Consider the following 57,671-nt stretch of genomic DNA (forward strand, 5'->3'; position numbering starts at 1 on the left):
CGGCAATTCTGGTTGGGGTAAAAGAATCAACTCCAGACACGATAACCAAAACACTTAAAGCAAGCAGACAGGCAACCGTCAACATCCATTTGTTTTGCGCCGATAGTTTCCGCCGCCACCGATATTTTTGCCCGGGCTTGACCAAAGCCCGGTTACAGGAATCACAGAGCGCTAGGTTGCCGACCGCATCTTGAGGTTGATCATCCGCCATTTTTTGGCCTACCGGGATTCAAATATCTGGCACTATAACATAGTCAATGAAAATATTTTAGACCCAAATCTGACGAGCAAACGACGCTTCACCAATGCTTATGATTTCATTTCCCGTTTTCCACGGAAACTGTTAACAAGGTAAACGCATCCCCTCCGTTTTCAAGAGGTAGGCGAGAAAAATTGTCCAGGTTATACCAACCGATGATCAATTTATAATCACCGGCAGGCAAATCAGCGGGCAAGGCTAACGGGCGAGAGTCGATAATGGTATAGCCGGGCTGCCAAAACACCGTGGGGAAAGGGGGAGGGCCATCGAATCCGGCCACTTGCGCACCGAAGGCGTCAACCAAGTGAATGAAAAGATTCAAGTTTTGGCCGGGCCAGCTCAAGGTTTCCCAATAAAGCGTAAGCGATGCGACATCGTCCGGTTTGAGCGCTGCGTTGGCAGACCAATCATAGCCCACTAACTTGATTTGTCCGGCAAAATTGACTTCCTTTAGTCGAGACGGCGTAAGTTGAGGCCATTGACGAGGCAGCAAGGGAATGGCCCCCACAATGGGTTCAACCACTTCCCCGCCGGAATTAACGGCCAACTTAGCGGCTCGCCGGGAATCTTCAAACTCAAAAATACCCAACGCCAATCGAAGAACCGCCGGGGCTTCGGCTTCTGCCGATACTGGCACATAGTACGTATCTCTAAGAACCTGGTTTGGGATCAAAAGCGAGGTCGGCCAGTTGCCGTGGTCAGGATAGGTATTGACCTGACCGACAACCTTGTTATCGCGCCCCAACACATGCACAAAAACGCTGTAGTTTTTGTCGAGGGGATGAATGGCCTGCCAATAAAGCGTGACCGGCAGCCACTCGCCGGGATGAACTGATGTTTTTTCGACATTGTAGCCGATCAAACGGATCGCATTGTCGTAAATCAAGTCAAGACGATCTATCTCTGGAGGTACTTCAACTTCGGAAATCAATGGCGTTTTAGCGTAAGTCGCCCGGATGTAACGGAAAGGACTAACAACGGACAGAGCGAACAACCCCACAATCAAGCCAAACGGCAAAAGAAAAAACAAAGTATTTCCAATGGCCATCCAATGGCTACGGTTTTGCGTACCCCATAACAAAACCAGCAGGCCGTACTGGGTTAAGCCCCAGATGGCCAACACTCCCACCGCCGGCAAAGCCGGATAGAGTAAACGTCCCCACGAAGCCGGCGTAATCTGCATCCAACGTAACAGGGCCAGAAAAATAATTAAACACCACAGCATTAGGAGAGCCAGAATCATTAATTGCTTACCGGAAACGAGACCATAACGGTTGGCCGATACGCCGCCTCCAGATGGGCCTGGTTTGGCGTGACCCACAAGCCGAGAGACACCTGGCATCTGATACTTAACATTTGCCATTTGGCCCTTAACAGCCAGACAAAACCCAATCACTACCCCGCCCAAAACAAGATACTTGATCCATCCTAGAATCCGGTAAAGCCACGGCTCAAGCAAAATTTGTCCCGCCCCAAAGGCAGCCCAAAAAGATATCTCTAAACCGGCCATTTCGGTTTGCCAGATTTGAGCCAGGGGAGGACGAGGGTCAAGCGCCCCACCCCGATATAACAAATGCGGCTTAAGGGCGGTTACGTCTTCATAAAGCTGCCAGTTGCGCCAGTACCACCAACCCGCTAAAAGCAATACCAATCCGCCAATTATCAAACCTTGCCCCCAAAATCGCCGCCAGGAACGATGGCGGAACAGGTCGCCCAACAAAACCAAGCCGGCCAAGGGCAGCAGATACAGCAAGCTTAACTTGCTGATGGCCCCCAGGCCCAACACCAGCCCCAGATAGCCGGCATACCGCGTTGAACCGCCGTTGGTCAAGATCAAGGCCATAAGCGTCAAGGCAGCAGCAGCCAGGGTGACACTCAAGCTGTCGTTAGTAATGGCGGAACTAACGTGCAGAAATTGAGGGATAAAGGCTATTGAAGCGGCAGCCAGTAAAGGTCGCCAATCCCGCCTGGTTAATTGCTGATTTTCCGATTCACCAATTTGCCCGGGAGAAAGTGTATTTGCGCCATTTTCAAAAATAATCCGGGCCAAAAAATAGGTAAGGCCTATTGTTCCCAGTCCGGCCAGCAGCGATAGCCAACGGGCCAGACGGGCGGCCACAAAAATAGGCGACAGGCTCCATGCTTCGCCTGCGTTGTGTAAATAAAGATTGTTATTGCCTTGCTCAAACCAAACAAAAGAGCGCTCATCAACATAATGAGGATTGCGGGGCGGTTCCTGAAAAGCGCTCAAATCTAGCCAGGAAACTCCAACAGCGGCCAAAATGTGGTATAAGGGAGGCTGAGTTCCTTCCTGGTCCCAGGGCCGATAAACACCTTCTCTCACAATCGGCAAGGTCCCCTGAGACTGGATAAATTGAATCACGGCAAAATGTTTCAGTTCATCCGGTTTCTCAAAAAAGGGTACGGTAAAATCATTCAATAAAACCAGAAACGTGAAAACAATAAAAATGAGAACAAGACCATACTTGTAAATAAAATAAGTGGTGATCGGCCTTCGTCGGCCATGGCTTACTTTTGTTCTGCCAGACTCAAAGTAGTTCATGGTAACGCATTATAGCACAACTTGGTCACTTTGACGCTTTGGGCAAGGCGCATATAATTTTCAAATGGGTAGAGTTGGACATCGAGCAACAGGAGAGAAACCAAATGGCCCTATCTCAAAAGTTAATTCTCTTTGGCTTAATCATACTAAATCTGACAGCCTGCGACGCGGAAACATCGGCAGGAGTCTCGCTGTCACCAACAACGGAAACGGCCACCGCTGCCCCTACGCAACGGCCAAGCCCGGAACCGGCTACCCCAACGCCGGGGCCAACTTTTACGCCTACGCCGTCGCCGGAACCAACCGCAACCAACACCCGTGTGCCAACCATCACCGCCACACCTAGCGTTACTTCAACTCCCCTCCCGGTAGTGACGGTAAACGAATCCTTAAAAACAGCCGTCAATGTGCGCAGCGGGCCTGGCACCGACTACCCGGTGGTTGGCCAGTGCGAGCCAGGCCAAAGTGTTGCGGTGACGGGACGCAATGACGATACCAGTTGGTGGCAGATCGGTCTGGAGACGGGAACAGATACAGCAGGTTGGATATACGGTGAGCTGGTGGCATTTGCCGGGAACAGGGAAGCCATTCCCCTAGTGGAAGCACCTCTCCCGCCGGTTCCAACCCCCAACTCAAATACCGAGGCCCAAAACGAAGGCGGCGATGAAAATGACGAATCTTTGACCGCTGAAGAACTGGCGGAGCAATTGCGCTGCGGCAAAGATTTTTGCGTCACCTATCAGGCGATGGTGCCTATTTGGGAGAATGGCGGCTGCGTGGGCAATCATAGCATTTATATTACCGTGCTGGAAGGGCTGCCCCCGGGCAAACCGATGGATGGAGTAGTGGTTGGGGACACTTATAACAATGTTGAGGTTGGTTCCGGTAGCCATGGTCCGGGCCAAACGGAGATTACGCTGTGGATGAACAGCATGACTCTCATTGTCAAACGCAATATGGACGGCACGCCCTACACCAGCGAAGAGAGTTTTAATTTTACGGCCCACGACGAATTAATTCCCGCCGAAGTGCTGGCCGCCAACGGCTATTGCGGCGGTAATGTGGAGCAGTGTAGATTGGACCAACAACATAACGGCATTTGTCGGGGCCACTACTCCTGGCGAGTGACGTTTCATAAGTTTGACTAAAGAGAATTGGCAATTTAGGGAATACAACCTTAAAATATGGCCCATTTTGCGGCAAATCAGGGTATAGAACAATAAAAACGAATTCTTTACCGGATATTGCCCCACATTACCACAAAAGATGATTATTCAAGCAACCGGAGCACATTTTCTCGCGTTAATAGACGAATATCGCTTTCGGCTTCTAAAAAGGAGCGGACATCGGCGACAATATAGTCCCAGGGCAGAGTTTGCACTTGCTGCCGTACTACCTGTCGCCAGTTTTTGGGGGTAAGTTTGTTCCCGGTCCAGCCTGTCTGTTGCAAAGCGTGGTTGAGCAAAATCAGGTTAGGGTCAGGCCAGGTGGGATCGCTGAGGTACCACAACAGATCGTAAATATCGCGCCCTTTGGTGTAAGAGCGCTGGAGGACAGCGTGCAATTTACCGGCCAGCAACGAAGCCGGATCGTGATGCTGCAATTGCAGGGTAACATGGCGACGAATGACGCTGGTGGCTAAAATAGCCCCGGCCGGGGGATTGGTGTCCACCTCAAGTTTGATAGAAAGCACTTCATCCCGGTGAGGCGAAAGGCCCAACTCGTACAACAACCCCTTAAAGCGAACAAAGGCGCTATGCACAACCTTCTGATCGTTAACTTTTAGATCCACCGGATAACTTTCTGCCGACAGTTCGGCTCGAATAGCTTGCAAGTAAGCCCGAAAGTTATATGACGCTCCAGCGTGTTCAAGCGTAAAATCGAGATCTTCCGAATAACGCGGGGTAGCATACAGAAAACGTAAGGCAGTACCTCCGTGAAAGGCCAGGGGAACCATCGCCCCGATTCTCTGGAGGCAGCCAAGAATACGGGCCTGCAAATATTCGCGGGTCACGTTACGCCCGTGAACGGGGCTGGGGAGAGCGCGCAAACGGTCAATCAGGTAATCTTTCATCGCAAACAACGGTTAAAGCGTTTCATACTCCTGCATCTCGGTCCGGGCCAAATCGGCCAGGGTTGTTGCTGCCCGGCGCAATTTGGCGCTGTTGGCCAACCGGGCCTGACGCCGCAATTCTTCCAGGTTTAACTGGTCCAGGTGTTGGAGACGCAACTCGCGCAGGTAATGCCGTGAGTCGCCGCCTGGCTGGAAATAGACCAAATCCAGGATAGCTTTTTCTGGGGTTGCGACAAAAGCTTGTTGACCTTCACCTACTTCTAATGCCCGGTAACTATATAACAAATCAGTTTTTATATGTCGAAACTCGAAACTCCCCAGGGGCGTGTCCCAACGCATGGGCCGCCTTGTGGTTACACTGATTACTACCGGCACGTATTCGGGGATAAGGTTGTAATGCGCCAGGGCCGTTTGTAAACTAACATAAGACCCCCGCACCATTCGATTGGCGACAAGGTATGGATGGGGTTTGATTTTTTGAAAGGGGGGAGCCAGGGCGTATAAACCCCGTCGCAACTGGTAGATGCGCCCGGCCTTGGTCCAACGCGATAACTGCCGGCGAATATGCGTTGGATTCACCTCACCAGCCAGCAACAAGCCGGTTTCAAAAACAGGTTCATTGCCAACTATTTGCAACAGCCTTTCAAATTCCATACTGGTAAAATACCACAGATGGCATATTATTGCAACAAAAAGCGATTTGTTGTGAATCTTGAGCAGGAATCGTTAAAATTTTTTGGGTGTGACCAAAGTGAGTTGGAGGAGAAGGAAATTGGGGGAACTGCCCCCCAAGCCCCCCGGCCTGCGGCGCTTTTCTACTCATTTTAGTCACACCCAAATTTTTTAGGCCGCCTTGTCTCAATTTTAAAGATGTTATAAAATAACATTACATAATCATGTCTGTTATATTAAGAGAGGGCTTATGCTGGTTGGCATCAATGGACGCAACGATTTTTGGAATGGTCAATTTACCGAAAATGATTACCAGGTAATCCGGGAAGCAAAAATAGAAATGGTGAAATTGATGGAGTATACCAAGTTGAACGTGCTCCATCGTCTCCGCTCTGAACGGCCTTCCATCCAATTCATCATAAGGCTTTACGAGCAGGGACAAAAACCCGGCCTACCGGACGAGTTTGTCAAAAAGCATGCTAATTCCATCGAGTCGTTCCGTCTCTACACAAACATTTTTGAAGTGCTCAACGAACCCAACCATCCCCAAGAAGGGTGGGGACCGACGCCAGATCATGCCAAAGAATTCAATAACTGGTTTCTGGAAACTCTCTCTCTGCTTAAAGCCCGACATCCCTGGGCCAAGTTTGGGTTTCCGGCCCTCTCGCCAACTATGCTCCCCGACGATCCTTACCTTGATTTTGACTGGCTGGAAGCCTGCCGCCCGGCCATTGAGGCAGCCGATTGGTTGGGAGTTCATTGTTATTGGTTCGATGAGCATGGCGTGATCCACCCCGGTTTTGGCCTGCGCTTCACGCAATACCACCAACGTTTTCCCGACAAAACTATCCACATCACCGAATTTAACGGCGGCCCCCAAATCCACCCGTGGCACCGCGCCGAAAATTATGTTAAATATTATCAAGAAGTGGCTAAATATGATTATGTTGCTTCGGCCTCTTCCTTTATTATCTCCTCGCCAGATGCCCAGTTTCATGCTATTCAATGGTGGGACCCTAATACGGGCCAGCCTTACCCCGTTTCCTGGCAGGTTGGTCAGATACCCCGCCCCCTCAGGCCCGCGCCAGATGATCGTCCCCTCTACGCCGTTGATTACGTTAGCCATAATACGCCGGACAAGATGACCGTGGGAAGCCAGGTGGCGGTACAGATGGCTGTTCGCAATACCAGCCGGAAAATATGGCCTGAAGCAGGGACCAATATGGTGCGGTTGAGTTACCATTGGTACACCACAACGGGCAATCAACTGCCGGTGAGCCTCTGGACCCAAAATCGCGCCCGGCTTCCTTTTGACGTGGAACCGGAACACAGTGCCATAATCAACATTATCCTTGAATCTCCGCAAGTGCCCGGCGATTACTTACTTAAGTGGGACATGGTTGAGGAATTTATTACCTGGTTTGCCTGGCAAGGGGTGCCCACTCTGGATATACCGGTTGCGGTTTTGCCGAAACCTGTTGAGCCGCCGCCGCCTATCGGTCCGGTAAAGGCTGCGGCCAGCCATAACAATGTGCAGCAGGGCTACGAAAATCTTAACCAGGCGCTTGATAATAACCCTTACACTCGCTGGAGTACGGTTCATCCACAGCAGCCGGGAATGTGGTTTCAACTGGACCTGGGACAACCCCAAACGATTGCCCAAATCCAACTCGACAATGCCAATTCACCTATGGATTATCCCCGTGGTTATATTGTAAAAATATCACCCAATGGACAAAATTGGGAAACGATTGCCGAGAATCCAAATAATGATAAACCGGTAAATGTTGTGTTTACGCCACGCACAACTCGCTTCATCCGCATCGAGCAGACCGGTAGTTCTGATCGCTGGTGGTGGTCTATCCATCAAATCAAAATTTCAAAAGAAATCCGGGTGACCGGCCGGGCCAGTCATAACAATGTTGCGAGTGGGGTAGATAATGTTTTACAAGCCCTGGACGGCAACGCCCAAACGCGTTGGAGTACCCGCACGCCCCAACGGCCGGGCCAGTGGTTTGAGATAGATTTTAATACAAAACGCACCTTGACCCATTTAGTAGTGGACAGCAGCAATTCTCCCCAAGACTATCCCCGCGGTTATGTTGTTTCCGTATCCGAAGACCAGCGCAATTGGGTTGAACTTGCCCGCAACGCCCACAACACCGGCTCCCTGAATCTATCCTTCCCGGCCCGGTCGGCCCGCTTCATCCGTATTGAACAAACCGGCAGCGATGATTACTGGTGGTGGTCCATTCATCGAATTGGCGTAGAATAGGCTGAGTTTGAAAAAAACTCGGCCTCAGCTACAATACCCCTGTACCGCTCTGAAGCAAACCCTGGCCGGGAGGTTGCCTTGCACCATCCCCTCTCAAATGCTCAATCCATATTGCGTTCTATCACCCCTGCTACAGCCAATTTTTTCTTTATGCGCCTCATGCTTGGGCTGGTTGTTACTTCAATTTTTCTACTCCTGCCGCCGCAAAACGCCCACGGCCAGGAGTCACCCATCACTGCCGGCGTCAATAAAACCAATCTGCTAACAGATGAACTGGTTATTTTGACAGTAGTGGTGGTTGACGACTCGGCCCAGCAGCCACGCCCCCTTTTGCCGCGCTTGGAGGGGTTGACCGTGATAGACCTGGATATTTCTACCGAGGTGAGCATCGTCAATAACCAAATCCATACGGAAGTCACCTATGTTTATCGGCTGCAACCCCGTCGCACCGGCCTGCTGACTATTCCTCCGGTGGCGGTCAAAATTGATGAGCAGGTGTTCAAAACGCCGCCCATTTCAATCAATGTCACTCAGGGCGCCGCACCGGCCCCGTCCCTCGGTAACGAAGCCCAGCCGGATAACATCATCCCTCCGCAGAATCTGGAAGGGCAGGATTTTTTTGTGGAATCGCTGGTAGATCTGCCAAGGCCTTATGTTAGTCAACAAATTATCCATACCTTTCGATTTTACCAGGCGATTCAGCTTTATCAGGAGCCGCAATATGAAGGGCCGCGTTTCACCGGCTTTGAAACAATGGGCCTGCCCGTGCGCCAGTACAATTTCAATATTGCCGGGCGAACCTATTTGGTCACCGAAATTCGGACGGCGCTCTTTCCGAAAAATTCGGGCAAAACCATCATTCGGCCTGCACGATTGGTGCTGCTGGGTAATTTCCACGAAGCGCCGGTTGAATTTTATACTGATCCCATCGCAGTGGAAGTCAAATCTCTGCCAGATGATGCCCCACTTGGCTTTAACGGGGCGGTTGGCCAATTTGAAATTCAAGCCTGGTTCAATTCGCCAACCATCCCTATTCATCAACCGGCCTCGCTTTACGTGTCGGTTAGTGGCGCGGGAAACATTCATTCTCTGCCCGAACCCACCTGGCCGGAGCTAAACAACTGGCGAGTTTACGACACGTTCTCCAGCCTGACAGCCGATACCCAGGGAGAAGGTTTGATAAGAGGCACTCATGTTTTTGAACGGTTGGTTGTACCTGATGAAATAGGCGATACTTTGATACCGTCAATCACTCTGGTTTATTTTGACCCTATTGCCGCCGACTATCGTACCATTGTCACCGAACCTCTTCCGGTTAAGGTTACTGCTGAACCCACGCCCACGCCGGTTACGCCAACGACCATTGCCGCTTTGCCTACAGCTACTCCAGTGGGAATGACGGTTAACCCTGATCAATCCCTGGCGATCGTTGACGATCAGGTAAATCCAATTTCTTTGGGTTTACTGGATATCAGACGAAGCTTAATATTGCCCGCTATTTTTGTTCTATTGGTAGGGGTTTGCAGCATGATCCCTATCGCGGCGGTGGCCGGAGCCGGCGGCCTGTGGTTGTGGCAACAACGGCGGTGGACGTCTATGGACAGAACGGAGGTTGACCCGCCCCTGCAACAACCGAGCCAAACAATACATCCCCTGCTGGCCGCAGCCATGAAAAAAGATGACGACAATTATAAGGCTGTTAACCAGGCTCTCAATACGTATCTGGAAACGGCGCTAAAAACTCCGGTGATCGGACTGACCCGGACCAAATTGGCGCGTTACCTGCGGGAAGGCGGCCTTGACGAAAGGCTCGTTGAACGAATCCAACATTGTCTTGCGGAGAGCGAAGTGGGGCGTTACGGCCCAATCACCGAGGACGCCGGGTGGTCGTTGATGGCCGAAACGGATGAATTGTTGTTTAGTTTAGATGAAGTTTTTGGAAAGACTTCATCAAAGGGTTAAACCCTTACTTTTCTTGGGAACCGGCCTCAACATTGTATTGACCACTTTTAGCGGCCCGAAACATATCCAGATGACTGCGTAAAAGAGCAAAAGGATTGCCCAGAGGATGCAACTTTGACATCATCTCCCGGGCCGATATTCTTCGCACAATCCGGCGTCGTTTGATGAGCATGCGGGGCAATTGGCGCATGGCTTCCAGCCGCCCTTTGAGCGCATAAAAACCCCGTCCGCTTGCCACATTATAACCAATGGACATCAACTCATAGAGCAAAATTAAAGGGCTGTACCAAATAAGGTGCGGAAGAGGATAATTTTTGCAAATCAGCCAAATTTTGTTCCGGCCCAACAAACGAGTTTTAAAAGGAGAGCCTTCTTTTATGGTGGCCGAATGGGCGTGATAGGCAATGGCCTGGGGCACATAGACACATTTCCAGCCCGCCCATTGACCCCGCCAGGCCACGTCAGCATCTTCTAAATACACAAAAAAATCCTCATCAAAAAGGCCAATTTCAAGGAGCATTGAACGCCGGTATAGGGCTGCCCCGCCACAGGCGCCAAAAACAGGCGTAATCGGTTCCGCCAGCCGGTCGGGCCGGCCGCTTTCCAGGCCCCAGGCAATGCCGGCCTTGTCAACCACAATGCCGGCGGACTCGATCATATCCCGCCGGTCGGTGAGCAACATCTTGCAGGCGCACATGCCAATCTGCGGATCAGCCCGGATCGCTTGCACTAACCGGGCTAACCAGTCCGGCTCGAATTCCGTATCATTATTCAAAATTGCCACAAATTCGGCTTTGGTTGCCAGAATCCCCCGGTTGTTAGAAACACAAAGTCCCAGGTTCGCCTCGTTTTGAATGAGCCGGACCTGGGGATAGTGAGTTTGGACCCACTCAACCGAATCATCGGTTGAAGCATTGTCTACCACAAACACCACAAAATCCCGGATTTCCTGAGTAAAAATCGAACCCAGACAGGCTTCCAGGTAATGCCGTCCATTCCAATTGGTAATAACCAGGGCCACCTGGTAAATTGGATTTTTTTCGGTTGACTCGCTGGCCGGTATTTCTGGTTGCATTTCATTATCCTGACGTTAATTCAGATCATTTTGACCGCGCCTTTATACTATGTTAGAATGTCGCCCCAGTCAAACCTGGCCAGGATATGTTTAAAATGGACTTATCTATCATTATCCTGAATTGGCGCGCGGCCACTGATACCATTTGTTGTATCCAGCGCCTGATTTCTTGGAAGCATCTACAACCAACCATTTGGGTAGTGGACAATGCCTCTAACGACGGCAGCGCCGAGACCATTGCTCGCGCGTGTCCTCAAATTCGTCTTATTCGCAATCCCACCAATTTGGGCTATGCCGGGGGCAACAACCGGGGACTGACCAAAGCCCTGGCCAACAGCCAGGCTCCTGTTTTATTGCTGAACAATGATGCCTCTGTGGCAGAGAAAGATGTAATTCAATTACTTAAAACCTTACAAGACAACCCTCAAATTGGATTTATTGGCCCCTTACTCTTTGACGCTGAACAGCGGGATAGGCTGTTAACGGCAGGCGGGCAAAACATGGTGCGTCATCTTAAGTCTCACATTCCTAAAGTAACCGGGGATAAGCCGGTTCAAATTGTAGACTACGTTCCGGGCACAGTTTTGCTGGGTCGGAGTGAGGCTTTCCATACAGTTGGTCTTTTAGACGAAGCTTATTTTTTTAACGGCGAAATGCCGGATCTATGTTACCGCGCCAGGCAATACGGCTATTTGAGTGCAGTGGATACCCACGCCCGAGCCTTTCATGCAATAGGCCAGTCACCCTTGCGGGATACCCTCTACGTTTACTATATCATCCGCAATCGTTTTCTTTTTATCCGAAAGTTTTATCACTACTCCAAAATTCTGTTCTATGGATTCTGGACATTTTACAGCCTCATTTTAGCTTTGAAGTTACGGCTGAGGGGCCAAACCGCTAGTGCCCGCGCGGTTCGGCTGGGGCTAGAGGATGGTTTGCAGGGACAATTTGGCGGGCGTAATGAATATGTGTTGTCTGCCTGCGGCGTTAACCCGGATAAAGTTGGGAACTTGGGTTCCCAGGCTTAGAAGGTGGGGATGATGAAGATTCTGTATCACCTCACTAACCTGCCGCCCAAACTGCCCGGCACAGAAGCCAGCCTGCAAGAACTTGCTTGGTTAAAAGAGCATTTTGGGGGAGCATTGGTTTATTTGAATCCCAATCTACATTCCCCCATTTATCTACCCCGGCTGCTGTTTGGTTTTCACCACCTAAAACATATCCGGGCCAACGAAGTAAACTTCCAGGTGCATCACCTCTACAATGCCGACCCATTTGCCTTTCCCCTTCTGCGTTGGCTGCAACAACCAGTCATATATTCAATCAGCAGCGGCGTGGGCCACAAACGGCCCAATATTGCTTTTTTCAACGCTTTGGCGGCAGTGACCGTATCGGATGAACGCAGCCTGAACCGGCTCAAAACCTGGGGGCTAAAAAATTGTCATCTGGTCCGGCCCGGCATTGAGACCGCTTCTTTCACCCATTCTCCTTTGCCGTTACAGCCGGAGATAAAATTGATGGTTGGTTCGGCCCCCTGGACACGCCGGCAGTTTCAGACAAAGGGTTTTGACGCCTTGTTACTGGCTGCTCAAAAAATGCCCAACCTGCGCCTGGTGTGTTTATGGCGCGGGGTTCTGCTTGAAGAAATGGAACGCCGGATACGCCGGATGAAACTGGAAAAGCAGGTAGAGGTGATAAATAAGAAAGTAGACGTGAACCAGGTGCTGGCCGGAGTCCACGCCGGCATCACGCTGGTTACCGATCCGGCAATTATCCGCTCTTTCCCTCATTCGTTGATGGAGTCGCTGGTTGCCGGAAAACCGGTTATTGTCAGTCGTTCAATTCCAATGTCAGACTACGTAGAACGGGCCAATTGCGGCAAAATAGTTGAAGCGGTTACGCCGGCCAATATCATTACGGCTGTCAAAAGTTTGATCCATGAGTACGATGACCTGCAAAAGTCAGCCCGGCAGGTTGGGCCAAATGACTTCTCACGGCAAACGGTAATTGCCTCTTTTCAGAAAGTCTATGAGAGCGTGCTGGGAGAAACGAGTTAAGATGGGGCCAAAAAAGTCAACAAACAAGCCCAACGTGACCGTTATCATTCCCAATTGGAATACGCAACGCTGGCTGGCAGGATGCCTGAACGGCTTGAGAGAACAAATTTATCAAAATTTTCAAACGGTTTTGGTAGACAACGGCTCCACCGATAATTCGGTGAACTTTGTGCAGGAGCATTACCCTGAAGTTGAAATTCTGGCTTTTGGCGAAAATCGAGGGTTTGCGCCGGCAGTGAATACAGGCATCCGGCAAGCGGGCACAGAGTATGTAGCGCTGTTAAACGTTGACACTATCCCGCATTCGGACTGGCTGGGGAGTTTGGTGCGGATCATGGAACAAAGCCCTGCTGACGTAGGCGCCGTGGCCTCAAAAATGCTCTCTCTGGATAATCCTGACCTAATTGACGACGCCGGCAATACGTTAAGCTGGTACGGGTCGGCCCGAAAACGCGGGCAAGGTGAACCGGCCAAGCATTATACCCGAATAGAAGAGGTCTTTTCTATTTCCGGCGGGGCCAGTCTATTCCGTCGTGTTTTTTTAGAAGACGTTGGGTATTTTGACGAGGGTTTTATCAGTTACCTAGAAGATGTAGACCTGGGGTTGCGAGGAAGATTGTTTGGGTATCGGTATCTGTATGTCCCCCAAGCCAAGATACTCCATCAATGGAGTGGAGCTAGAATTCCCCGCGCCAGGTACGTTTACCTGTCCACTCGAAACCGGTTAGCTCTACTAATAAAAAATATTCCCTGGCAGTTACTGCTTAAACACATCCATACGTTACTATACGGCCAATTCTATTATTTTCTGGTTTACAAAAAACCCTTCTCCTCTTTAGCCGGAATGGGTTTCTTTTTTATCACCCTACCTCGCCTCCTGCGCCAAAGGTATACCATTCAAAAAAAGAAAAAAATCCCCAATCACGTTCTCGACGCCATGCTTTCCGGTGATTTGGGCGACCCTCCCTTGAGAGAAATCATCAAAATCAAGTTAGGGAAACGCCGATAACTAAACAAGAGCATTTCAGTGAGTTGCCACTTAAAAAGATTCACTTAAAAAAGAAACCTGGGAGTGGTTAGGTGTAGTAACTGACGGTGTTTAGGCAATTAAGATCAGGCTTTCCAACCTCTATATTTTGCCGGAAGGCGTACGTTTAAACCCAACTTTTGATAGGTGACGTTTTTTGCATCTGCTGGTATACTGGTTAGGAACCATCCTTATCTTCTCGACATGCCGGGGGGAGGATCATGACATTGCGTGGCTCTTCAGAGTAACCACCCGGATGGCCTTAATATGTTGAGAAGATAAAACCATACTCAAGTTTGTTTGTAAAGGGGTGAGCTGATATGCGTTGTCCAAAATGCGACGATCCAACTTATACACCTTCTAAACCTTGCCCCAATTGCCAATTTGCAGGAGACGAGGGCTTTGTTGAGGAGTTGGCGCACGTCAAATGGATGCTGGGTGAGAGCAATCGTTGGCGAACGCTTGGCATCAGGTTTCAGGACCAGGAAATCATTCAGCGGGAGTATCTGGCCCGGCAGCGCAACTTAGAAGTAAAACTGGGGTTGCGTCTGCCTCCCTTCACTGAAGAGGAAGCCCAAGAGGCTTGGCCTGAGCTATTCCAGCGGGAAGCTTTGCTGCAAAAAATGGCAGAATGGTCGGCAGCCAACTTCTTTAAATCCGGGGCAACCCAGAAAATGGTTCGCCAGGCCAGCCAGCAAAGAGAAGAACTACTAGAACAATTGGCCGGTCATCCCCGGCCAACTTATCCCCAAACCAACGCCGACCGTTTGGATGTGACCCAGTTTCTTCTGGAAGCAGTCAATTATTTAAGCCAGAATCAATGCTTCATCAATACTGAAGCTGAAGCCAAAGTACGGGCACCCCTGCTGGCAGAAAAAGATGAACTTGAGACTAAACTTGGTCTCCGCTCACCCGGCGAAGTTGCGGCAGAGCAGGTTGAGGCAACAAGTAGCGCTGAAGTTGACGCAACTCAACAAGCGGAAAGTGTTTCCGGCCCTGCATCGCCAGGCCCATCGGCATCATCTCTACCGGCTGTCTCGCCGCCTCAGCAGCCTAGTCCCACCCGACCCGCCGTTCCCCTGAGCGAACGGCTGTGGCAAACCCTGCTTTCCGAACGGACCTTGCAGGCCCTGCTCTTTTTGGGCATATTTTTGCTGTTTGCGGCGGCAATTTCTTTTGTGATCTGGGGGTGGAAGGATTTCTCCGCCCCGATGCGGGTCGCCATCCCAACAATTTTTACCATTATTTTTTTTGGACTGGGTTGGTATGTGCGGGCCAAAACCTCCCTTTATCGCTCCGGGATAGCCCTCAGCGCCATCGCCGCTCTGCTCATTCCAATAGATTTTTACACTGTTTACGTCAACTTTCATATTCCACCTGACTTATGGCCTTTCTTTTGGTTTGTTACATCTGTATTTTGTTTGATCGCCTACAGTGTTGCCGCCTTTATCATTCGGAGCCGGTTTTTTGGTTATCTGATCGGCGTGGCTGCCGGTAGTGTTGCCTTGGCTCTGATCCAAATGGGCCACCAGGCCTTTGGTTTATCAACAGATTGGCGTATTGCGGGTTTGTCTATAGTGGCTCTCGGCCTGACCACCGGGGCGGCGGTATTGAACCGGTATGGCAAGGAAAAGCTGCGTTTTCTCACCGATTCTTTCCGCTACCTGTCGTTGCTAACTGTTAGCGTCATCATGCCCCTTGCCTTTGGCTGGCGTTTCCTGGGCCGAGATACGTATGATCCGCTGCACTACGCTCTGACCGTTAGCTGGTGGTGCGGCTGCTTTATTTTTGGTTGGGGAGCTTTCTACTACCGTAGCCGCAGCTTGGGCGTGCTGGCCGCGATTGCTCTGCCGGGGTCCACTTTTTTAACCCAGGCGGCCGTTTTTAACCTGGCCGGGATCAGCCCTGCCTGGCATGCTTTTGGCCTGGCGCTTTTAGTTCCACTTTATTTTATTGCGGGTTATAGACTGCTGGCCGACGAGGATGATCCCGTCGTTCATAGTCATGGGCGCGTAGCCAATTGGGGAGGTGTAGTTTTACTGGTTGTGGCGGCTCTGTGGCCGGTAATGGTTGAGGTTTCCAATGGCACCGCCGCGGCCAGTACTTATGCCGTTTTAACCGGCGCTGCTGTTTTAACCAGCTTGCTTTGGCAGCGCCCCACGTACCTTTACCTGGCGTCAGTATTCTCTTTGTTGGCGATTACCTTTGTTATGACTGAATTGGAACTATCCTGGGCGCAATTAAGCGTTGGTTGGGCGTCGTTGGCGATTGCGCATATCTTGGTAGCCCTTAGTTTGGGCAGCCGGTTTCCAACTCCTTTGCCCAATTACGCTCTGCCCCTGGTGGTTTCCGGCTACACAATTTCGGCTCTGGCCATACTCCCGCCTCTTTTCCCTTACGACGGTCACTTGTTGGCCTATGCCTTGGGTAATTGGCTAGGATTATCTATGTGGGCATCGCGCCTGGCCCACACCAGACAACCCGGTTTTGCGGCTAAAACCTCTGCAGGTAAAACGGTTTTTCACTGGTTTACGGTTCTCTCCCTGCCCGTCTGGCTATGGGTACTATTTGCCAATCGCCGGCCCATAGATTTTAGCCTGCCGTTAGCTCTAACAACTTTAGCCTGGGTTATGGTTATGTCAAGTTATTGGCTTGGACGGGTTGATAGAATATACCGTATCCCCTGGTGGCTTGTTGGGATGGCGGTCAGCGTGGCTGCGCCTGTGGTCGCTTTTATTATCGTTCCCAATGGTCTAACGCTAGCCGTTACGTTGCTTGCGGCCGGTCTTCTCTATTTCACCGACGCCGTCATCAGAAGACAACGGGGCGAGTTGGTTCCGGCCGGATTGGTAACGGCTGGGGGCTACCTGCTGCTATTGAGCCGGCTGCAAGTTTCTTTTGACGCGCTTTCCTTTGCCCTGGCCCTGCTTATTGCCGTCTACTTTCTGGTAAGCTTGAGGAGGGAACAGAAAAGGTCGGCCATATTTACTCATCAATATTTGGCCCCTCTCTATATTACCAGTCACCTTTTAAGCCTTTTTTTACTCTGGCGAATCTATGTTCGTCCTTTGGACCGGCTGTTTTTTGACCTTCCCTGGACGGATGAAATGCGTTTGTGGGGAGCAGCGGCGCAGTTTTTGTTGGGCCTTATCTACGGATTGTATGCCTGGAGCACTTACAAAGAGCGATGGGGGCATGTGGCGGCCTGGTTGATCGCCGCGGCTGGCGCTTTTATCGCCATCACCTATAGCACCGGCCGCGGTTCTGCTGCGGCCAAAGCAGCCTTGCTCGCCATCGCCTTTGTGCTGGTTGAACGAGGCTTGTATTGGCTTCGACAACGCCCAGGGATAAGGAATCGTCAACAAGCATTTATCCGATTAACGTGGCGTTTGTACCGGCGTCCCCTGTTGGTTGCCGGTTGGGCTATCTCGGCCATCGCCATTGGGTTAGCGATAGTTCGTAACTTGTGGTTATTGGGAAGAGGATACACTCAACAAACCTGGGCCGTTATTGGATTGCTCTTGTTGACGGGTTTGTACGCGTTATCGGCTCGACTGTTCCGGCAAGCCCGCTTTGTATGGCTGGCGGCGATACTGATTTTTGCTCCGTGGACAATTTTGACCAACTTGGGCTGGTTTACGGTTTACCGGCCAACCGGGTTTGGGTTTGCTCTGAGTTGGGTAGGTTTGGCCTGGTTTCTCTACTTAACCGGCCTGGTTTTAAGCCGGTTGGTTCCGGTTGCTTACACTCGACCTCTCAAATCGGTAGCGCATGTACTTATGCCCTTTGCGCTGTTGTGGGGTTTGGCCGATGCGGATACGAGTCGTTTTACGTTTGGGCTGGCTGTTGGGTTTTACGGCCTAATGGCGATATTGGAACATCACCGTCTAAAAGAGATTGAGGCCAGGTATTCTGGATGGCACACAATATTTTTGTATCCCGCTTTGGGGTTGATGCCTGTTTGGTGTGTTTACCTGTTAGCCTGGCTTTGGCCGGCAGCCCAACATCAATATTTTGGCTTGATGCTGCTTGTATTTGGGCTATTGGGCCTGGCTGCCGGGCAGTGGCTTAACCGGGCGGCCCCTAAACCAGACCTGGCCACCCTGTATGGTTTGCCGCCATATTTGATTAGTTACGGGGCAATGATAGTGGGGACCTTAATGGTCGGTCACATCTCATCGCTGCGGACGCTGGCCCTGTTATACGATGCACTATTGATGTTGGTCTCCGCTTATTTGTTCAAAAAACCGGTTTGGGTATATCTGGCCGCCGTTATTTTGCCTTTGTCTCTGTTGTCAGCTTTAGCCGGAGCCGGGGTTCCCGGCAACCGATACGGCTGGTGGTTAATCGGCCTGGCCTCGATTTACCTGATGTTGGCCTGGGCGTTACGTGGGGGCAAACTTTCCGAATACGGCCTAGCCCCCTTAACCACCGGTTTTACGCTCATTGCTTTGAGTTTGCCGCCTTCCAGCCAGGATCAAACAGGGGCGTTATGGGGATACGGCAGTGCGGCACTACTTTTTGGGATAAGCGCCTTTTGGCTCCACCAAGCCTTGTTATTAACTCCGGCTTGCGCCTTGGCCGTTGTGCCTTATGCTATCGGCATAAAAGAGTTGGGGATATCGTCCAACTACTACGGGTTGGCCTTACTCCCTGGTGCTGTTATTGCTTTAACGTTAGGGTGGTGGTTGGATAGGCATTTCGGCAGTTGGCAAGATTTCCCATGGAGTCAAGCAAGCCGTTGGCCGGCAGCATTAGGTAACCGGATGTTAGGTTGGTGGGGATTACCCGTTTCTACACTTGGTTTTGGCCTGGCCATCGTCAGCCCTATTTTTACAAGTGTTAGCGGACTACGGGCATTGAACTTTGTTTTGTTGATGCCAATACTCGGCTGGGCCATCTACCGCTTCCGCTTACGAGGTTGGCTATTTGCCCTGGCCCTGGCCGGTCACTTAGCTGCGGTGTACTGGCTAGACGAATTAGGTTGGTGGAACTGGCCGCATACTCTGGCCGAAACTTGGCTCAGGTTTTTGCCGATCACCTTGGTTACGGCGTTAGTTGCCTTGTTTATTGAGCGATATAGACAAGAAAAAACGCCCCTATCATCTCAATATCTACTTCAAGGATGGTCGCGTCCACTTTACATAATATTACTCCTTGACATCTTGGTTGGACAGCTGTTTGGTTTAGAGGCAAGTTGGGCAGCTCTGATGATCAGTTTGACGCATATATTCATATTGGCGACGTTGGCCTCTTTCTGGTTATCAAGAGGCGTAGTGTACGTTAGTTTAGTTCTGGGAGTAGTGAGCCTGGGACAATGGTTGTTGATCTTGGATAAATCAATTGAAAGTTTTTTGATAGCCGCCGCATGGTTAGCTTTAGGATACGGCCTGGTGGGATATGGCTTGACGCTTTTGCGCAGTAATTTGACAGAAAATCGAGAATTACGGCCATGGGTAACAGTCTGGGAATCATCATTACAACGGTTTAGCCTGGTATTCTCTTTGATCATCTTAATCTTGACAATTGCACTTGGCCTGAAAATCATAGGGTGGACTGTCAGAGTAATGTTTGATTTATCCTTTCGGAATATGGTGGCTATAGCCACGGTACAAATGGTTGTGGGCGTATTTGCCCTGTTAGGGTTACTTTACCTGGCCACCGCTTTTATCCACCATAAACAACGACTGGGCTATGCGGCCACCGCTATGTTATTGATTGGTTGGATATTGCGGGTGTTTTATATCCAACAATGGGATAATGTGCAATGGTATGCCGTGCCAGCCGGTTTATATCTACTAGGTATCGGCTACCTGGAATGGCAGAATGGAAATAGGGTTCTTGGCCGGTGGCTTGACTACCTGGCAATGTTGTTGATGATGGGTTCGCTTTTTTGGCAAATATTATTATTTGGTTGGTGGTATGCCTTGGCTTTAGGGCTGGAAGGTTTGTTAGCCGTCTGGTGGGGTAGCGCCCGGCGTTTGCGTCGTTTTCTCTACGGCGGCATTGCCGGCGTCGTATTGGCTACTGTTGGTCAACTGATCAACTCCTTGCGGTCCATTAACCAGTGGATCGTTTTTGGCGCAATTGGGCTAATGCTGGTTATCATGGCAATTTTCATTGAACGAAAACTGGAAGATATAAAAGCCTGGCAAGAGATTCTGGAAACTTGGGAGTAAACAATGAATTTAACAAATACAGAAATGCCAATCTGGTTGAAACAGGTTTTGGCCATTGGTGGTTTATTGCTGGCCCTGTCGGGTTTACCGGCGCTCTTTGGTTTCTTTTGCCTTGCTTTGCTTTTGATTTTATCAGACGATAGTGAAGCCATTACCGTAGGATTGGTCAGCTTCACGGTAATGGTCATCACGGTTGGGGCCGGAGGGGCCACATTTTGGCATGGTCTGCGTTCTCTGCAAAGAAGAGTATCAAAACCGTTACACTTGCCCCCGGTATGGACGCTACTGGGAATCTTTCTGATATGTATCCCAACAGGTCTATTTATTGTGGAAAATGGTATTGCCGCCGGGCTGTTCTTTCCACCTACTCTGTTACTTACCGGGGCGCTGCCGCCAGTATTGGCAATGAGTTGGTTTGCCGGTCGGGGTTCGGGAGAGCTAACCTGGCGGCGAGGGATAGTGGCCCTGGCCGGAGGCATGACGGTTAGTATGGCCCTCGCCGTTATGCTGGAAACCCTGTTCGCGGCTACTCTTTTGACCCTGGTCTTTGATTTGGCCAATTCAATCGCCAACAATATAGGTACTCTATCCCAGGCCCTGATGGGAAAGAACATTACTGGAGCCGTTGCCACTTCTGGGTTTGTTTTTATTTTTATCCAGATTACGATTGTCGCTCCGGTGGTTGAAGAATTAGCAAAGCCCCTAGTGACTCTGCCTGTAATTGGTCGTCTCTCCAGTTCAGGCGCTTTCCTGATGGGGGCGATGGCCGGCGCCGGATTCGCCATGTTAGAGAACATAGTATATGCCGGCTTGGGGTTTTCTTTTTGGGCCGGGATTTTGCTCATAAGAGGGATAGGAGCAGCCATTCATCCCCTTGGTTCTGGATTGGTAGCCCAAGGTTGGCGTGACGTTCTGCGGCGTGAAAAAAATGCAGGGGCCCGTTGGTTTGCTCGTTTTGGCTTGGCCACAGGCATCCACCTGTTATGGAACCTGAGTTCCCTTTTACTCATTATGCTCGTCGGGGCGCAATTTTTCAACGAACTGCCGAGGGGGATCAATGTGTTGGGATTATTGGCAGCAGGAACAATTTTGGTCTTGCTCATTGGGTTGGGGATAGCAACATTATGGATAGGCCGTGCCATCAGTCAAAAAAAGTTTCAATCCGCCGCTTTCATAAAGCCAGAAAAACTCGAAGTGAGTTTTATTTTCTCCGACAGGGCAGTAGCGATCTGGGCCGTAGTCTGCCTAGTAGCAACTATACCTGTCGGGATCATTGGCTGGCAACTTCTTATAAGATAGTGATCTTGACGAGACAAATATGAGACGCTTAGAACCTTTTTTACTTAACGGCGCAAACATCTGGATAGCCACAGTTTTAGTTGTCGCTAACCTTTTAGCTTGGTTTAACCTTTTACAGTCCATTTCAAAGCCTTATATCGTCGAACCCATAAGAGACCCGGAAATTGTCACTTTACTAGATTATATTCGCTCTGGAGACCATTCAGGGGAAACCTGGGAAGTGACTCTCACCGAATTAGAGGCCGAACAAACAATAACGTGGTATTTGCAACGTTATCCTCAGATTCCGTTCGCCCATCCTGATATAGAAATTACGCCCGGTTATGTAGCCGGTGAAGGGGATGCCACCATTGCCGGGCTAAGGGTTCCCGTTGGCGGTAAAGCCCGTGTTGACCTAAATGAAAAAGGGTTACCCATTGTTGATATTCTGGAATTGAGTCTGCCGATACCCGGGCCAATCCGGGAAACCATCGAAAGACAGATCCAGTTCCAACTGGGGCGCGCCAAGCAGTTACCAGTCCGTTTCACTGAGGCAGAATGGTATGAGGGTAAAGTTGTCGTACGTGGCTACATTCGATAATTGAAAAACTTCTTTGCCAAAAACAAACCTCTGTATTCCAGCCTCAAATAAAACAAAAGCCGAAGCAATAGTGCCTCGACTTATCAATGACGCGATGATGTAAATGGGAACCCGGGTTCCCATTTACATAGTCAATTACCGTTCACAACAACCATGCTGACAATTTCGGCCTTCATCATCTTAAATTGACTTTCACCCCGTTTAACCAATAATTCGTGCGCCCAATAAATTGAGGCACCGGATTCCACTTCGTATACCGCCAAATCAGAATAACTTGGATTTCTTTCGCCCTTGAGCATTGGCAACGACATCGCTTCGCCAGCCCTTAAAGCTTCAGCATCAAGTTCAATCTGTTTAAAAAATGGTTCCAACCGGCTCGATAGTACAACGTCACTCTGTCGCCAGGCCAAAAGCTGGTCAAGTATCTGACCGCCGGTAAAAACCTCTGTTTCAAAGACCTCAAATTTTTCAGAAGGCAAATGGCGTCTCAAGCCGTCCAAGGGAGGAATGACCGAAAGCAAGCTCACTTCAGCAATTTTTGAACTACTCAAACCCTCGGCTTTGAGTAAGACTTCTTCCAGGGCTTGACGCAACGCCTGCAATGCTTGTTTTGTTTTTGAATCCTTGGCCCTAAACGCTATAGCCGTAATAGTTTCCTCGTAGTTCTCTGGCGGCAAAGACAAAAGAGAATGAATGGTTTTGGCCGCATCCAAAACCCGTTTTTCAAAACGCTGTTCAACCGTGGTTTGTGATACCTCCCGCAACAACGACTTGGGCCTTGAGTCGGGAACAATTTCCTGCAACACCTTTCTGCCACTCAATTTCTCGTCTACAATACGTTGAATCATTGCCACTTGTTCTTCATCTGTTTTTAATCTCATAACAGGCCGCAACTGCTTCTCGGTCAGTTGAGCGGCTTCACATAAATCCTGAGCCATATCTGACAGGTTTAGAAGGGCCAAGTAATTCCTGACCATCCTGTCGCTAATGGCCCGGCCGGTGAGATTTTTTACTCGTTGTCCCACTGCTACTTGTAGCTCTCGTTGACTGGGCAATTTAATGGTGTTTTCTCCGGGAACCCGGGTTCCCATTTCAACATTTAATCGTTCCATAATCCGCTGAATAGAACGCGCCCGCGCAAGAGCCGGCAAATCCACGCGCGCTGCATTTTCCGCCTCTTGCCGTTGATGGATAACCTCCTCATCCGCAGGCATGGTTTCGATAATACACTTGACTCTCTTGAATTCTTCATATCCCTGTTGGACCAATAAATGATGCGCCCAAAAACGTCGTTCCCCTTCGCCTAGCCGATAGGTAGTTCTATCAGGCTGATCAGGATCATCAATACGATACACGTTGAGGGGTTGGCGCAAACCAACTTCTTGAATAGAACGGGCTAAAGCTAAAAGTCCTGTATCCTCAACTTCTTCGTCATCTTCCTCCACTGCCCCTTTGTTACGACCCCCCAAAATCAAGAGAGCCACTGTATCCCCTCGTTCAGCCCTCAACACCAATTCCTGCATAGCCTGTTCAGGCAAAATATCTTTGCTGTGGATAGCCACCCGTAAATCATGCGGCAAAAGATGACGGGGCTGAGAAAGGTCGGGCATAATGCGATCAAGATCAATGTCATAAACCCTCTGATCAGTAGGACGAAAACCAATCTCAACCGAAGACATACTCCCGGCCAATTTGTCAATAACACTCCCCGCTCCTGTCTGCTCGACGGGCATCCCTTTTGCGCCTAACGTACGCTGAATACTAATTTTTCGTTTGGCCATTCCTCCCCCTGAATCCGGTTCGCTTAAGCACCTCTGTTCCCAGCAGACGATACATCTCTGCATACCGCACAAATTCAATACCACTACAAAAAACTAATGGAACCTGAGACTCTGTTGACTCTCGCACTCGTACAGAAGCGGCAATGATGGTATTAAAAACCATGTCTCCATACATTTCTCGGACCACCTCTTCTGTTGTTTGGTCATAAACCGTTCGCGGATCTGTATTATTGATTAACAAACCTAAAACTTTCAAGGTTGGATTATACCACTTTTGCGCAGAGTAAATATATTCCATTGTGTCGCCCAACGCCCCCCTTCCGGCAGCCCCGGGGTCAACCGGTACCAACACATAATCGCTGGCAGCCAAAGCATTCATCGTTAATCTGTCTAAACTGGGCGGGCAATCAATCAGCACCCAATCTACCTGGTCCACATTATTCATCCGGTCAACACTGGCCCTGATCCGGGTAAAACAACTACGCAGCCGAAGTTCGCCTCCTTCAATCTGCGTCTGTCCACTCTTGATGCCCTTCAAGCCATCATCAGCGGGAATAATTTTTAAATTTTCATACTTGGTTGGTTGAACCGCAGCGCCCAACATTCCATCGTCAATCAACACAGACGATAGTGTTTCTGCGCCAGCATATACGCCAAAAAAAGCTTCTCCCAATGTTTTCTGAGGGTCAATATCAATACACAACACCCGAAATCCTGCCTCTATAAGAACCCCGGCCAGGTTAAAAGTTGTTGTACTTTTTGCTGAACCACCTTTCAAGTTTGCCAAAGCAATAACGTTCATGGTAAATCCTCAACTTCAAATCGTTGACAACTTAAAATTACCCCAGATAGCTGAAAACATCTCACCGGCGGTCAACTGCTATCTCTAGTCACCAATTTAAATTCTATCTGCACTTGTTTTCCCACCACACTCGATAAAGCCCGTTGGACAATATCCCGTAAACGATTATCCAACCACTCTTTGGCCATCTCTGTTTGGACGCCGATAATATAAACGCCCTTTTCGTGGCCCACAAGCTCTGTGCCTTGAATAACCGCATTATACGTCGCTTGGGTCATTTGACGACGCAACATTGATTGGGTTTCAGACCAGATTGCCTCGTCAACCGAAGGCAAAACAAAAGACGCCTCAGATATCTTGGGAACTTCGGCCCCCAACCATTCACCCGTTTTATGGTTAACATTCTCCTCTGCGGCCGGCTTCAAACCCAAACCCACCCCGGCTACATCCGCAAAATCCCGTAAGGCGCGCACAAAAACCGCCCCCGCATTAACTTCCGGCTCAGCTTCGGCAGCCTGAACAGCTACTCGAACGGCAGCTACGTAAAGGTCAAGCCTTTCCGGGTATAACGCCTGCAACACTTTATAAAACATTGCCGTAGAATGATCATCCTCTAGCAAAGCTTCTGTCAAGCGCACAATCGGCTCCAAAGAAGTTCTGCGAGGATTTTTTGAATTGTTACGTTTATGTTGTTGAATTAATATGTCTAGTTCGTTAACGTTCTTCCCAGATTCTTCCGATTCAGTATTATGTAAATCAACAATTGGTAGATTGACATAACTATCTGATCCCATATTTTGTTGTTTCACATTGGTTTGTAAACCAAGATTTTCTTGGTTTACTTTTGTGTTATGTAAACCCAGTTGAAGTGGATTAGCCGATAGCAATGAGTCGGAATTTAGTTGGTTGACATAATGTAAATCGGTGTTTTGTGGGGACATTTTTTCCCCGGATATTTGCGGTAAATCGGCATCTCTCCCTTTTACGTTTTCCAAACGATAGGTCTCTAAGCCCAATTCGCCTTGTTGCATTTGCAATATTTCAATGCGCTGTTGCAATTTGGCTTCGTCTTCCGGGGCAACAGGGTCTTCCATAAGCACTTCAAGCATAAAACCCGTCCGCCGAGTTTTGCCGTTATGAGTTTCATAGGCATAACGCAGCCGAGGAATAAAAAGGGCTAAATATTTGGATTTTTCATCGCCGGGGATGATCCGACGCCAAGGCTTGTCGTGGGGGATGGGTTGATGTTTGAGCCAACTGGCTACAGTTTCTTCGTGAACGTCTAACAACTCGGCCAGTTCCCGCCAACTGCACGTCACTCGTTTAGTGCCGTCACTACGGCGAGGGCCGTCTATACTGAGGCTACGGAGGAGCATTACCAAACACCATCGCTCCGGCCCAAGTCGGGACAGCCATTTTTGGACTGAGTAGAGCGTAACCGGAATTGCTTTCTCGGGGGCAACAATCGCGGCTCTGGCGCTTAAATATACAGGATGAATGGAAAGGTCGGGCATAATAGACCCTTTCTTCTTCAAAACGATAATTCACAAAATAGCTAAAGACAGCTAAAAAATTGTCGAATGAAGAAGATAGCCAAATCAGCAAAGCAGGTTTTTACTTGACAGAATGTACCTCCTTGTGGTATATTTAACCCCAAGCGAGGTACTGGAAACAGAAACCTTCTCCCAAAAAATTAAGTAAATAAAACTTTACAGAATGAGGCTCGCGGCAACGGGCCTCTCTTTTTATACAAATTTATCGCCAAATCAAGGGCATAGACCCCCAAACTAACTTAAAATTTGAGCCTATTAGTTGGAATTATAAACATAACTAAAAAAAATGTCAAGAGTTACTTGTAATTATAAGGGGTAGGTGTTATAATTATGTTCAAGTTTGTGGGGAGGTTTATCTTATATGCTCGATTTGAGTCCATTGGGTCTGGTAGAAGCACCATTTTCACTATCGCCTGACCCGCGCTACTTTTATGTGTCACTCCAGCATAAAGCTACCTTGGCTAAGGTAACCTATGCCCTTGAGCAGCGACAAGGCCTATCCATAATTTTTGGCGATGTAGGCGTTGGTAAAACCACTATCGCCCGGCGTCTCTATCAGGTGTATCGAGATCGAGAAGATTTTCGCACGGCCTATATCCCTACGCCGCTTTTTCCTTCCGATTTTCAATTCCTGAAAAGCATTTGCGCCGAATTTGGCCTTAATCCTAAACGCAGCAAATTACTGCAATTGGCCGCTTTTGAAGAATTTCTCATTTCTGTTTTTGAAGAGGATAAAAACGTATTGTTGATTATTGATGAAGCCCAAGGGCTTGTGGGACAGCAGTTTGAGTTGATCCGGCAGTTGTTGAATTTTGAAACAAACACCCAAAAGCTCATCCAAATTGTGCTGATTGGTCAGAATGAGCTTCGCAACAAGTTACGCCTCAAACGAGCCTTGGCTTCTCGAGTGGCTACCCGGTCTACGTTGGAGCCTCTCCACTTTGAAGATACTCGTTCGATGATCAATTTTAGGGTGATGGTGGCCGGACGGCAAGATCCTTTGTTTACCGACGCCGCATTAGTTCGTATCTACGACTATAGCCGTGGTATGCCTCGAGATATATGTGTAGTGGGCCTGAATACGTTACCCGTGGCCCTTTTGAACAAAGTTTCAATTGTTGATGAGGACCTTGTTGAACAGGTGATAGAGGAGTTAGCATAATGGCGGGAAAAGAGACTGCTCGGACGGGACAGGGGACATTCGCCAAACTTTATGACGTTCAAGAAGAATTAAGCCGGCGCCATGTAAAGCCGCTGGGCCGCCCGCGGAAGAAGATTCAGCGCAAGCCTACTACAGTCCATTTAACTCAGGCTGAAATGCGGAATCTGAGTAAGTTGCATCTTTTAACCAATGACGAACTCTCAATTAATCGCAGTGAATTGGTTGGGATTGCCATAGATGCTTTAGCTTGTTTGATAGAGGAAAAGGGTGAAGTCATTCTGGGCGGGAGCCAAATTAGAGAGGTGGAAGCTTTTCGTCAGGTAGTTATTGACTTTATAAAATCATAAAATCGTAATTTCTTAAAATAGTTTGGGGTTTAATAAAAAAAGGAATATGCGGCATTATTTGGTTGTTAGCGGTTTTTTGGCTTCCGATATAAGTAATTCCAGTTTGTAAGTATTGAGGAGAGAAAAAGAAACACCGGCCACTGCCAATTCTTCGTAACCTAAATTCTGAAAAGAACGAGTACAAGCAGCCCGCGACATAGCATCATAAATCACGGCAAAGTCGTTCGCGCCTGGATTCTGCTGGAGTACGTACCGTGTGAATTCTACGGCAGTTTTGTTCAACACTTCGCCGCCTCCTTTATTTCTTCCATTTAACGATGTCTGCCCATTTTTTTTGTTTAACACTTGCGCTTATGCCCTTTAAATGACCGTTTTTTCCACCAAATGAATTTATGATACCTGGGCGCCGGGGAATCCAAAGAATTTAATAATGTTAAAGTAGCAGTATTTTACCACAAATAAGTTTTTTGGCAAAAATTGATAGTACTTTTTTCCTATCTCTTGTCTTCTTAACAATATTTTATTCGGCAAAGATTGAATCTGCTGAAAAGATTATTTTGATTAACGTGGTTTCAATTATAGCATATCTTGACTGCTACAAAAGACCAAACAACTCCTTTGACCTTAAAATCCACATTAAAAATATCTGCTTTTTGAAACTATGGCAGAGGGTGGCCCATAATTCTATTGACAGCCTGACAGCGGCGAATGACGATTGACGAACGAAAAGCCCCAAATTATGACTTCACCCCCATAATGCATAAAAAATAATTGCTTCAGTAATTTGCGTTAAACTTTTTGCTTGGCCGGTTTTGTGCTAAAATAGCCCCTTGATTTAGCAATCGAGTCAGCGCCAGAGACTGTATCGGCGGCGCTGATTTTTGTTGTGATGTTATTGAGGGTTGACGAATGGTAATTGTTGAAAAAATGCCTATGGGATTGGTTATCCGGGCCGGTCAAAAAATGCCTTGGGTGTTCTGGCCTTTTTATCTGCTACGCAGTTTTTTGGCACACTTGGGGGAATTTTGGGCTTATCGCGAGTTGCTCCGCAATCTGGTGGTCCGGGATTTGAAGGTGCGTTATCGTAACTCGCTATTGGGAGTTTTGTGGTCGTTTGGCAACCCTTTGCTAATGATGGTGGTTTTTACCATTGTTTTCACTATTATGACGCCGTATTCGGGACGGATTGAAAATTTTCCGGTATTTGTTCTCTGTGGCATCTTGCCCTGGAACTTTTTCTCTTCCTCGGTGATTGGCTCGATTCGCAGTATTGTAGATAATGACTCGTTGGTTAGCAAAGTCTACTTCCCCCGCGAAGTTTTGCCGGTCTCCATCGTCCTGGCCAATCTGGTTAATTTTTTAGTCGCCTTAATTGTGTTATTTGCTTTTATTCTTTTCTCTCAAATTCCTTTGACCAAGTGGATTTTACTGTTACCGCTGGTCATTGCCGTGCAACTTATTTTTACGGTAGGGGCAGGTTTAATTCTGTCAACGGCCAATGTGTTTTACCGCGACACCCAAGTTATTATGGAAGTGGTTATGTTGGCCTGGTTTTTTATGACCCCTATTTTTTATCCGATTGAGATTTTGCCCCGCAGTTACGAGATTTTTAACATCACAATTGACGTGTGGCGTTGGGTGAACATCATCAATCCAATGGCGTCCATCATCGCCACCTATCGGGTAATTTTGTATAATGGCGCGCCGCCGGAATTTTACTTTTTTATGCGGACTTTATTGACCTCATTGATTATACTGGGCATAGGCTCTTTGATCTTCTATCGCTACAGTCGCACCTTTGCCGAGGAAGTGTAGACCGATGTCTGAGAACGCCATAACCTTTGAGAATGTTTCCAAAGAATTTCGCTTGTCAAAGTTGCGGGTTCGCTCTTTGCAGGAGATGTTTGTGAATTTTTTTGACCCGAACGCTCGCGGCAGGCATCACTTTTGGGCTTTACAAAATGTCAACTTTTCAATCAAACGTGGTGAAACCGTCGGCATTTTAGGCCCAAACGGTTCCGGCAAAAGCACAATTCTGAAGCTCATCAGCCGGATTATTGACCCCACTACCGGCGTTATCACCATTTCCGGGCGGCTGTCCGCTTTGCTGGAATTGGGCGCCGGTTTCCATCCTGATTTAACCGGGCGAGAAAACATCTACCTGAACGGTTCCATTTTGGGCTTGAACCGTAAAGAGATGAATCACAGACTCGACGACATTGTTGCCTTTGCCGACATTGGCGAGTTCATTGACGTGCCTGTGCGTAACTATTCTTCAGGGATGCAGATGCGGCTGGGTTTTTCGGTGGCCGTGCACGTAGAGCCGGAGATTATCCTGGTAGATGAGGTGCTGGCGGTGGGCGATTATAGTTTCCAACTTAAATGTTTGGAGCGCATTCGCCAGATGCAAGAGCAGGGCGTAACCATTTTATTTGTTTCTCACGATTTTGAGGCCGTAGAGCGTTTGTGTTCTGGCGCCTTATGGCTGCATGAAGGTAAATTGCAGGCCCAGGGCCGGGTGGCTGAGGTATTGGCTCAGATGCGGGAAAGGTATCAGTGGGATGGGGGGCAGAATATTTTGGGTGAGGAAGTGGTTTCTGAATTGAGCGGGATGATTGTATAATGAGCCTCACCTATGAAGGGTTTCTTCAGTGCTGTATTTATGTTGTGCATAACTAAGTGTAGAGGTGAACGATTATGTGGAATAGCCGTAAGGTGTTGGTAACTGGGGGCGCTTCTTTTATTGGCTCTCATTTGGTAGACGCATTGCTGGAACGAGGGGCCAAGGTCCGGATTATAGATAATCTGAGTAGTGGCAAATTAGAAAGCATTCAAACCCATCTGAATAATGGCCGTGTAGAGTTCTTTCAGGCTGATCTGCTAGAGCCGGGTGTTGCCCCAAGGATGGTGGAGGGAATTGAAATTGTATTCCATTTGGCCGCAGACCACGGGGGTCGAGGGTACGTTGATTTGCATCAAGCAGCTTGTGCCACCAATTTAACGCTGGATGGCCTGATTTTTCAAGCCTGCTATAAAGCAGGGGTGGAAAAAATTGTCTATGCCTCATCTGGCTGTGTCTACCCCAATTTTTTGCAGACTGACCCCAATGAGATTTTATATTTAACGGAAGATAAGGTTGTTCCGCCTTACGATGCCGACAATATGTATGGGTGGGCCAAGTTGATGGCCGAGATGACGTTGCAGGCTTATTACCAAGATTGGGGGATGAAGTCGGTTTCCTGCCGCTATTTTACCGTGTACGGCCCACGTGGGCACGAAAATCATGCCGTTATTGCCATGATTGCGCGCTCGTTTGTGAATCAAGATCCATTTATTGTGTGGGGGAATGGACAGCAAATCCGTAATTGGACCTATGTGAAGGATATAGTGGCGGGGACCATTTTGGCGGCTGAGAAGATAGATGATGGCCGGGCGATCAATCTTGGCACCATGGAACGTACCCGGGTGATTGACGCTGTTAAAGAGGTGCTGCGTTATACAGGCAAAGAACACTTAAAAATTGAATTCCATCCAGAGATGCCTGTTGGCCCAATGAATCGAGTAGCCGATAACGCTTTGGCCCGCCAACTGCTGGGGTGGGAACCGGAATTCAAATTTGTAGATGGTTTGCACGCCACAATTGATTGGTATTATGCCACCAAAGATAGGCAGAAAGTGGCCGCAATTTTGGATCATGCGCTAACTGAGCGCTAAAGCAGTTGATAGATTCCTCAGTATAGTCCGCTCAACCAACTTTTTGTAACCATATTGACGAGGGTAAATGCTTGGCCGGATTGTAAATAGTGAAGGCAGAACTTAGAGATTCTGGCATTTTGTAGTGCAAGTAACTGGCGCACAGCAGAATTTTGAATGTAGAATTGTACATAAGCATTGCTTGCAGAAGGGCAGGCTCTGAAAAAAACATGTGACGGTTGAATATCCAGGATTCTGGGGGGGGCGTGGGATATGGAAAAAAAATGTCGTGGATATGAATAATTACACCATTTTTTAAACGGGGGAGTATTTCTAAATATAGAAAGGTTACGTCACTTCCAATCCTGACAATATGGCTTGAGTCAATAAAGAGAATATCCCTTTTGTTTAAGGTTTCAAAGACATCCAGGCCAACTTCTTGCACAAATTTCGGAATAATTTCTATGTGACAATCTCCCTGGATTCTTTTCAGCGCCTGGTGGTGATACGGCTCGATACAGACCATGTTGGGTGTGCTCCCCGTTTCTTGCCTGTTTAGGGTTAAGGCATTGGCCATATAAAATGTTGAAACGCCAGACCCCACTTCTATGATGAGGCGGGGTTTGAAGTATCGAACGGTTGCGTGCAGAAGGTGAGCCTCTACTTCCCCATAACCCTCGCCAAAACCTTGTGCCGTTATTTGAGCCAAAGAGGGAAGGTGATCATACTCTATCTGGTAAGTTTTTAAGTTCTTAAGAAATTCTGTTTGGCCTTGTAAATTTAAATCAATCCCGGCCAAATTCGATTCAGTGTACCAGCGCCGAAAATTCTTGCGAAGTTCGCGCGTGTCGGGCACGGGACTATAATAATGAACCGGCAACACGTGTAACCCCAGTTTTTCAAAAAAGGTGAAGGCGGGGCCAAACCAAAAGTCTCGTAATTTGATTTTATAAAACGATAAATATCTTTTTATGACGATTTTGACTGCTTTGATTATTCCAATTGATCGTAGTTTTTGGAGTTTTTTCAAAAAACTCATACTAATCCCCTTTTAAATATGAGAGTACGATATGAAATTTGGCTAATCTGTCAAATTCGTCTCACAAGCGGTAAAGAATATTGATAATGAAACAACAAGAAACACCCCTGGTCACTATTGTCACGCCTTCATTTAACCAGGGTCAATTCATTGAAGAGACTATCCTTAGTGTCAAAACACAAGATTATCCGGCAATAGAGTATCTGGTTATAGACGGCGGATCTACCGATAATACCCTTGACATTTTGGAGAAGCACAGGAATGACTTTTGGTGGGTGTCTGAACCGGATCAGGGACAATCCGATGCCATCAACAAAGGGTGGGCCAGGGCCAGCGGAGATATTTTGGCTTTCTTGAACTCGGATGATACTTTAATGCCGGGTGGTGTTAAGGCCGCCGTTCAATTTTTAATAGCCCATCCAGAGGTGGATATTGTTTATGGTGATATTAACTATATTGATGAGCACAGCCGTGTTATCCAACGTTACCAAGCTCCGGCGTTTGATTTCGCCAGACTGTTGACAGAAGGATGTTACATTCCACAGCAAAGCGTATTCATTCGTAAAGCCGTTTTTGAAAAGGTAGGTGGCTTGGATGTTAATCTCTATACTTCTATGGATTATGATTATTGGCTCCAATGCGTTTTGGCCGGTTGCGTAATGGCCTATACTCCCCAAACCATTGGTACCTGGCGATTTCATTCTTTGGCAAAAGTACTGGCCGCGGCTCGTAGTCGGCATGAAGCAGACCATTTTACTATTCTTGATAAATGTTTTAACCACCCTCACTTACCTGGTGAAATGCGTCCACTCAAAGCCAAAGCTTATAGCCGGGTTTATTTGGATTTTGGATTCAACTATTACAATGCCAGGCAAACGGCCAAAGCCAGGCAATATTTTTTGAAAGCAATTTGGATGTATCCGGCCTGGTTAAAGGAACGTCCAAGAATGGTCCCATTTATAGTGAAATCATTTTTGGGAACCCGTTTTTTGATTTTTGCCAGTTCTGTTAAAAATCATAGATGGGGTCGAAAAGCGGAAACTGATAGGTGATAAGAGTGAGAAAGTGGTTTCAAAATACTCTGCTGATCGTTATCAGTTTGTTGCTCACTTTGTTGCTTCTGGAAATTATTTCACAAATCCTATCGTACCGTGAAATTCCGCCAACCTATATGGCCGATCCAATCCTGGGGACAATTCATAAACCCGACGTTAAAACCCGGTTCCCTTTTCAGGAGTATGGTAATGGCGAGTTGACTTGGTCAACCAACAATGCCGGCCTTAGAGAAGACCAGCCCACTTATTTTGCAAAAGAACCCGGCGTTTTCAGAATATTGGTTTTGGGTGACTCCCATACGGACGGCATGGTAAATAATGCCGAGTCCTATGCAAATGTATTGGAGACTTTACTGAATGAAGAGGCCGCACGGCAGGGATCGTCCGGGCGGCATGAAGTTTTAAACGCCGGTATGGGCACGTATTCGCCCCTCCAGCAGTTATTATGGTGGCGTACTTATGGCTACTGGTACAAGCCCGATCTGGTGATTGTTGGTTTTTACGTGGGGAATGATCTGCTTGAGTTAGTCAATTCCTCCGGGCCGCGTCTCGCCCGGCACCCATCAGGACAAATTACCATTGAAAACTATCCGGTAGAGGGTGTCGTCCCGGCTACCGAAGCTTCTTGGTTTTGGAATCTCAAAGGGATTTTTCGGCCCCTGCGCGTATACCAACTGACCGTCAAGGCGATAGACAATTTGCCGGTTTTGAGATCTCTCATCCGGTCACAGCGGCAGGGTGCCCCTCAAGACTTTTTTTCTAATCAATATATTGAAGCAGTCAAGGTGTGTGCGCCTTGTTTGTCCCAGAGTTTTCAACAAGCTTATTATTTCGCCAACCGAGACCAAAAAGAGGCCAGGCAGATTTTGCAAGAGAGTCTGACCTTGTTTAAGCGCGAGGCCGCCGGCCAGGAAATCCCGTTAATCATTATCTTGATCCCCACCAAGCGGCAGGTAGAGCCGGAAGATGCAGTTGAACAGATACAGAACATTCAAAATGTTTTGGCCCTTAGTGCCGTTGAAGCGACATTTGATGATACCGTATATCAATGGATTGGTGAGATAACGGCAGAGCAAAACCTACTTTCGATTGATATGTTGCCTGTTTTTAGAGAGTATTATCTGAAGACAAAGCAAAACCTTTATTATCGGCAAGATTGGCATATCAATGCTGAAGCGCATAATTTAATAGCCCGAACTATTTTTGATCTTATGATGGGACAAAAATCTCTGATAGAGCCAGATGAGTTATCTCCTGTTAACCATCAATAATGAGTATTAAAAGACACTAATGACATTTATTGAGCGAATAAAAGACATCTTTTTGCTTGATTTAGAGGGACAGTCTACGCTACCAAAAGAATATTCTCACGAGCATTTTCCGGCCTTAGATGGTCTTAGAGGTATAGCGGTACTCTTGGTGCTCGCGGCTCACATCTCAGTGTACTCTCCTCTAGCGAGTCCGGGCTTTAGAGTGGTCAATAATGGCTGGGTGGGGGTTGATTTGTTTTTTGTTTTGAGTGGATTTTTAATCGGCAAACAACTCCTTGCTGAACTTGCCAGAAGTGGTGCCATCAACCTAAAAAGATTTTGGTTGAAACGTTTTTTCCGGATTGTGCCGGCATATTTTTTTACTTTAATCATAGCTGTAATTTACAGCCTGATTCTGGAACAGCAGGATTATTTTAAACAATATAGCCTTTATTATCTTCTTTACTTACAAAACTATTTAATTCCTGTTGAAGAATTTGCCAGATACCTTAAAACATTCGGTTTAACTCATACCTGGTCTTTAGTTGTTGAACAAAATTTTTATCTACTCGTTCCGATTTTTTTCTTATTTCTTTTTAGCAAAGCTAAGCATAATTGGAAATGGCTGGTTATAGCCACCTTATCGGTATTGTTACTGCCCCTTATTTACCGTATTTCATTTACGTATGCTTTTAGAGGTAAAATAGATCAGCCACTTTTCTTTAAGTTTATTTATATACCTTTTTATAGCCGGTACGATAGCTTGGCCTTTGGCGTGATTTTGGCTTACTTTTATTTATTCTATAAACCTCTTATTCCCTGGGACTGGCCGTGGGCCAAATTGGGGTTGATTTTTGTGTTCATACCGGTTCTATTTGGCGAACATGCACCCTCGAGCTTTTTTAATACCAGTCTCGTTTTTTCTATGTTAGGCTTGGGGTTCGCTTTGATTATTCTAAGGTGTTTGCAGCCCGGGTATAATAATCAAAAATTGGTGAACCTTCCAATCTTGAGATTTTATGGAAGAATCTCATACTCTTTCTATTTGCTTCATGTTTTTCCGCTTATGTTTACCATCCGATTGACTCAGTCGTTTATTGATCCAGGTCAATATGGCCTTGCTTATTTTATAGTTTGTTTTTTTATTTCATTAGCTGTTGTTTCTATAGCAGCAAATTTTATGTATTTGTTGATTGAGAGGCCCTTTTTAAAGCTAAGAGGAAAATTATTAGAGGTATGGTTTGAGAGAAAATTGGAGAAAGCCTCTCTTTTCCGCATTTAACTTTATAATTACGCAAATTTTTTAGTTTGAGAAAAATGCAGAAGATGTGAGAAAGACTTGATGAGATGATTCAAACAAAAGTAAAGAGTTTGGTGAAAAATAGTCTCGCCCAAACTCGTTGGGGACGAGATATTCTACTTAGTAGAGCGGAGTCAAATGTTCAGGTAACGATGGAAAATATACCTGAATTTCCTATATACTTGGATATTGAAACAACCAACTACTGTAACCTGAAATGCGTAATGTGTCCACGCACAGATCTTATGAGCCGGCCGTTAGCTCATCTAGAATTTGATCTTTTCAAGAAACTTATTGATGAGGCAGCAGCGTATGGACTGGCTTTTGTGGATTTGCACCTGTTTGGTGAACCTCTCCTATATCATCAAACATTTGATATGATTCGGTATGTTAAGCAGTATCCTACTATTCATAGTGTACGGATGAGTACAAATGCGACCGTGTTGGATGAAGAAAGAAGTCGGTTATTGTGTGAGTCGGGTTTGGATATGTTGTACATTTCTTTGGATGGCGCTACAAAGGCAACCTATGAAAAGTTGCGGGTGGGTGGTAAATTTGATCAGGTTTGTGATAATATTGCTACATTTCTCGAATATAAGCAGGAAAATGGTTTGTCAAAACCTGAAGTCTTGCTGCAAATTATTCTGATGCAAGAAACTGCCGATGAAGTTGACGTATTTCGTCAGCAGTGGGAAGGATTGTTGGGGCCGGAAGATAAAATATTTATCAAGAGATTTTCGACTTTTGGTAATACTGTTGAGGATCGTTCAATTTTTGATAATAGTAACCAACGGATGGGGAGACGCACCTATCCTTGTTCCAAACTTTGGCAAAGTTTAGCCGTAACTGCTAACGGCGATATAACCATCTGTTGTTATGATGTGAATGCTCGATTGAGTGTTGGCAATATTAGAACTACCTCTCTCAAGGATGCCTGGCATAGTGTGCAAATGAATCGATTCCGCGAAATTCATCGTCGTCGAGAGTTTTCGCAAATACCTCTTTGCAGCAGCTGTTCAGATTTTGATAATCAACAGGATTATTACACTATTGGCCAGAAAAGAGAGGCTCTGGTGAAGAAGGTCTCATTGTGAGTCTAGCTCAACGGACCATTAATAATTCAATATCCAATGTTATTGGCTGGGGCTGGGCGACAGTCCTTAGCCTTGTGGCTACTCGATACATTGTGCAGGGATTGGGCCGGGAAGCCTATGGTATTTTGGCATTAGCCTTAACCGTTATTGGTTATTTTGCTATCCTTGATTTGGGATTGAACACCGCCTCAGTAAAATATATTGCTGAATATTATGTAAAACAAGACCTGGTTACCTTAAACAAGATTGTCTGGACCACATTGCTGGTTTTCACCATGGTTGGTGTTATTGGGGGAATTGCCATCATTCTCTTGGCCGATAATCTGGTGGTATTATTCCAAGTAACACCTGATTTGGTATCAGAAGCAAAATTCACCTTTTATGTCACTGCCATAGGTTTTCCGCTGAGTTTGATGGTAGGAGTGGTGGCCTCAATTCCTAATGCTTTGCAGCGTTATGACCTTTCCAACAAATTGGGCATTCTCATCACTACCTTATCCACCTTGTTCATCCTTGGACTATTAGCTTTGGGTTATCGGCTAAAAGCCGTGGTCATACTCCAAGTGAGCACAACCATCATTAGTTTGATATTATATACAATTTTGTCAAAACGATTAATCCCTGAATTAAGCTGGTGGCCTTCATACGACTGGCAAATATTTAAAAAATTACTTTCCTTTGGTATATACACCTTCATTAGCCGTGTTGGCGGTTTATTTCTTTTTCAATTTGATCGCTTAATGATTGGCATTTTATTAGGTGCCAGTTTAGTGACTTATTACGTGGTGCCACTTAATTTGGCGACTCAACTTCATAAAATCGTTCTGACCATAGCTGGTGTTTTATTCCCTGTGTCAAGTGGATTGTCTAGCACAGGCCAAATAGAGACCCTAAAAGGTATATATGAAAGAGCAATTAAAGTGACTCTTTTTATCAGCACCTTCGTATGTGTCACCATTTTTAGTTTTTCCTCTCCTATTCTAAGGATATGGATTGATACAGACTTTGCCCAAACCAGTACTTGGGTTTTGAAATTATTGACTTTGGGGTGGTATTTCATCTCTTGGTCTATTATTGCCTACATTTTTTTGGATGGTTTTGGTAAGCCGCATCTAATTTCTTTTTCTAATATTCTAACGGCCATTGTTAATGTTACCGCTGTACTTGTTTTGGTCCCCCGTTATGGAATTATCGGGGCAGCTATAGCCGGATTGTTGTACTTGCACACTTTAGCCTTTATTTACTATGTTGAGAAAAATCTTCTGCATCTCAATTCGTGGCGACTTTTTCATCATGTATATTTGAAGATATGGTTTGCAGGATTGGTGATAGGCATCATTGATTATTTATTGTTGCCTTTTACTTCAAATTTTCTCAACCTAATTTGTATCGTGACTTTGGGAGGGGGTGTTTATTTGCTGGTTGTTTTAGTCCTGGGAATATTTGATGAACGGGATAAAAAGATAGCCCAGAGATATCTACATCAATTTTTTCACAAGGAACAATTGGAAGAAGTATTGTGAAGTTGATTGCACCCTGCGGCGTTATTCCTTTGTGTGAGGATAAAGTGGTGGCTATTGACCTTGATAGCCGCTATTTGGTGAAAAGTAGAGCTAAGTCATCCGATACGGTTCGTTATGTTATTGGTGACTTGAATCATTTACCCTTTCAATCTCAAAGTTTTGCTCATATAAATTGTTGGAATGTGCTTGAGCATTTAGGGACCAAAGCACAAGTGATGAGTGAAATCAGTCGAGTTTCAGAACCTGGCGCTTATTTGGATTTTAGTGCCGGTATCAGAGCCGGTGACCAATTTTTGGGCCGATTGAGCAAAAATTATAACCAGATCGTCACGCAAAATTTCCATCAGTGGACAGCGCCCAGTGCTGAATACATTAAGCTCGTCGAACAAGATTATGTCATTGAACATATTGAATATCCCTGCGCCGCTACAGTAATTATATTTGTGGCTCTGGCCGATATTTTAGATTTGACGGTAAACGATGCCGCTGAATGGCAAGGTCGGGGAAAGTCATTGGCCGTTGCCCATTTGATTGCCGGTCATCTTGGACGTTTTTTGCAGCCGTTATTTAATCTATTGAAGAGAAATGAGTATTGGCGCGAGTTGCTGTCTCAAACGGTCATTATTCAGGCGAAACGAAAGGAACAAATCATATAAAGGTAAGCTACGGATGGATATTTTGGATGAATTATTGATTGATTATTATCGTCACCCCTCTCTGGCCATCTGGCGTGCCGTTGAGATTCGCGTGCTAAGAAAATTGGATTGGCCCTCACCCATACTTGATGTTGGCTGCGGCTCGGGCCTTTTTGCTTCAAAGATAGGCCCTGATTTTAAGGCCGGTTTTGACATGTCGGGGATTATGCTGAGAGAGGCCAGACAAAGTCAAACGTATGGTTATCTTGCTCAAGCCGACGCAGTGAGTTTTCCTTATCCTGACAACAGTTTTGCATGTGTATTTAGCAACTGCGTTCTGGAACATATTCCGGCAATAGAAACGGTTTTTGCCGAAGCGGCCAGAGTTCTGGCCCCAGGAGGAAAGTTTATTTTTACCGTACCCAGCGAAAAGTTTACCGACTGGTTATTTTTTCCGTGGCTGAAGCGGAAATGGGGAAATGCCGCTGCTGCCGATGCGCATGCTCAATGGTTCAATGATTATCAAGAGCATTGTCATATTGATTCCCATCAAATTTGGGATCAACGATTGCAAAATGTGAATTTGCAATTGGAGCAATGGCAGTATTATATGCCTTTTTTTAGCACCTTAATCTTTTCTTTTCTTGATGATGTTTGGAAAGGGCCTTTGCCTCATCAACCACTTCGGAATATAGTCTCCATTGTCATTCGCAAAATTTCTCATGAGTTACCTGTGTCGTGGGTGCGGCGGTTATGGTCTATAGTATTAGGGCCATTTTATAGGCGTGATGTTTATCCCTCTAAAAAGGGAAGCGGGCTGTTAATTGTGGCTACAAAACCTGTTAGTGACCGTGACCATGCCGTTTAGAGAACAAGTTGTTGCACCTTTTTGTAAACGGCCTGAGGAAATTGAGGAGAAAATGAAGTGCCGATTATCGCTATCAATGCTTACCATCTATGGCCTGGCCAAGTCGGAGGCACTGAAACTTATGTGCGTAACCTTGTTCATTATTTGGCGAATTCCCAAAATTCAACAAAGTATATTCTAATTGCCAATCAAGAAAGTGTTGCCTCTCTACATGCGCTTTTGACACCCTCGTGGCAAACACTGCTGTTACCGCCTCTATCCAAAAACGAAACCCTGTCTTTCTCTTATCGTGTAAAAAGTAAGCTCTTTAGTTTGCTGCATTGGCCTCCTCCACCCACCACCCAGGAGATGGTTATCAACAAACTGCTTAACGCAGCCGGTATTGATCTTATTCATTTTCCCCAGACCATTATTCATCCCCTATCTCTTTCTATTCCTTGCGTATTGACCTTTTGGGATATGCAGCATGAATTCTTCCCGGAGTTTTTTTCGGAAAGCCTGCTTAAATGGCGCCGGGACACTTATCAACCCTCCGCTCAAAAAGCTAAAATAATTATTGCCCCGAGCCAATTCACTAAACAAGCTTTGATTTCAAAATATGGAATTGCTGAAGAAAAAATCAGGGTGATTTACTTTGGCGTTTCGGCTGAATTTCTACAGCCGCTGGAGCAAACCACTTTAGCCCAAATCAAAACGCGATACAACTTGCCACCGGATTATTTCTTTTATCCCGCTGCCTCTTTTCCTAACAAAAACCATTGCCGGCTGTTACAGGCATTTCATAAACTCACGCTTTCATACCCAAAACTGAAACTTGTTTTAACCGGTATGGCCAACACCGCCGAAGCGGATCTGCAAAAGATAATCTCGGATCTGGATTTGAGGGCCAAAGTATTGCAATTGGGGTATGTGCCTTACCATCATTTGCCTTATCTTTATGCCCAGGCAACAGCGTTGGTATTTCCTTCTTTATTTGAAGGGTATGGCATTCCTGTTTTGGAGGCAATGGCGATAGGGTGCCCGGTGATTTGTTCAAATACAACGTCTCTGCCGGAGTTGGTTGGCGAGGCAGCTTTAATGGTTAATCCAATGGATGTTGAGGCTTTAACAGAGGCGATGCGGCGAATTTTGCAGGATGAGATGCTGCGCCAAAGACTGGTGGAGAAAGGCAGGCAGCAAGTAGCAAAATTCTCCTGGCCGCAGGCGGTCGAGCAGACTATTGCTGTCTATCGGGATATTCTGGCGTAATCTAGTCTGAGTCCGGCCATGTGCCGGATAATCCTTGTCTAATACCAAAGAAGTATTGACCTACAGGCACTGCTTGTGCTATTCTGTCATCAACTTAAAAAATATATTATGGAGGTATACCATGAAAAAATTGTTAATTCTTTTACCGGTAGCATTACTCATTGTTCTGTTTGCCGCTACGCCGGCCTTTGCGGCAGGGCCTGAGTCCCCCTCTCTGCAAGGCGTGTTAGCGGTGAATGATTTATCCACCTTGGTTCGCGTTCAAGATTTTACTGGCGCGGGTACTACTGTACAGATTACCTATTATGATGAAACGGGAGCTTCTACTCCTGGAGGCGCTATCCCGGCCTTGGGTGCCTATTATGGCACAACCATTGACCAAAGCACAGATATTGCCGCCACCACTTTTCGAGGTTCTGCCGTTGTAGCCACTGGTGGCGACTCAGGCGCCGTGGTGTTGATGTATTCCAGTGACGGTACTGCGGCGGGATCAAACTACAAAGCTGATGTTTACCGTTCCTCGTCAAACGACCCATACGTTGGTGATCCAGTTTATTTACCCCAAGTTGTAGCAAAACTTACCGATGCCGGTACGGGTCAAACGTTCAATAACTTGATAGCTATTCAAAACACAACCGGTACAGCGGCTACTGGCACAGCAACCTTCACCAGTGTGGGTATTGGGAGCAATACTTCGGTAGCGTTAAATATTCCTGCCTATTCTACCCAATATATTGACACTGCTACCGATGCTGCTTTTGCTGCTGCATTTTCCGGTTCTGGCGTTGTTGATACTAATCAACCGGTGAGAGTGGTTGTTAATTTCAATGCCAGTGGTGGCAGTGGTCAAATCCTACAGAGCTATTCGGGGTATGCAACGGGTACAAGTGGTCAAATTTATGCTCCTCAGCTTCTGGCGAATGTTGTAGATACGGGTACCGGCTTTACTTATGGGACGGCCATTGCTTGTTTGAATTTAGGGGGTGGTTCTGGCACAATTCAAGCAACATTCACCGATCTTTTTACTAATAGAACTTCAACTATTACCAGGTCAGGTAACCCCTATGTTCAGTTCGATCAAAGATATGATATGTCAGGGTTAGGTTATAGTCGGTTTAGTGGACCTGCAACTCTACAGGTTACTGCGGGCGGGCCATTTGTCTGTAATGTCAACGCCGTCGCGACGAGTGGCACAAATTCGCGGGGGCAGGTGACTCCCGGTATTCTAAGTGGGACGGGTACGGGTGAGGTGTTCTTACCTCTCTTCTATAAGAATTCCAGTGTAGGAGGTCAAACCCTGTCTTCGGCTATTGCCATTCAAAGCATTACTGGTAATTTTGCTGTAGGCGAAACAGTGTCGGTAACCTATTATCCTGATGGTGGGGGTGCTGCGATTGCAAAAACTTACGCAGCCGCAGCGGCGGGGCCTGGTATTACGGCTGATCCACGCGCAGATGCAACTGTACCTAATGGTGCTTATGCTGTCCGAATTACTCACGCTACTAAAGGTCTGGCCGCTTCAGGAAATACAGTGGGAGCTGCAACGGCCAGTGGTGATATTCAGATGGGGTATCAAGGCATCAACCAGGGTACAGTGGTAACGGGCTTGGCAGAGCCTGTAGTGGTGCCGGAGCCGATAGTTGAACCTACGGTCGAACCGACAGTTGAACCAACAGTTGAGCCGACGCAGGAACCTGAGCCAGAACCAACGGTTGAGCCTACGGTCGAACCGACAGTTGAGCCAACAGTTGAGCCAACACAGGAACCTGAGCCAGAGCCTACGGTGGAGCCTACGGTCGAACCGACAGTTGAGCCAACAGTCGAACCAACCGATGAACCGGTAGCTGTTGAACCAACGGTTGAACCGACAGTTGAACCTACGGTTGAACCAACTGTTGAATCAGTAGTTGAAGAAGCAACCGATGAGCCAATTGTTGACTGAAGTTAATGAGATAAGTTGAACATCAAAAAAGAGCTATCCCGGTTTGGGATAGCTCTTTTTTTGAGAAAAGTGGGGTCGTTTTTGTTAGTTGGATTTTGGAAACAAGCCGATCACTGTCTCAATCTCGTCCGCCAAATTAGGCTTTTGTTCTTTCAACTCCTCTAAATCTTGAACAGAAGTGTCTGCTATCTCCTCCGCCGTCTGCGGGTCCAGGGAATCTATGAGAGATAGCCCGGTTTGATAACTGGCAGTAGCTTCAGTTAACCGACCGGCGGCCAAACGGTATAACCCGAGATTAAAGTGCAAACGGGGATCGCCGGAGTTCAGGTCAATTGCTTTTTGCGTGGCTTCAATCGCTTCCTGATAATTCCCCAGGTTATAATTGGCCCACCCAAGCCCCCAATAAGCCTCCTCATTGTCCGCAATCAGGGTAACACTCTGTTCATAATCAGCAACTGCGGCTTGATAGTTTTCCAGGGCCAGGTAAGCCAAAGCGCGGCTATTGTAGGCGCGGTGGTTGGCCGGGTTTTGCTCAATACCAACGGTACATTCTGCTATCGCCTGCTCGAAATCTCCCATTTTGTAATAAACCCCACAGCGGTTCACAATGGCGTCGTAAGCTACCAGTGGGCTGATCTCGCTGGCAGTTTGATAATGAACCAAGGCTTCTTCGTAATCGCCCAGAATTGTCTCTATCCAGCCCAGGTTATAATATGGCTCCGGTAGAGCGGGATTTAACTCAATAGCTCTATTATAATCGGCCCTGGCTTTTTCATACATCTCCAGTTGGGTATATGCGTTTCCTCTATCATTGTGAGCCGAAGCGGAGTCGGGTTTAACGGAGATAGCTTCCGAGTAACTGGCGATGGCTTTTTCATACTCGCCTGCTTCAAAAAAAATAGTGGCTTGCCGGTAAGCCTCCACATAAGGATCAGGAGGTACAGTTGGCGAGGAAATTCCAGCGGGAGGACTATTGAGGGTTAGCGGAGAGATGGGGCTGGAGCTAAAAATTGAGACATCAGGCGGTGTTTCGCTCCCGCTCAGTTGCGTTATTACCAGAACCGCAACAATTAACAACAGCACGGCAATAACCCAGGTTGGACGTTTGGAAAAGACTGAGTAATTTGATCGCTTTTTCACTATTGACCTCTTTTTATTAGACTTTCCGAGTATGTTTTGATTATACCAGGCTTTAAGGCCCTCAGCAATCCCAATTCTACCGTCGCTAACTTGAATCGTTGGAATTGACCAAGCGGCAAAGTGAAGTAGAATAAGGTTTTGTTTGCGGGCCAGGATGCCGTGTTCCGCAAAGATAATTTTTTGAATCTCTGTTCAGTAACTGGCGTTTTGGTCTGATCATTTGCGGGCACAAGTTTGGCGTTGAGGATATTCAAAAAAGTGAAGCGGGCTTTAATTACCGGAGTATCGGGCTTTGTCGGCCTACATTTGGCAATTTGCTTGAAAGAAAAGCATTATCAGGTTTGGGGTCTTGATCGAAAGCCTCCTCCTAATACCTCAAAAATAAGTTTCTATAAAGTTGACTTGAATCAAGAAAAAGAATTTACAGATTTTGTGCGGCAGGTTGAACCCACCCATATATTTCACCTGGCCGGTTTGTTGGGCAATTTTGCATATTCAGAGTTATATCAAGCCAATGTGCTGGGAACCATCCGGCTTTTTGAAACCTTGCTGGCCGTGGATTGGAGACCAATTGTAATCATTGCCGGCACCAGTGGAGTATATGGCGCTACTACTCCCGCCGAAAATCCTCTCAATGAGGCGCAGCCCCTGCGACCACTCTCGCATTATGCTACCAGTAAAGTAGCCCAGGAGATGGTGGGATTGCAATATTTTTTTGCTCACCAAATACCTGTAGTTCGTATTCGGACTTTTAATTTAGTGGGTCCCGGCATGTCTCCTTCGCTTTTTGCCTCAAATTTTGCTCGCCAGGTCGCCTTGTTGGAACATACTGGTCGAGATGGGAGTGTAACGGTGGGCAATCTTTGGCCCAAGCGAGACTATGTGGATGTGCGGGATGCGGTGCAGGCTTACATAGTTCTGGCGGAAACCGGCCAGCCAGGCGAGGCCTACCACGTGTGTTCAGGCCGTTCTTACTCGGTTCAGGAATGTGTGGATATTTTATTAAGTTTGGCCAAAGTACATGTTTGCGTTGAGCAAGATAAGCAGCGAGTACGCGCCGTAGAAATCCCCAACCAAGTTGGAGATTTCAGCCGGTTGCAGCAATTGACCGGCTGGCATCCGCAAATAACTTTAGAAACCAGCCTGGTAGATTTGTTAGACGATTGGCGAAAAGTTATAGCCCGGGAGGATAGTGTGTGATGAATTGGCAGGGAGTATCTGTTTTGGTCACCGGGGCCGGTGGTTTCATCGGCAGCCACCTGGTTGAAAGATTGGCGCGTGAAGGAGCGCGGGTGCGGGCCTTTGTGCGGTATAATTCGCGGGGGGATGTTGGTTTGTTGAATGAGTTACCGGCCGCCCTGTTACAAAAAGTAGAAGTAGTTGCCGGAGATTTGCGCGACAGCGAGGCTGTTTATGCGGTGGTTAAAGATGTAGAGGTAGTGTTTCATTTGGGCGCTTTAATAGCCATTCCCTATTCCTACCTGCATCCGCGAGAGGTGATAGAGACAAATATTATGGGCACGCTGAATGTATTAATGGCCGCGCGAGAGTTGGGTACTCCTCGCCTCATCCATACTTCCACCAGCGAAGTTTATGGCACCGCTCAATATACCCCTATTGACGAACGCCACCCGTTGCAGGGCCAGTCTCCTTATTCGGCCAGCAAAATTGGAGCCGACAAAATTGTGGAGAGTTTTTACCGTTCGTTTGGAGTGCCTGTGGCTACCCTGCGTCCCTTTAATACTTATGGTCCTCGTCAAAGCGCGCGGGCTATTATTCCTACCATTATTACTCAGGCTCTCACTCGTAACCAAATCCGCCTGGGTTCGCTTGAGCCTGTGCGCGATTTTACCTATGTCACAGACACCGTTGAGGGCTTTTTGCGTTTGGCCGGTTGTGAGGCCGCGTTTGGCCAGGAAGTGAATATTGGTTTGGGACAGGGTGTTTCAATTGGCAATTTAGCTCGCCAGGTTTTGCAAATACTTAAGCAAGACCTGCCCATTGTATGCGACAAACAACGACAACGCCCAACAGGTAGCGAAGTATGGAAATTACAGGCCAGTAATGTGAAGGCTAGTGAATTATTGAAGTGGCATCCCGCTGTCTCTCTGGATGAGGGGTTGGCGCTGACTATTGAGTGGATCCGTGACAATCTGGAACGGTATCGCCCTGATGAATATGAAATATAAGCAGATATGACCAAAGCAGTAGTTCTGGCCGGGGGACGCGGTACGCGCCTGACTCCCTATACCTTTATTTTGCCCAAACCATTATTGCCGGTTGGCGATTTGCCTATTCTAGAGATTTTGCTTCGCCGCTTAAAAATGGCCGGCATAGACAACTTTACTTTTTGTGTTGGCTATAAACATGAACTTGTTCGGGCCTTTTTTGGTGATGGTGCTAGGTGGGATGTGCAAATTGAATATTCTGTAGAGAATGAGCCTTTGGGAACGGCCGGCCCGCTTTCGCTCATTGCAGGGTTGGATGAAACCTTTTTAGTAGCTAATGGCGACTTGCTCACTGACATTTCATTTTCAGACCTGTTGGCATTTCATAAAAAACACCAGGCTGTGGCCACCGTGGGAGCCATTCGGCAAAAGGTAAAAATTGATTTAGGCGTGATAGAGCTTGATGATCAGCAGCAACTCATGAAATATGTGGAGAAACCCTCGTTGCATTATTTGGCAAGCATTGGCCTGTACGTTTTTGAGCCGGCGGTATTGTCCTACATCCCGCGCGACCAATTTCTGAATTTGCCCGATTTAATGAACAGTTTGCGACGAGATAACCAACCGGTGCGAGGTTATATTCATAAAGGCTATTGGCTGGATATTGGCCGGATGGCAGATTATCAGCAGGCGTTAAACGATTTGCCTGATATTCAGCAGAGATTGTTGCCGGAAGATTAATTCAATGCGCTTATGTTTCATCTCGCCCGCCTTCAGAAGTGTCCACGTTCAGCGTTGGCTGAATTTTTTTGTGGGGCGCGGGCATGAGGTTCATTTATTAACCCTTGATCCTCAAGAAAAGTGGCCCGGTATCATCCCCCATCTTTATCAGCCTCAAACTCATTGGCCCAAGTTAGGGTTATTTCTAAAGGTGTGGCGGGCGCGCCAAATAATTAACAAATTGCAACCGGATGTTTTACATGCCTTATATGTTGCCGGCGCGGGTTGGATAGGCGCTCTGGCAAATTATCACCCTCTGGTGCTTTCATTATTAGGGGGGGATGTGCTGCCAGAGCAAGGCGCCTACGATACGCGCTTAAAACGATTCTTGACCCCTTTTTCCCTGCGCCGGGCCGATTTTATTATTGGCCAATCTGCTCATTTGTTGGATGCAGTTAAATCCCTGGGAGTGGCTACAACTCCGCAACAAGTTTTGCCCATTGGGGTAGATTGCAATCATTTTCGGCCGGCGGGGCCAGAGCGTGCCGCTTTTCGAAAGACCCTGGCTATTCCCGAAAAAGCCTTTGTTGTGTTGAGCCCGCGCCATACCCAGCCCATTTATAATATTCACCTGATCATTCAGGCCATGCCAATAGTATTGCAGGCTTATCCAGAGACAATTTTTGTGTTTAAAGAACACTATTTGTTGGACACGTCGGAATATCAAACCTACTGTCGAACTCTTATTGCTGAAATTGGGGTAGCCGCAAACGTGCGGTGGGTTGGTTCTTTAGCCTATAACCAGATGCCGGATTTTTATGGATGTGGCGATTTGGCCATTTCAATAGCGCAATCAGATGGTTTGCCTGTGTCAGTATTGGAGGCAATGGCCTGTGGATTGCCCCTGGTTGTTTCGCCGTTACCCGGCCTTAGGGAGTGTGTCGTTGAGGGGCAAAATGGTCTCTATATTGAATTGGGCCAACCGACAGCTTTGGCCGCACAAATCAACTTTCTGATAAGCAATAAAACCTTACGCAGGCAAATGGGTAAGGTCAATCGGACGTGTGCCCTGGCTGAATTTGATTTTGCCACGATTATGGGGCAGGTGGAACAACTTTACTACCAACTTTCCGGGAAAAGTCAATGCTGAAAAAAGTCCTGATCGTCACCACCTATTTTCCCCCGGCCAAAGCAGTAGGCGCTATTCGTTTGGCCAAATTCGCCAAATATTTGCCGGAGTTTGGCTGGCAGCCTATTGTATTGACGGTGCCGTCTGAGCTACCATTAGACAATGGAGAAACCTCAAGGCCAACGCCTGTTTACACTGCCCCTGTTCCTACTCTCCGGACTTTATATAAATTGGGCAGAGGTTTACTGCCTCGATCAGCAGCTATTAAACCGCCTGTAAAAACCGACTTTATTGGCAAGGAAAAGAGCTTTTCGGGGCGCGCTGAAGTGATCAATAGTTGGGTATTTGTTCCTGACCAAATGATCACCTGGTTCCCCTTTGCTGTCTCAAAAGGGCTGCAAATAGCAAAAACACATTCTATCCAGACCATTTTAAGCACTTCACCTGATCCAACCTGTCATTTAGTGGCTAAGTACCTCTCCCGAAGGTTGAAATGTCCCTGGGGAGCTGACTTTCGGGACCCTTGGGCAAAAAATCCTTTTGTTTTTTATCCCACGTCTCTGCATTATAAGATTTCAGTCAGTCTGGAAAAAGCCGTAGTCAGAGCGGCGCGTCATATCTTTACTGTTTCTCATGCTTTAAGAGACGATTTTGTCAGTGGTTATCCTGATGAACCATCAACTAAATTTAGTGTGCTTACAAATGGTTATGATAGAGAAGATTTCCCGAATTTAACTGCCACTGCTTCTGATAATTGTGACGCTATCACCATTGTCCACAATGGCGCTTTCTTTTATGCAGGCAAAGATCCCTTCCCTTTTTTGAAGGCTGTTCAGTTGCTTGTGAGGCAGAGCAAAACAAACATAAAAGTGAAATTTGTAGGCGTCTCTCCTTTAAAATTAGCCCCAACGTTATTGGAATGGGGTCTGGCCGATACTGTTGAAACTATAGAACGTAAACCTCATTTGGAAAGTTTGCCTTATTTATTCAAGGCAGATATCCTGCTTCTTGTTTCTGGACCTGGTCGGGGAGTCTTGACCAGCAAAGTTTTTGAGTATTTATTTACTGGTAAGCCTATTTTAGCCTTGACGCCTCATGATGGCAGTTTGGCCCAACTACTTCAGCAGGCTAATGTGGGAATGGTGGTTGATTCTGAAGAACCTCAAGAAATTGCAAATGCGATACTACGTTTAGTTGGAGATTTGCAAGCTCATCGTCTGCCCCAGCCAAATTGGGATTTTATTGAGCAGTTTGATTATAGAAACTTGACCGGACAATTGGCTCGTATTTTGGATGATATATTATGAGTTCCCAAAAGGATATAAAGGATTTTTTTCAGATAGACGCCCAGGCAGATTTTGATTTTGTGCAGGCTCCTCTGCTGGTGAGGCGTAAAGAAGAAACGAAGGCCTTAAAGGGAAAAAGCCTTGAAGAGTGGGCAAAAGCTCAACGCGCCTTCCTCCGTTGGACCAAAGACAAAAAAATCTTTACAGAAGAGTATCTGCAAAACGGCAAAAAAATGTATGACCTCTTTTTCTCGGAAAAGGGGCTGTTACAGGGCAATGTCCTTGATATTGGAGGGGGATGGGGATTGTTCAGGCAATGGTGGAGTCCCAGGGAAACCGATGTTTTCATTGTGCATGACCCCGGTCTTGAAAGATTCCTGCGCGGACCACACCCCTTACACCATGTTTATTACGAGCGAGCCTTCAATTTGCCTATGACGTTTGTGGAGGGCTTTGGCGAAGACCTGCCCTATAACAATGAAACGTTTGATACCTGTCTGGTGGCGGCTGCGCTTGACCATTGTCTTGACCCCGAGCAGGTATTGGCGGAGATGTATCGCTGCTTGAAGAAGGATGGGGCTATCTTGGTAATCCAACATTGTCATTCAGCGCAGCCTGAGCGACGTTCTCCCCGCCCGCCACTGCCCAAACGTGTCCTGAAACATCTGCGCTATCCGCAGCGCCTACCACGAATGATTTATAAATTCCTGTTTTATAGAAAAGACCCTCATTTACACCATTTTCTGCTGGCGGATATAACTTCAATGTTAGAAAAAGTAGGCTACTCGGAAATTCGGGTTGATGTTGTGCCCACCACGGAGAGCGTCTATGCGTTTCAAGCAAAAAAGAAAAAGGCTTAATACTCCATATCTCATCGGAAGCAGGTTATCGGATTAATGTGTGGCATTGTCGGCGTTTGGCATCTCAATAAAGAACCGGTTCATCACCAACTATTACAACGGATGACGGATTGTATCAGGCATCGCGGCCCGGATGATGAAGGTCATTTGGTTGAAAATAATTTAGGGCTGGGCAGCCGGCGTTTGAGCATTATTGACCTTTCCCCGGCTGGCCACATGCCAATGCCCAATCAGGATGAAACGGTGTGGCTGGTCTACAATGGTGAAGTTTATAATTACCAGGAGTTGGCCGGTCCGCTCTCGGCTAGAGGCTATCAATTTCATTCCAAAACGGATACCGAGGTAGTGCTGCACGCTTACGAAGCGTATGGCCCGGATTGCCTGAACTATTTTAACGGCATGTGGGCCTTTGCCGTCTGGGATCGAAACCGCCGGCAGCTATTCTGCGCCATTGACCGCTTTGGCATTAAACCGTTTCATTACTACTTTGACGGCCAACGATTTGTTTTTGGCTCCGAGATAAAATCAATCCTGTTGCATCCCGGCGTGCCGAAGCAGGTTAGTCCCCAGGCCGTTTACGATTACCTGGCCTTGACCCATATTAATTATAACGACCAGACTTTTTTTTCCGGTATTAAACGTTTGCCGCCGGCTCACTACTTAACGCTTGATGCGGCAGGAAATTTATCCGTCAAACGTTGGTGGGATTTAAATTTTGAAAGTAAACTTGACCTGACAAATAGGATCAAAACCATTGAGCGATTTGCCGAATTATTTCGTGATTCAGTCCGCTTGCGTTTGCGCAGCGATGTGCCGGTTGGCACTTGTTTGAGTGGCGGCCTGGATTCTTCCTCAATTGTGACCATAGCCAATGAACTGATGTTTGGCGATAACGGCGGCATAGACCCAGAATTAGTTGGCCGGCAACAGAAAACGTTCAGCGCATGTTATGATGACGCTCGATTTGATGAACGTCCTTTTATTGAGACAATTTTGGCAAAAACCGGGGCCGAAGCAAATTACGTTTTCCCTAATGGGCGACAGCTTTTTGAGGTGGATATGCCTCACCTCATCTGGCATCAAGAGGAGCCTTTTGGCTCCACCAGTATTTACGCCCAATGGAACGTGATGCGCCGTACGGCTGAAAGAGGGGTCAAGGTTTTGCTCGACGGCCAGGGCGGCGATGAATTACTGGCGGGTTATACCAAATATCCTCCTTTTTTGTTGCAGGAATTGATTCGGAGAGGGCGGGCAGATTTATTTTTACGGGAATTCTATGCTTTAAGAGCTATCCAAAAAATTGGTTTTTCAAGTTTACCTGCTGTTGCCTACCTAACTTTACCTCGTTGGCTTAGATCGCTGGTTTCAGATTTTGGTTGGTGGGCCAACCATCATGCTGTGGATGTCTTGCAAGACGACTTCAAGCAAGAATTTGAGCGCCATCGTCGTGTTTTGGCCGGCGAGTCTCAAGCCAAGTTTCAACAAAGCCTGGCCGGAAAGTCATATTCCGACATCACCGCTTTTGTTTTACCGGCTTTGTTACGTTATGAAGATCGTAATTCTATGGCTTTTTCTATTGAGGCCCGGGTTCCTTTTCTTGATTATCGTTTGGTAGAATTTGTTTTTTCTTTGCCGCCGGATTATCGCCTTTATAACGGTTGGAGCAAATGGATTCTACGCCAGGCAATGATGAAAATTTTACCGGAACAAGTGCGCTGGCGGCGGGATAAAATAGGCTTTGCCACGCCCCAAAGGCTGTGGTTACAAACCGCGCAGGCCGATATTCAAGAAGTTTTTTCAGATAATCGTCTGCGCAGTAGCCGATTTATCAAATCTCGCCAGGTTTTAGCCCGGTTAGATAATTATTTAGCCGCCCCGGCTATGGACCTGAGCGAGGTATGGCGTTGGCTCAATTTAGAACTGTGGATGCGCAGGTTTGAGCTTTAACGCGGCGGAGCAGTTGATGAATATTTTGGTTTTATCCTCTATCTATCCCAGGCCACATAATCCTAGCGATGGTATTTTTGTTCACCAGCAGGTTAAACATATTCAAAAAGTTGGTTGTCGGGTAACAGTTTTATCGGCTGTGCCTTGGTCACCCAAGTTTCTCCAGTTTAGGACAAAGTGGCGTAATTACGGCCTAACTCCCAAAGAAACTCATCTGGATGGGGTCCAGGTTCATTATCCTCGTTATTTACGTTTGCCAGGGGCCTGGTTTAGATCCGGGGCTGGAATGGCTCTCTATCGTAGTGCGGTTTTGCTGGCCTTGAACCTTCACCGTCATTGCGCTTTTGATCTGATTCATAGTAATACTCTCTTGCCGGATGGTTTAGCTGGCGTCTATCTTGGTCGAAAGTTGAATTTACCTACGGTCTGTACGATCCGAGGTAGCGATGCCATCACTTATCCCCGTGAAAATTATTTGAATTTATATTACTCAAAAGTAACCATTCGTCAGACCAGTCAAATTGTTACGGTTAGTCGGGCGCTTAAACGGGTTGTTGAAGATGTATTAGAACCACCCAGAAACATTCAAGTTGTTTATAATGGTGTTGATGTTGAAAAATTTCAATTGACCGGTCAGAAGGTTATGCTGGATCGGCCTTATATTCTGTTTGTAGGTCGCGACATTCAGCGTAAGGGTTTACAAGATTTGATCAGGGCCTTTAGTCTTTTGATGGATCAGATTGAACACAATTTGGTGATAATTGGCCCCGCTTTGCCGGAAGTCCGGCAACTCAATCCTGAATTAGTGGAGCAATTGGGCGGTAGGTTAATGGTGTTGGGCCATCTTATGCCCGACGAAATCCCGGCTTACATACAAAACAGTGCATTTTTGATTTTGCCAAGTTATGCAGAGGGATTACCCAACGTTGTGCTTGAAGCTATGGCTTGCGCCAAAGCGGTTGTTGCCACTAAAATTATGGGCATCCCGGAAGCAGTGCTCAATGACGTGACCGGCTTATTGATCCATCCCGGTGATGTTACTGCCCTGGCTGAATCCATCCTGTCGTTGGCCAATAATCCCGCCCGTTGTGCGGAGATGGGAAAACTGGGTCGAGAAAAAGTGGTGAAAGAATTCTCCTGGGAATGTCACGCTACGAAAATGGTTTCTATCTATCAGGAAACAATAGCGCATGTGCGGACTGACCGGCTTTCTTGATTTATCGGGCCAAACCGGCCCAACCGAATTGCGAACAAGGGTGGCGCAAATGACCCATACGCTGCATCATCGCGGCCCTGACAATGGTGATGTGTGGGTGGATGTTGTGGCGGGCCTGGCCTTGGGCCACCGCCGGTTGGCCATTATTGACCTCTCCCCGGAAGGTCGCCAGCCGATGCATTCGGCTGATGGCCGTTATGTGATTGTTTTCAACGGTGAGATTTACAATTTTGAGTTGTTACGCCCAGAATTGGTACAGCGGGGGCACTCTTTTCGCGGACACTCAGACACGGAAGTGATGTTGGCCGCTATCAGCGAGTGGGGGTTGCCCGCAGCCGTCAAAAAGTTTATTGGCATGTTTGCCTTTGTTTTGTGGGACCGCCAGGAACGAACTTTGTCCCTGGTGCGGGACCGGCTGGGCATCAAACCACTCTACTACGGCTGGGTGGGTCAAACGTTTTTGTTTGGTTCTGAATTGAAGGCTTTATGCGCCCACCCTCATTTCACTGGCCAGGTCAACCGAGATGTGTTGGCCCTTTATTTGCGGCATGGGTATGTGCCCACACCTTATTCTATTTATCAGGGAATCGGTAAACTCCCGGCTGGCACAATCCTGACCGTGCGGGCCGCAGAGCCAACCGCCCCCCTTACCCCTGTTTCTTATTGGTCTCTTAAAGAAGTGGCGGAGCGTAGCCTTACCCGCCCTTTTGAGGGGTCTACAGATGAGGCGGCAATGCGCCTGGACACTTTATTGCGCGACGCCGTCAAACTTCGTATGGTCGCGGATGTACCGTTAGGTACGTTTTTGTCGGGTGGGCTTGATTCTTCTACAGTTGTGGCTTTGATGCAGGCCCAAAGCGAACGGCCGGTAAAAACTTTTACCATCGGTTTTTACGAGGCCGGCTACAATGAAGCCGAAAATGCTAGGGCGGTAGCCCAACATCTGGGTACTGAACATACCGAACTCTATTTAACCCCGGACCAGGCTTTAGGCGTGATCCCTCGTTTGCCCACGCTTTATGATGAACCTTTTGCTGATGCTTCCCAAATTCCCACTTTTTTGGTTTCTGAACTGACCCGGCAATATGTGACGGTCAGTTTATCCGGCGATGGCGGCGATGAACTTTTTGCCGGATATAAGTGGTATTTTCGTGGGGAGAACAACTGGCGCAGGCTTAGCCGCATCCCTTCTACCCTAAAAAGGGTAGCGGCAAAATCGCTAACCACCTTGTCTCCTGATACGTGGGAAATTTTGTTCAGGCAAATGGCGCCAGTATTGCTGCACAAGATTAAATCACGCAATCTCAATGAAGAGAAACCCTATCATTTGGCTGAAGTTCTGCAAATTGAACAACCTGAATTGTTTTATGCCTGGTTAATCTCTCATTGGAAACATCCGGCTGTCCTGCTTTCAGGAGCGCAAGAACCGCTAACTGTGCTGACTGACCGTTCTCGTTGGGCGAATTTACCCGATTTTATGCACCGGATGATGTACCTGGATACCGCGCTCAATTTACCGGACGCCATGCTGACCAAAGTTGACCGGGCCAGTATGGGGGTTAGTCTTGAAGTGCGCGTGCCGTTACTGGACCATCGGGTGGTAGAATTTGCCTGGCGGTTGCCCCTGTCTATGAAGGTAAAAAATGGTCAGAGCAAGTGGCTTTTACGCCGGATTTTAAATGATTATGTGCCGGCGGAATTGATTGAGCGCCCCAAACAAGGTTTCAGCGTGCCCATTGCGGCCTGGCTGCGCGGCCCGTTGCGAGATTGGGCCGAGGCGCTTCTGGCTGAACGGCGATTACGAGAAGAGGGATACTTTCAGCCACACTTGATCCGGCAAAAATGGTCGGAGCATCTTTCAGGCAAATATAATTGGTATTATTATCTATGGGATGTATTGATGTTCCAGGCCTGGCTGGACGAATGGGGCAGCGGCTGAAAAACCCCTCGTTATCTCAAGCCTGTCTATCCAAACTACGGTATAACTGATGAGTCGCACTAAAAAAGTAGTCATTCTCACCTCCATTCACCCTCCCTTTGATGTCCGAATTTATCAACACCAGGCCAGAACTTTGGCCGATGAGGGGTATGAAGTAAGCCTGATGGGCACCAATATTCACGCTCATAAAACTTCCGAGGGAATTTTTGTTACTGGTGTCCCCCAACCCAAGGGGAAATTGGGCCGGTTGTTCAATTGGTTGGAATTTTTCAAGATTGCGTTGGCTCAGAAGGCAGATGTCTATCATTTTCACGATCCTGATCTTTTGCTTGTGGGTCTATTCCTACAATTGTTTAGCCGAAGGCCCGTTGTTTATGATTGCCACGAAGCCTATTGGGAAGTTATCCAAGAGCGGGAATGGGTCCCAAAGTTGTTACGGCCCCTGGCGGGTTTTATGTATAACCTCCTGGAGTATTTGGTTACCAGGTTTTTAGCCGCGGTGGTTATCGCCAGCCCAGGCCAGCAAATTCATCTTCCTGACGCTATATTGATCAGAAACCTTCCAAGGTTGGAAAACTTTGCCTTACCAAAACAAGCCAACAGAAATCCCACCCAGCTTATCTACCTTGGTCTGCTGGCGCATGAACGCGGCATAGAGGATTTGATCGAAGCCTGCCGGTTACTGCTCAAAGAGAGAGATGTAAAAATTTTCCTGGTTGGCGGCGTTGCCGATAAAAAAACCGGCTCGGCCATTGACCAACTCATCCCGGCTTATGGTCTGGACGAGTCCATAAAGTATTTGGGCGTAGTCACTTATTCTGAGGGCGTTGAGTTGTTAACCCAATCGTCAATAGGGCTTATTCCCTTTAGAGCGACCCCGGCTCTTTGCCGGGCAATTCCGGTAAAGATGTTTGAATATATGGCCTGTGGCCTACCCATTGTGGCTACCGATTTGCCTCTCACTGCGGCTGTGGTCAAGGAAGTTAATTGCGGGCTGATTGTGCCGCCTGCCAATCCTTGTTTGATTGCCGAAGCCATTGCCTACTTGCTCGATCACCCCCAGGAAGCGCGTAAAATGGGCGAAAATGGACGGCAAGCGGTGTTGGAAAGGTATAACTGGGAGAGTGAGGCTAAAAAACTACTAGATCTTTACGCTTTTTTATTAACGTGAAATGGGTATGAATGATCAAACACCTTTTGTTTCCCTGATAGTCCCTATGCGGAATGAGGCTGCTCACATCCGGCGCTGTTTGGATAGTATCCTTAGCCAGGATTATCCCCTGGCTTGCCTGGAAGTGTTGGTGATTGATGGACAATCCACGGACAACGCCGGCATGATTGTGGCTGATTATGCCGCCAAATACCCTCACCTGCGCTTATTACAGAATCCAAAAAAAATTATTCCGGCGGCCTGGAATATCGGCATCCGGCATGCGCAGGGACAAATTGTGGGGATGGTGAACGCGCACAGTATGTTGGCCCCTGATTACGTTAAAGAATGTGTGGCTGCCTTGCGCCGTAGCGGCGCAGCCGGAGTGGGCGGGGTTATGCATCCGGTTGGCCAGGGTTATGTGAGCCAGGCGATTGCGTTGGCTTTGGGCCATCCATTCAGCGCCGGTGATGCGCGTTACCGCTACTCCCGGCAGGAAGCTTTTGTGGATACGGTGCCTCTGGGGGTGTATTGGCGTAAGATTTTTGAGCGGGCGGGTTTTTTTGACGAAGCCATGGTGCGCAATGAAGATTTTGAATTCAACTACCGCGTGCGACAATCAGGCGGGAAATTGTTTCTATCGCCGGCCATCCGTTTTTATTACATTCCGCGTTCTTCTTTGCGGGCCTTGTGGCGCCAATATTTCCAGAACGGCCGCTGGAAAGTGGTCACCGTGCAAAAACACCCCGCTTCTCTGCGCTGGCGACAAACAATACCGCCTCTTTTTGTCGGCCTTCTTTTT

General features: G+C 47.4%; 45 protein-coding genes (2 of these 45 cut by a window edge). 34 read left to right on the forward strand and 11 right to left on the reverse strand.

Annotated elements, in window-relative coordinates:
- Window positions 1-211, reverse strand: the beginning of a protein-coding gene (locus JW953_24135; protein ID MBN1995797.1) for a transglycosylase SLT domain-containing protein. Its footprint begins 521 nt before the window's first position; 211 of the gene's 732 nt are visible here — the first part of the coding sequence; it begins with the start codon at window positions 209-211; its stop codon lies beyond the left edge, outside the window.
- A gap of 106 nt (window positions 212-317) precedes the next feature.
- Window positions 318-2,603 (reverse strand): glycosyltransferase family 39 protein, encoded by a 2,286-nt coding sequence (locus JW953_24140; GenBank protein ID MBN1995798.1) that lies wholly within the window; start codon window positions 2,601-2,603, stop codon window positions 318-320.
- Window positions 2,604-2,926: 323 nt separating this feature from the next.
- Here JW953_24140 and JW953_24145 point away from each other — a divergent pair, with 323 nt between their 5' ends.
- Window positions 2,927-3,970, forward strand: a complete 1,044-nt coding sequence (locus JW953_24145; GenBank protein ID MBN1995799.1) for an SH3 domain-containing protein — start codon at window positions 2,927-2,929, stop codon at window positions 3,968-3,970.
- Between the two features lie 122 nt (window positions 3,971-4,092).
- On the opposite strand, the gene JW953_24150 is transcribed toward JW953_24145, so the two are convergent.
- Window positions 4,093-4,896, reverse strand: coding sequence for a nucleotidyl transferase AbiEii/AbiGii toxin family protein (locus JW953_24150; GenBank protein ID MBN1995800.1), 804 nt, complete (start codon window positions 4,894-4,896; stop codon window positions 4,093-4,095).
- Between the two features lie 12 nt (window positions 4,897-4,908).
- A complete protein-coding gene (locus JW953_24155; protein ID MBN1995801.1) occupies window positions 4,909-5,550 on the reverse strand; it encodes a hypothetical protein in 642 nt (213 codons plus the stop codon).
- A gap of 268 nt (window positions 5,551-5,818) precedes the next feature.
- On the opposite strand from JW953_24155, the gene JW953_24160 reads away from it, so the two are divergent.
- Window positions 5,819-7,843, forward strand: coding sequence for a discoidin domain-containing protein (locus JW953_24160; GenBank protein ID MBN1995802.1), 2,025 nt, complete (start codon window positions 5,819-5,821; stop codon window positions 7,841-7,843).
- A gap of 78 nt (window positions 7,844-7,921) precedes the next feature.
- The gene (locus tag JW953_24165) at window positions 7,922-9,805 is read left to right on the forward strand and encodes a BatD family protein (GenBank protein ID MBN1995803.1); all 1,884 of its coding nucleotides are present in this window, start codon (window positions 7,922-7,924) and stop codon (window positions 9,803-9,805) included.
- Between the two features lie 4 nt (window positions 9,806-9,809).
- On the opposite strand, the gene JW953_24170 is transcribed toward JW953_24165, so the two are convergent.
- Window positions 9,810-10,880 carry a glycosyltransferase family 2 protein gene (locus JW953_24170; GenBank protein ID MBN1995804.1) on the reverse strand — a complete coding sequence of 357 codons (1,071 nt, stop codon included), beginning with the start codon at window positions 10,878-10,880 and terminating at the stop codon, window positions 9,810-9,812.
- A gap of 95 nt (window positions 10,881-10,975) precedes the next feature.
- Here JW953_24170 and JW953_24175 point away from each other — a divergent pair, with 95 nt between their 5' ends.
- From JW953_24175 to JW953_24200, 6 genes are all read left to right on the forward strand, one after another.
- A complete protein-coding gene (locus JW953_24175) occupies window positions 10,976-11,908 on the forward strand; it encodes a glycosyltransferase family 2 protein (protein ID MBN1995805.1) in 933 nt (310 codons plus the stop codon).
- A gap of 9 nt (window positions 11,909-11,917) precedes the next feature.
- Window positions 11,918-12,937 carry a glycosyltransferase gene (locus tag JW953_24180; GenBank protein MBN1995806.1) on the forward strand — a complete coding sequence of 340 codons (1,020 nt, stop codon included), beginning with the start codon at window positions 11,918-11,920 and terminating at the stop codon, window positions 12,935-12,937.
- 1 nt (window position 12,938) lies between these two features.
- Window positions 12,939-13,946: a glycosyltransferase family 2 protein gene (locus JW953_24185; GenBank protein MBN1995807.1), complete on the forward strand. Its 1,008-nt coding sequence runs from the start codon at window positions 12,939-12,941 to the stop codon at window positions 13,944-13,946.
- Window positions 13,947-14,284: 338 nt separating this feature from the next.
- Window positions 14,285-20,143 (forward strand): hypothetical protein, encoded by a 5,859-nt coding sequence (locus JW953_24190; protein ID MBN1995808.1) that lies wholly within the window; start codon window positions 14,285-14,287, stop codon window positions 20,141-20,143.
- A 489-nt stretch (window positions 20,144-20,632) separates the two neighbouring features.
- The gene (locus tag JW953_24195) at window positions 20,633-21,442 is read left to right on the forward strand and encodes a PrsW family intramembrane metalloprotease (protein ID MBN1995809.1); all 810 of its coding nucleotides are present in this window, start codon (window positions 20,633-20,635) and stop codon (window positions 21,440-21,442) included.
- A gap of 19 nt (window positions 21,443-21,461) precedes the next feature.
- Window positions 21,462-22,022 (forward strand): hypothetical protein, encoded by a 561-nt coding sequence (locus tag JW953_24200; GenBank protein ID MBN1995810.1) that lies wholly within the window; start codon window positions 21,462-21,464, stop codon window positions 22,020-22,022.
- 131 nt (window positions 22,023-22,153) lie between these two features.
- Here JW953_24200 and JW953_24205 read toward each other — a convergent pair whose 3' ends face one another.
- The 3 genes from JW953_24205 to JW953_24215 form a co-directional block, all read right to left on the reverse strand.
- Entirely contained in the window at window positions 22,154-23,803 is a 1,650-nt protein-coding gene (locus tag JW953_24205) for a ParB N-terminal domain-containing protein (GenBank protein ID MBN1995811.1), read from the reverse strand.
- Window positions 23,784-24,605: a ParA family protein gene (locus JW953_24210; protein MBN1995812.1), complete on the reverse strand. Its 822-nt coding sequence runs from the start codon at window positions 24,603-24,605 to the stop codon at window positions 23,784-23,786. The genes JW953_24205 and JW953_24210 overlap by 20 nt, the downstream gene beginning before the upstream one ends.
- Window positions 24,606-24,676: 71 nt before the next feature.
- Window positions 24,677-26,119 (reverse strand): hypothetical protein, encoded by a 1,443-nt coding sequence (locus JW953_24215; protein MBN1995813.1) that lies wholly within the window; start codon window positions 26,117-26,119, stop codon window positions 24,677-24,679.
- 400 nt (window positions 26,120-26,519) lie between these two features.
- Here JW953_24215 and JW953_24220 point away from each other — a divergent pair, with 400 nt between their 5' ends.
- Both JW953_24220 and JW953_24225 read left to right on the forward strand, forming a co-directional pair.
- Window positions 26,520-27,320: an AAA family ATPase gene (locus tag JW953_24220; protein ID MBN1995814.1), complete on the forward strand. Its 801-nt coding sequence runs from the start codon at window positions 26,520-26,522 to the stop codon at window positions 27,318-27,320.
- Complete coding sequence (locus JW953_24225) at window positions 27,320-27,667, forward strand: hypothetical protein (protein ID MBN1995815.1); 348 nt, start codon at window positions 27,320-27,322, stop codon at window positions 27,665-27,667. The genes JW953_24220 and JW953_24225 overlap by 1 nt, the downstream gene beginning before the upstream one ends.
- Before the next feature lie 54 nt (window positions 27,668-27,721).
- On the opposite strand, the gene JW953_24230 is transcribed toward JW953_24225, so the two are convergent.
- A complete protein-coding gene (locus tag JW953_24230) occupies window positions 27,722-28,012 on the reverse strand; it encodes a hypothetical protein (GenBank protein MBN1995816.1) in 291 nt (96 codons plus the stop codon).
- Window positions 28,013-28,630: 618 nt separating this feature from the next.
- Here JW953_24230 and JW953_24235 point away from each other — a divergent pair.
- The 3 genes from JW953_24235 to JW953_24245 all read left to right on the forward strand — a co-directional run bounded on the left by JW953_24235 (window position 28,631) and on the right by JW953_24245 (window position 31,381).
- A complete protein-coding gene (locus JW953_24235; GenBank protein MBN1995817.1) occupies window positions 28,631-29,482 on the forward strand; it encodes an ABC transporter permease in 852 nt (283 codons plus the stop codon).
- Between the two features lie 4 nt (window positions 29,483-29,486).
- Window positions 29,487-30,290 carry an ABC transporter ATP-binding protein gene (locus tag JW953_24240; GenBank protein ID MBN1995818.1) on the forward strand — a complete coding sequence of 268 codons (804 nt, stop codon included), beginning with the start codon at window positions 29,487-29,489 and terminating at the stop codon, window positions 30,288-30,290.
- Window positions 30,291-30,364: 74 nt separating this feature from the next.
- Window positions 30,365-31,381 carry an NAD-dependent epimerase/dehydratase family protein gene (locus JW953_24245; GenBank protein ID MBN1995819.1) on the forward strand — a complete coding sequence of 339 codons (1,017 nt, stop codon included), beginning with the start codon at window positions 30,365-30,367 and terminating at the stop codon, window positions 31,379-31,381.
- A gap of 31 nt (window positions 31,382-31,412) precedes the next feature.
- Here the strand turns inward: JW953_24245 and JW953_24250 are convergent, their stop codons facing one another.
- Window positions 31,413-32,399, reverse strand: a complete 987-nt coding sequence (locus JW953_24250) for a class I SAM-dependent methyltransferase (protein ID MBN1995820.1) — start codon at window positions 32,397-32,399, stop codon at window positions 31,413-31,415.
- Window positions 32,400-32,485: 86 nt separating this feature from the next.
- Here JW953_24250 and JW953_24255 point away from each other — a divergent pair, with 86 nt between their 5' ends.
- From JW953_24255 to JW953_24295, 9 genes are all read left to right on the forward strand, one after another.
- The gene (locus JW953_24255; GenBank protein MBN1995821.1) at window positions 32,486-33,451 is read left to right on the forward strand and encodes a glycosyltransferase; all 966 of its coding nucleotides are present in this window, start codon (window positions 32,486-32,488) and stop codon (window positions 33,449-33,451) included.
- Between the two features lie 5 nt (window positions 33,452-33,456).
- Window positions 33,457-34,725: a hypothetical protein gene (locus tag JW953_24260; protein ID MBN1995822.1), complete on the forward strand. Its 1,269-nt coding sequence runs from the start codon at window positions 33,457-33,459 to the stop codon at window positions 34,723-34,725.
- Window positions 34,726-34,744: 19 nt separating this feature from the next.
- Window positions 34,745-35,986 carry an acyltransferase gene (locus JW953_24265; GenBank protein MBN1995823.1) on the forward strand — a complete coding sequence of 414 codons (1,242 nt, stop codon included), beginning with the start codon at window positions 34,745-34,747 and terminating at the stop codon, window positions 35,984-35,986.
- Between the two features lie 65 nt (window positions 35,987-36,051).
- Window positions 36,052-37,098, forward strand: a complete 1,047-nt coding sequence (locus tag JW953_24270; protein ID MBN1995824.1) for an SPASM domain-containing protein — start codon at window positions 36,052-36,054, stop codon at window positions 37,096-37,098.
- Window positions 37,095-38,621: an oligosaccharide flippase family protein gene (locus JW953_24275; protein MBN1995825.1), complete on the forward strand. Its 1,527-nt coding sequence runs from the start codon at window positions 37,095-37,097 to the stop codon at window positions 38,619-38,621. Before JW953_24270 ends, JW953_24275 begins: the two co-directional genes overlap by 4 nt.
- Window positions 38,618-39,277, forward strand: a complete 660-nt coding sequence (locus JW953_24280) for a class I SAM-dependent methyltransferase (protein MBN1995826.1) — start codon at window positions 38,618-38,620, stop codon at window positions 39,275-39,277. Before JW953_24275 ends, JW953_24280 begins: the two co-directional genes overlap by 4 nt.
- A 13-nt stretch (window positions 39,278-39,290) precedes the next feature.
- The gene (locus JW953_24285; protein MBN1995827.1) at window positions 39,291-40,124 is read left to right on the forward strand and encodes a class I SAM-dependent methyltransferase; all 834 of its coding nucleotides are present in this window, start codon (window positions 39,291-39,293) and stop codon (window positions 40,122-40,124) included.
- 57 nt (window positions 40,125-40,181) lie between these two features.
- Window positions 40,182-41,372 carry a glycosyltransferase family 4 protein gene (locus tag JW953_24290; GenBank protein MBN1995828.1) on the forward strand — a complete coding sequence of 397 codons (1,191 nt, stop codon included), beginning with the start codon at window positions 40,182-40,184 and terminating at the stop codon, window positions 41,370-41,372.
- 121 nt (window positions 41,373-41,493) lie between these two features.
- Window positions 41,494-43,314, forward strand: coding sequence for a hypothetical protein (locus JW953_24295; GenBank protein ID MBN1995829.1), 1,821 nt, complete (start codon window positions 41,494-41,496; stop codon window positions 43,312-43,314).
- Between the two features lie 84 nt (window positions 43,315-43,398).
- Here JW953_24295 and JW953_24300 read toward each other — a convergent pair whose 3' ends face one another.
- Entirely contained in the window at window positions 43,399-44,454 is a 1,056-nt protein-coding gene (locus JW953_24300) for a tetratricopeptide repeat protein (GenBank protein MBN1995830.1), read from the reverse strand.
- 258 nt (window positions 44,455-44,712) lie between these two features.
- Here JW953_24300 and JW953_24305 point away from each other — a divergent pair, with 258 nt between their 5' ends.
- The 11 genes in view from JW953_24305 to JW953_24355 are tightly spaced (at most 59 nt apart) and all read left to right on the forward strand, a layout consistent with a single transcriptional unit that may run on beyond the window.
- Entirely contained in the window at window positions 44,713-45,654 is a 942-nt protein-coding gene (locus JW953_24305; GenBank protein MBN1995831.1) for a GDP-mannose 4,6-dehydratase, read from the forward strand.
- A complete protein-coding gene (locus JW953_24310) occupies window positions 45,654-46,643 on the forward strand; it encodes an SDR family NAD(P)-dependent oxidoreductase (protein ID MBN1995832.1) in 990 nt (329 codons plus the stop codon). Before JW953_24305 ends, JW953_24310 begins: the two co-directional genes overlap by 1 nt.
- Window positions 46,644-46,649: 6 nt before the next feature.
- Window positions 46,650-47,363, forward strand: coding sequence for an NTP transferase domain-containing protein (locus JW953_24315; protein ID MBN1995833.1), 714 nt, complete (start codon window positions 46,650-46,652; stop codon window positions 47,361-47,363).
- 4 nt (window positions 47,364-47,367) lie between these two features.
- On the forward strand, window positions 47,368-48,492 hold the full coding sequence (locus JW953_24320) for a glycosyltransferase family 4 protein (GenBank protein MBN1995834.1): 1,125 nt from the start codon (window positions 47,368-47,370) through the stop codon (window positions 48,490-48,492).
- Complete coding sequence (locus tag JW953_24325; GenBank protein MBN1995835.1) at window positions 48,486-49,778, forward strand: glycosyltransferase; 1,293 nt, start codon at window positions 48,486-48,488, stop codon at window positions 49,776-49,778. The genes JW953_24320 and JW953_24325 overlap by 7 nt, the downstream gene beginning before the upstream one ends.
- Window positions 49,779-49,837: 59 nt before the next feature.
- A complete protein-coding gene (locus tag JW953_24330) occupies window positions 49,838-50,617 on the forward strand; it encodes a class I SAM-dependent methyltransferase (protein MBN1995836.1) in 780 nt (259 codons plus the stop codon).
- A gap of 36 nt (window positions 50,618-50,653) precedes the next feature.
- Window positions 50,654-52,564 (forward strand): asparagine synthase (glutamine-hydrolyzing), encoded by a 1,911-nt coding sequence (gene asnB / locus JW953_24335; protein MBN1995837.1) that lies wholly within the window; start codon window positions 50,654-50,656, stop codon window positions 52,562-52,564.
- Window positions 52,565-52,580: 16 nt separating this feature from the next.
- Window positions 52,581-53,780 (forward strand): glycosyltransferase, encoded by a 1,200-nt coding sequence (locus JW953_24340; protein MBN1995838.1) that lies wholly within the window; start codon window positions 52,581-52,583, stop codon window positions 53,778-53,780.
- Window positions 53,755-55,719 carry an asparagine synthase (glutamine-hydrolyzing) gene (asnB, locus tag JW953_24345; protein MBN1995839.1) on the forward strand — a complete coding sequence of 655 codons (1,965 nt, stop codon included), beginning with the start codon at window positions 53,755-53,757 and terminating at the stop codon, window positions 55,717-55,719. The genes JW953_24340 and asnB (JW953_24345) overlap by 26 nt, the downstream gene beginning before the upstream one ends.
- A 49-nt stretch (window positions 55,720-55,768) precedes the next feature.
- The gene (locus JW953_24350; GenBank protein ID MBN1995840.1) at window positions 55,769-56,890 is read left to right on the forward strand and encodes a glycosyltransferase family 4 protein; all 1,122 of its coding nucleotides are present in this window, start codon (window positions 55,769-55,771) and stop codon (window positions 56,888-56,890) included.
- 7 nt (window positions 56,891-56,897) lie between these two features.
- Window positions 56,898-57,671, forward strand: the 5' portion of a protein-coding gene (locus tag JW953_24355) for a glycosyltransferase family 2 protein (GenBank protein ID MBN1995841.1). Its footprint extends 246 nt past the window's final position; the window shows 774 of its 1,020 coding nt (coding positions 1-774); its start codon is at window positions 56,898-56,900; its stop codon lies beyond the right edge, outside the window.

This window comes from Anaerolineae bacterium (genome assembly GCA_016931895.1).
Classification (GTDB): Bacteria; Chloroflexota; Anaerolineae; order 4572-78; family J111; genus JAFGNV01.

What these genes read in the sequence shown, in the direction of transcription:
- JW953_24145 (MBN1995799.1), top strand. Translation starts at nt 2,927, where the DNA reads ATGGCCCTATCTCAAAAGTTAATTCTCTTTGGCTTAATCATACTAAAT.
- JW953_24150 (MBN1995800.1), bottom strand. Translation starts at nt 4,896, where the DNA reads ATGAAAGATTACCTGATTGACCGTTTGCGCGCTCTCCCCAGCCCCGTT.
- JW953_24155 (MBN1995801.1), bottom strand. Translation starts at nt 5,550, where the DNA reads ATGGAATTTGAAAGGCTGTTGCAAATAGTTGGCAATGAACCTGTTTTT.
- JW953_24160 (MBN1995802.1), top strand. Translation starts at nt 5,819, where the DNA reads ATGCTGGTTGGCATCAATGGACGCAACGATTTTTGGAATGGTCAATTT.
- JW953_24170 (MBN1995804.1), bottom strand. Translation starts at nt 10,880, where the DNA reads ATGCAACCAGAAATACCGGCCAGCGAGTCAACCGAAAAAAATCCAATT.
- JW953_24175 (MBN1995805.1), top strand. Translation starts at nt 10,976, where the DNA reads ATGGACTTATCTATCATTATCCTGAATTGGCGCGCGGCCACTGATACC.
- JW953_24180 (MBN1995806.1), top strand. Translation starts at nt 11,918, where the DNA reads ATGATGAAGATTCTGTATCACCTCACTAACCTGCCGCCCAAACTGCCC.
- JW953_24185 (MBN1995807.1), top strand. Translation starts at nt 12,939, where the DNA reads ATGGGGCCAAAAAAGTCAACAAACAAGCCCAACGTGACCGTTATCATT.
- JW953_24190 (MBN1995808.1), top strand. Translation starts at nt 14,285, where the DNA reads ATGCGTTGTCCAAAATGCGACGATCCAACTTATACACCTTCTAAACCT.
- JW953_24195 (MBN1995809.1), top strand. Translation starts at nt 20,633, where the DNA reads ATGGCCCTCGCCGTTATGCTGGAAACCCTGTTCGCGGCTACTCTTTTG.
- JW953_24200 (MBN1995810.1), top strand. Translation starts at nt 21,462, where the DNA reads ATGAGACGCTTAGAACCTTTTTTACTTAACGGCGCAAACATCTGGATA.
- JW953_24205 (MBN1995811.1), bottom strand. Translation starts at nt 23,803, where the DNA reads ATGGCCAAACGAAAAATTAGTATTCAGCGTACGTTAGGCGCAAAAGGG.
- JW953_24210 (MBN1995812.1), bottom strand. Translation starts at nt 24,605, where the DNA reads ATGAACGTTATTGCTTTGGCAAACTTGAAAGGTGGTTCAGCAAAAAGT.
- JW953_24215 (MBN1995813.1), bottom strand. Translation starts at nt 26,119, where the DNA reads ATGCCCGACCTTTCCATTCATCCTGTATATTTAAGCGCCAGAGCCGCG.
- JW953_24220 (MBN1995814.1), top strand. Translation starts at nt 26,520, where the DNA reads ATGCTCGATTTGAGTCCATTGGGTCTGGTAGAAGCACCATTTTCACTA.
- JW953_24225 (MBN1995815.1), top strand. Translation starts at nt 27,320, where the DNA reads ATGGCGGGAAAAGAGACTGCTCGGACGGGACAGGGGACATTCGCCAAA.
- JW953_24235 (MBN1995817.1), top strand. Translation starts at nt 28,631, where the DNA reads ATGCCTTGGGTGTTCTGGCCTTTTTATCTGCTACGCAGTTTTTTGGCA.
- JW953_24240 (MBN1995818.1), top strand. Translation starts at nt 29,487, where the DNA reads ATGTCTGAGAACGCCATAACCTTTGAGAATGTTTCCAAAGAATTTCGC.
- JW953_24245 (MBN1995819.1), top strand. Translation starts at nt 30,365, where the DNA reads ATGTGGAATAGCCGTAAGGTGTTGGTAACTGGGGGCGCTTCTTTTATT.
- JW953_24250 (MBN1995820.1), bottom strand. Translation starts at nt 32,399, where the DNA reads ATGAGTTTTTTGAAAAAACTCCAAAAACTACGATCAATTGGAATAATC.
- JW953_24255 (MBN1995821.1), top strand. Translation starts at nt 32,486, where the DNA reads ATGAAACAACAAGAAACACCCCTGGTCACTATTGTCACGCCTTCATTT.
- JW953_24265 (MBN1995823.1), top strand. Translation starts at nt 34,745, where the DNA reads ATGACATTTATTGAGCGAATAAAAGACATCTTTTTGCTTGATTTAGAG.
- JW953_24270 (MBN1995824.1), top strand. Translation starts at nt 36,052, where the DNA reads ATGATTCAAACAAAAGTAAAGAGTTTGGTGAAAAATAGTCTCGCCCAA.
- JW953_24285 (MBN1995827.1), top strand. Translation starts at nt 39,291, where the DNA reads ATGGATATTTTGGATGAATTATTGATTGATTATTATCGTCACCCCTCT.
- JW953_24295 (MBN1995829.1), top strand. Translation starts at nt 41,494, where the DNA reads ATGAAAAAATTGTTAATTCTTTTACCGGTAGCATTACTCATTGTTCTG.
- JW953_24310 (MBN1995832.1), top strand. Translation starts at nt 45,654, where the DNA reads ATGAATTGGCAGGGAGTATCTGTTTTGGTCACCGGGGCCGGTGGTTTC.
- JW953_24315 (MBN1995833.1), top strand. Translation starts at nt 46,650, where the DNA reads ATGACCAAAGCAGTAGTTCTGGCCGGGGGACGCGGTACGCGCCTGACT.
- JW953_24320 (MBN1995834.1), top strand. Translation starts at nt 47,368, where the DNA reads ATGCGCTTATGTTTCATCTCGCCCGCCTTCAGAAGTGTCCACGTTCAG.
- JW953_24325 (MBN1995835.1), top strand. Translation starts at nt 48,486, where the DNA reads ATGCTGAAAAAAGTCCTGATCGTCACCACCTATTTTCCCCCGGCCAAA.
- asnB (MBN1995837.1), top strand. Translation starts at nt 50,654, where the DNA reads ATGTGTGGCATTGTCGGCGTTTGGCATCTCAATAAAGAACCGGTTCAT.
- JW953_24340 (MBN1995838.1), top strand. Translation starts at nt 52,581, where the DNA reads ATGAATATTTTGGTTTTATCCTCTATCTATCCCAGGCCACATAATCCT.
- asnB (MBN1995839.1), top strand. Translation starts at nt 53,755, where the DNA reads ATGTGCGGACTGACCGGCTTTCTTGATTTATCGGGCCAAACCGGCCCA.
- JW953_24350 (MBN1995840.1), top strand. Translation starts at nt 55,769, where the DNA reads ATGAGTCGCACTAAAAAAGTAGTCATTCTCACCTCCATTCACCCTCCC.